Origin of the sequence: Anaerostipes hadrus ATCC 29173 = JCM 17467 (assembly GCF_030296915.1) — a bacterium.
Classification (GTDB): Bacteria; Bacillota; Clostridia; order Lachnospirales; family Lachnospiraceae; genus Anaerostipes; species Anaerostipes hadrus.
This window is the reverse complement of record NZ_AP028031.1, coordinates 2760001-2804089: the sequence shown is the minus strand read 5'-3', so window position 1 is coordinate 2804089 and position 44089 is coordinate 2760001. Positions and strand designations below refer to the sequence as shown.

The window sequence follows — 44089 nt, the reverse complement described above, 5'->3', positions numbered from 1 at the left end:
TGCCCACATATTGTGGATAAGTTGTTCCACATTATACACATGTCAAAAAACGAGAAAAAACAAAGGAATTTGACAAATACTGTGTTTATAATTCACATTTTATCACCAAGTTATACACAAGTTATCTACAAATTGTGGATAACTTGCGCGTAAAACACAATATATATGAAATTCTATAAGAAAGTGAAAAAAGCGTAGAATTTACTTGACTTTTTGGAGTTTCTCTGTCTATAATAGGAGTGATGTTTTTACGAATATATTATTCAGATATATAATCATAAAATTTTGTTAAGGAGGTGTTTTAGCATGAAAATGACATTTCAGCCAAAGAAAAGACAGAGATCTAAGGTTCATGGATTTAGAAAAAGAATGAGCACTGCAAACGGAAGAAAAGTTCTGAAGAGCAGAAGAGCAAAAGGAAGAAATAGATTATCAGCTTAGGTCGCAGAGATGTGACCTTTTCTTTTCTCTATTAATAAGGAAGAGAACCATGAAAAATTATCATTCATTAAGAAATAACAGAGAATTCCAGATGGTATATAATGAAGGAAACTCCAAAGCCAACAGGTACTTGGTCCTTTATTATAGGAAGAATGATCTAGAATATAACCGTCTGGGAATATCAGTAAGTAAAAAAGTAGGAAATAGTGTAGTCAGACACAGAACTACACGCTTAATTCGTGAAAGCTATCGTTTGAATCAGGATAATTTGAAAACAGGATATGATATGGTAGTAATTGCAAGACAAACTGCAAAAGGACAGAATTACCATACAATTGAAAGTGCATTTCTACATTTGATAGATTTGCATCATCTGAAGAAGAGTTGATTACAATTGAAGAAGATTTTAATATCCATTATCAGGTTTTACAGAAAATATTTATCGAGATTAAAGGGAAGAGGAACATGTATATATGTTCCGACTTGTTCGGAATATGCCATAGAAGCATTGGAGAAACACGGGGTTGTCAAAGGAAGTCTTTTGGCAATTTTTAGAATATTAAGATGTAATCCATTTTCAAAAGGCGGATATGACCCTGTTCCGGAAGTAAGGAAAGGAAAAAGGTGCAAAAAATGATGTTATTGGCACAAGCCCAGCAGAGCACGGGTAACGGAGGAATCTTAGCTCCGTTTGTAATTATTTTTGGTTGGATCATTCGAGCAATCTATGATGGATTAGCTGCAATGGGAATCTATAATGTCGGTTTATGTATTATTTTATTTACATTGGTTTCTAAATTGATCTTATTACCTGTTACTATGAAACAGCAGAGATCTATGAAGATCAATCAGCATATGCAGCCAGAGATTAATAAGATTACAAAAAAATATCGTAATAAAAGAGACCAGGCATCTATGATGAAACAGCAGGAAGAGATGCAGAAGGTTTATGCAAAATATGGTTCAAGTCCAACAGGTGGATGTTTACCAACATTAATTCAGTTTCCGATCATCATGGCACTGTATTATGTAATTCGTGGAGTTAATACTTATATTCCTCAGATCGCAAGAGATGTACAATTTAAACCAAACTTATTCTTAGGTATGGATTTAAATTCAGCACCAGGATTCAGATTAACACCATTATTGATCATTCCAGTATTATCTTTTATCTTCCAGTTCTTAAGTGCAAAGACATCTATGTCTACAACACAAATGGATGACAGCACACCAGGAGCAGGAATGACAAAAAGTATGATGTACACAATGCCTTTAATGTCATTTGTAATGTGTATTTCATTACCGATCGGTATCGGTCTTTACTGGTCAGCAAGTGCATTATTCCAGTATATCCAGCAGGTCGCTTTTAATTATCATTATGATCATGCTGATATGGATAAGATTATTGAAAAGAGCCGTGAGAAGGCTGCAAAGAAGAAAAAGAAAAAAGGACCTTCTCTATATGAAAAGATGTTAGGAATGCAAGCAGAACAGCAGGGACAGCAAGGAGCAGATTCTAATATCAAGAAGAGTGCAAACCTGAAATCAACACAGAATATTGAATATTCAGGAAATTCTAAAGGAGGAATTGCTTCAAAAGCAAATGCACTCAATAAAAACAAGGGAGGTAAATAAGGATGTCAGCAAAGAGATTTACTGGTAAAACTGAATCTGATGCAGTTATGAATGCTGCAATGGAGTTAGGAATTCCAAGTACAGACCTCAAGTATACAGTGATCGATTCAGGTAGTAATGGATTTTTAGGGTTATTTAAGAAACCTGTGATCATTGAAATTAAAGAAGAAGAAAAAGAGACAGAAGTTATGAAGTCTCAGACAATAGAAAAGGAACAACCAAAGAAAAAAGCTGAGAAAAAGCCATCAAAGAAGGTCGATGAGAAATCAAATCGTCAGCCTAAGAAGAGTCCAAAGGTGAAAGATGAAGTTCCTGTAAAGGAACCAAGAAAAAATAAGACACCAGAAAACATTGATCAGATCGTCAAAGATACAGAGAAGTATTTAGATGAAGTATTAAGAGCAATGGGACTTGATCCAAAGTTGAATCTTTACTACAACCGCAGAGATAACGTATTAAACATCAATGTATCTGGAGAGAAGATGGGTGCATTGATCGGTAAGCATGGACAGACACTGGATGCCCTGCAGTATCTTATAAGTCTTTATGTGAATAAAGAAAGCGATTCTTTTGTAAAGATCAAGCTTGATACAGAAAATTATAGAGAAAGAAGACAGCAGACTTTAGAGAAATTAGCTGGAAGCATTGCTTATAAAGTAAAGAAGAATAAGAAACCTATTTACTTAGAACCAATGAATCCAAATGAGCGTAGAATCATCCATTCTGCATTGCAGAGAGATCCAGAAGTGATCACAAAGAGCGAAGGTAAGGATCCTTATCGTAAAGTTGTTGTTATGCTTAAAAAATAAGATATAGGGCTGCCTTAATTTAGGCAGCCCTTTTTTGAGGTATATTATATGAAATCAAATACGATTGCAGCAATTGCCACTCCAATGACTAACAGTGGGATTGGAATTATCAGGATCAGTGGAGATGAGGCACTTGATATTATTGAAAAAGTATTTAAACCGAAGAAAAAAGATAAGAAGATCAAAGATGTAAAGACATATACGGCACATTATGGACATGTCTATGATGAAAGCACATTGCTAGATGAATGTATTGTATTAGTTATGAAAGGACCTCATTCTTATACAGCAGAAGATGTTGTTGAGATTAACTGCCACGGTGGTGTGGTTGTTATGAAGAAGGTTCTGGAAGCAGTATTTAAGGCAGGAGCAACGCCAGCTGAGCCAGGAGAATTTACAAAGAGAGCATTTTTGAATGGAAGGATCGATCTTTCTGAGGCTGAAGCAGTTATGGATCTAATTCAGTCCAAGAATGAATTTGCAATGAGTACATCTTTAAAGCAGTTAGAGGGTGCGTTAGGAAAGAAGATCACAGAGATTCGAAAACAGATCATTCACAGTGTGGCGTTTATTGAATCTGCATTAGATGATCCGGAACATTACAGTGTGGACGGATTTTCAGATGAATTGAAAGATCAAGTCGAAGTGATCATAAATCAGTTAAATGCATTTTTGGAGAATGCTGATAATGGAAGAATTCTGAAAGAGGGAATTCAGACAGTTATCGTTGGGAAACCGAATGCTGGAAAATCATCTGTGTTAAATGTATTACTTGGAGAAGAACGAGCGATCGTCACAGATATTGCAGGAACAACAAGAGATACGTTAGAAGAATCTATTCAGATTAAAGGGATTCCGTTGAATATCATTGACACAGCAGGAATCAGAGATACGAATGATCTCATTGAGAAGATCGGTGTGGATAAAGCAAAAGATTTGTTGACAAAAGCGGATCTTGTATTATATGTTGTGGATACTTCAGATCCATTAACAAAAGATGATGAAGAGATTATGGAGCTGATTGAAGATAAGCAGACAATCGTATTATTAAACAAAGCAGATCTTGATCAGGTGGTGAAGGTATCAGATCTCAAAGAAAAAGGATTTGAGCAGATTGTGCAGATTTCAGCCAAAGAGCAGACTGGAATTGAAGAATTGTATCAGCTGATCCAGGATATTTTCTTTGAAGGACATGTATCCTTTAATGATGAGATTTATTTGACGAACATGAGACATAAAACAGAAGTAAGTGAAGCTTTAAAGAGTCTTGCTATGGTGTTGCAGAGTATTGAAGATGGAATGCCGGAAGACTTCTTCTCCATTGATCTTTTGGATGCATATGAGCATTTAGGATTTATCACAGGAGAATCTGTGGGAGAAGATCTGGTAAATGAGATTTTTGCAGAATTTTGTATGGGTAAATAAAGATGAATAATTTAGAAGAAAAATATGATATTATTGTTGTAGGTGCAGGTCATGCCGGATGCGAAGCTGCACTTGCAGCAGCCAGAATGGGATTTGAAACGATTTGTTTTACAGTAAGCATGGATAGTGTTGCATTGATGCCATGTAATCCCAATATTGGAGGAAGTTCCAAAGGACATCTGGTAAAAGAAATTGATGCATTGGGCGGTGAGATGGGTAAAAATATTGATAAGACTTATCTACAGTCTAAGATGTTGAATAAATCGAAAGGGCCGGCAGTGCATTCTTTAAGAGCACAGGCAGATAAGAAGATGTATTCTATTTCCATGACACAGGTGATGGGAAATACACCAAATCTTACACTTCGTCAGGGCGAAGTTACAGAGATTCTTGTTGAAGATGGGAAGATCAAAGGTGTTAAGACATATTCAGGAGCTGTTTACTATGCAAAAGCTGTTGTCTTAACGACAGGAACATATTTAAAGGCGCGCTGTATTTATGGAGAAGTCAGCAATCATACAGGACCAAATGGACTTCAGGCAGCAAATTACCTGACAGATTCCTTGAAGAGTCATGGAATCTCCATGAGACGATTTAAGACAGGGACACCAGCCAGAATTGATAAGAATACGATTGATTTTTCTAAGATGGCAGAACAGTTTGGAGACGAGAGAATTGTTCCATTCAGTTTTACAAATAAGGAAGAAGATATTAAGAGAGATCAGATTTCCTGTTGGTTAACTTATACGACGGAAGAAACACATGAGATCATTAAAGAAAATATTCACAGATCACCGTTATTTTCTGGTGCAATTGAAGGAACAGGACCTAGATACTGCCCATCGATCGAAGATAAGATCGTGAAATTTCCAGATAAGAATAGACATCAGGTATTTATTGAGCCAGAGGGCGAATACACGAATGAGATGTATGTTGGTGGTATGTCAAGCTCGTTGCCGGAAGATGTACAGTATAAGATGTATCACAGTGTGCCAGGATTAGAGAATGCTAAGATTGTGAGAAATGCTTATGCAATTGAATATGATTGTATTGATGCGACACAGCTAAAAGCTTCATTGGAATTTAAAGAGATTGACGGGTTATTTTCTGGTGGGCAGTTTAATGGAAGTTCAGGATATGAAGAGGCAGCAGCACAAGGTCTGATGGCAGGTATCAATGCTGCACGCAAACTGCAAGAAAAAGATCCAATTATTTTAGATCGTTCACAGGCTTATATTGGAGTTTTGATCGACGATCTGGTAACAAAAGAAACACAGGAACCATATCGTATGATGACATCAAGAGCAGAATATCGATTGTTGCTTCGTCAGGATAATGCCGATCTTCGTCTGACCAAGATCGGATATGAAGCAGGACTGATCAGTCAGGAAAGATATGATAAATTATTAGTAAAAGAACAGCAGATCGAAGATGAGATGAAACGACTAGAGGATATTAATGTGGGTGCGTCTAAAAATGTGCAGTCATTACTTGAAGAGCTTGGAAGTACAACATTAAAATCATCTGCTAAAATGACAGAACTGATCCGTCGACCGGAGCTTACTTATATGGATTTGGCACCAATCGATCCAGAGAGACCAGAGTATGATCTGGATGTTCAGGAACAGGTAAATATTAATATTAAATATGAAGGATATATCAAACGCCAGCTGTCACAGGTAAAACAGTTTAAGAAGATGGAAAAGAAGAGAATTCCGGAAGATATTGATTACGAAGATGTTGGAAGCTTACGAATTGAAGCGAAACAAAAGTTATCAAAGATCCGCCCATCTTCCATCGGACAGGCATCTAGAATTTCAGGAGTATCACCAGCGGATATTTCTGTATTACTGATTTATCTGGAACAGATGCACCACAGGAGATAACAGATGGAGAGATTAAGAGAAAAAGCAGCTGCATTTGGAATTAAATTGAGCGATCATCAGTTAGAGCAGTTTGAAACATACTATGAGATGCTTGTTGAGAAGAATAAAGTGATGAATCTGACAGCAATCACAGAGAAGAATGAAGTGATCGATAAACACTTTGCTGATAGTCTTGCATTGATCAAGAGTGGAGTTTCTTTAACTGGTCAGAAAATTCTTGATATTGGAACAGGTGCGGGATTTCCAGGAATTCCATTAAAGATCGCATTTCCAGAATTAGAGATTGTGTTACTGGATTCTTTAAATAAGCGTATTAAATTCTTAAATGAAGTGATAGAAGCACTTGGACTTGAAAAGATTACAGCAATTCATGGAAGAGCGGAAGATTTTGCAAAACAAAAGGAATATAGAGAACAATTTGATTATGTTGTTTCAAGGGCTGTTGCCAATCTGACAGTTTTATCAGAATATTGTCTTCCTTATGTAAAAGAGGATGGATATTTTCTGCCATATAAATCAGGAGATATTAAAGAGGAAGCAGCAAATTCAAAGAAAGCAGTGAAAATTTTAGGCGGCAGCATTGAGGATATTATTTCTTTTGAGATTCCGGATACGGATATGGCGAGAACGATCTTAAAGATTCATAAGACAAAAGCAACACCAAAACGTTTTCCGAGAAAAGCAGGATTGCCGACAAAAGAACCGATTTGCTAGAAGTTTATACTTTCATTTCTTTTCCTTATCGTTTATGATAAAAAGAAAGTGGGAAAATTATGGAAAAAAACAAAGATAAAAGTCACCTGATCGATCAGTTATATGACTATTTGGAAGAACAGATTCAGGAATTGAAAACTGATCGAAATCAACTGAATCATAAGATGCAGGATATGATTCAGGAGAAGAATGAAAAAGAAGGTGCGATCAATAATCAGCAGAAGATTTATCAGATCCGAAAGGTATTTTCTCCGCTTCCACTGGAGATTGAGGAGGAGAAGCAGCCTGTTTCTGAGGATATGATTCAGATTGAGAAAGAGATTCATGAATTTCAGATGATCCTGCGTGAAAAAGAAGAAAAGATAACAAAATTACATGATTACCAGAAGGGACTGGAAGAGACTTGCCTTTTTGCAGAAGAATTTGTGGAAAGGGAAGATCAGAAAATATTGTTTGTTCCAGCATTTGAACAGTTGATGGGATATGTTAAGAAACTTTATCCAACACAACGTATCAATTATCAGGATTCATCAGAGAGCTCAAAAGTATGCATGACATTTTCATTTTTAAAAGGTTTTCAGGCAGTGTTGGAGAGTCTTTTAAATGAGATAGGTGTTTTTGTTCTTAATTTTGAAATGAATATTGATGAGTATAAAATATTAATTAATATTGAAGCGAAACCAAAAGTTATAAAAAATGCAAAAGATTTCTATGAGAAGCGTTCTGTTTTAGAAAATAAACTAACAAAAGAATTTTCTATTGAACGATGGAAAACAAATGCAGTGGTGATCCAGACTATGATAGAGATGTAGAAAGGGAAGATTATGAGAAATAAAGTTATTGATCTACTAGATCAAACAATTGAAGAATTAGATAAAGAAACAATTGATGGGATTCTTGAAATACCACCAAAAGATGATATGGGAGATTTTGCATTTCCATGTTTTCAGTTAGCAAAAGTATTTCGTAAAGCTCCGAATATGATCGCAACAGAGATTGCAGAAAAGATTCCTGCAAGTGAAGATGTATCAAAAGTAGAAGCAATGGGACCATATGTAAACTTCTTCTTGAATAAAGAGAATTATGTAAAAGAAGTACTGGCAAAGGTAAACGGTACTTATGGTGCACAGGAAATTGGAAAAGGAAAAACAGTATGTATCGATTATTCTTCTCCAAACATTGCAAAGAACTTCCACGTTGGACATTTAAGAACAACGATTATTGGAAACTCTTTATATCATATTTTTGATAAGCTTGGATATAAGGTAGAAAGAATTAATCACTTAGGTGATTGGGGAACACAGTTTGGTAAACTGATCGTTGCATATAAAAAATGGGGCAGTAAAGAAGCTGTAGAAGAAAAAGGTATTCCAGAGTTATTAAGAATCTACGTAAAATTCCATGAGGAAGCAGAGAAAGATGATACATTAAATGATCAGGCACGTGAATGGTTTGCGAAGATGGAACAAGGAGATGAAGAAGCTTTATCTATCTGGGAATGGTTCAAAGATATCAGTATGGTAGAATATAAGAGAATTTATAAGATGCTGAATATGGATTTTGATCATTATACAGGAGAAAGTTTCTATCGTGATAAGACAGCAGCAGTTGTAGAAGAATTAAAAGAAAAGAATCTGCTAAAAGAAAGTGAAGGAGCAATGATCGTTGATCTTGATGAATATGATATGGCTCCTTGTCTGGTTATGAAGAAAGACGGAAGCAGTATTTATGCAACTCGTGATCTTGCTGCTATTTTCTATCGTAAGAAAGAATATAACTTTGATAAATGTATTTATGTTACAGGATTAGAGCAGAAATTACATTTTGCTCAAGTATTTAAAGTTGTTGAGTTAATGGGATATGAATGGGCTAAAGAAAACTTAATTCATGTACCTTATGGATTAGTAAGTTTAGAAGGTGGAAAACTTTCTACAAGAAGTGGTAACATCGTATATGCAGAAGATATCTTAAAAGAATCAGTATCTAAGATCAGAGAAATTATTGCAGAGAAGAATCCAGATCTGAAGGATAAAGAGGATGTTGCACAGAAAGTTGGAATCGGAGCAATTATCTTTAATGACCTATATAATCAGAGAATTAAAGATGTAACATTTACATGGGAGAAGATACACAGCTTTGATGGGGAAACAGGTCCTTATGTTCAGTACACATATGCACGTGCGGCAAGTGTATTAAGAAAAACAGGAATCACAGAAGTTGGAGAGATCGATCCATCTTTAGTAACAGATGAAACATCTGTTGCATTATTAAAAGAGATTGAAAGATTCCCTGAAGTGATCAAGGTGGCAGCAGATAGATTAGAACCATCTGTAATCTCAAGATATGTAATGGGAGTAGCTCAAAGTTTTAACCGTTTCTATCATGAAAACCAGTGTAATGTGGAAGATCAGAAGTTAAAAGAAGCGAGAGTTAAGATTGTGATCTTAGCAAAACAAGTAATTAAAGATGGTTTGGATCTGTTAGGAATTCAGTGTCCTGAACAAATGTAATAAAATCAAATTTGAGTAAATAAATAGCAGATGATAAGATTTTAAAAAATATGTGGAATTATGGAGTGTTCTTATTTGTGAAGACACTCCATTTTTCTTCTTGAAAAATAGTAGTATGCATTGATTATTTAATAAATGTTTCACGTGAAACATTCAATATAAAAACGAAAAGAATCTTAATAGTTATAAAAGCGAAATTGCACAAAAATTAATAAATGTTTCACGTGAAACATGTAGCAATGAAAAATAATTAGTGTTATAATATTGTTCAAAAGGAGAAAAAAATGGGAAGAATTATTGCAATTGCCAACCAGAAAGGTGGAGTTGGGAAGACAACGACAGCGGTAAATCTTTCGGCAGCATTAGCTGCAAGAGGAAAAAAGACTTTACTCGTTGATATGGACCCACAGGGGAATACCACCAGTGGCTTGGGATTAGAAAAAAACGAGCTGGATAAGACAACTTATGAGGTGATCACAGGAGAAGAGAAGATACAGAATTGTATCGTTAAAGACTTGTTTGATAATTTATCCTTACTTCCAGCAAATCGAAATCTGGCCGGAGCCGAGATCGAATTGATGACCGTTGATAAGATGCAGTTCATCATGAAACATAATCTTGAGAAAGTAAAGAAACAATATGATTTCATAATTATTGACTGTCCGCCAGCATTGGGAATGCTAACGGTTAATGCGATGACAGCAGCGAATACAGTGATCGTTCCAATTCAATGTGAATTTTATGCATTAGATGGATTAACTCAGTTGATCTATACGATTGAATTGATTCAGAAGAGTTTGAATCCAGATCTTACAATAGAGGGTGTTGTATTTACAATGTATGATGCCAGAACAAATCTGTCATTGCAGGTTGTTGAGAATGTAAAATCATATTTGAATCAGAATATTTACAAAACGATCATCCCAAGAAATGTACGTCTGGCAGAAGCACCAAGTCATGGACTTCCAATCAATTTGTATGACCCTCGTTCTTCAGGAGCAGAAAGTTACGACCTTCTGGCAGAAGAAGTTATCGAAAATGGAGGTGAAAATTAATGTCAGCAAAAAAAATGGGACTTGGAAGAGGTTTAAATACGCTGATTCCAAAAGCACCAATCGTTGACGAAGAAGACGTTGAGCAGGTAAAGAAAAAAGTTTCGAGATCGTCGAAAACAAAGAAAAAAGAAGAAACGAAAAAGGAACTTACTTTGCCAATCGATAAGATTGAGCCGAATCCAGATCAACCAAGAAATCAGTTTGATGAGGATACGTTGCAGGAACTTGCAGATTCTATTAAACAGTATGGAATGTTACAGCCAATCCTCGTTACTCCAAAGGATGATTTCTATGAGATCATTGCAGGGGAGAGAAGATGGAGAGCTGCAAAACAGGCAGGATTGAATGAAGTTCCAGTTATGATCAGAAAATACAATGAAAATGAAATTGTAGAAATTGCACTGATTGAAAACATTCAGAGAGATAACTTAAATCCAATCGAAGAAGCAATGGCTTATAAGCGATTGATGGAAGAGTTTGAATTAAAACAGGATGAAGTTGCGACGAAAGTAAGTAAGAGTCGTGCATCAATTACCAACTCATTAAGACTTTTAAAACTAGATCCAAGAGTACAGAAGATGCTAGAGGAAGAGATGATCAGCACAGGACATGCAAGAGCTTTATTAGCAATCTCAAATAAGGATAAACAATATGAAATTGCTCAGAAAGTTTTTGATGAAAAATTAAGTGTTAGAGACATTGAAAAGCTGGTAAAAGATCTGAAGAAAATCAAAAAAAATAAAAAAGAAGAAAAAGATGTTCATGATTTCCTTTACACTGAATTAGAAGAATCTATGAAACAGATTTTAGGAAGTAAAGTCAGTATCAAAAATAAGAAGAATAATAAAGGAAAAATAGAAATTGAGTATTATTCACGCGATGAGTTAGAACGTATCGTGGATATGATCAGATCAATTTAGGAGGAACATAAGATGACAGATTTTTTTAACAGTGTAGGCATGGAATATGTAGTGATTGGTCTTGCAGCAGCATTACTTTTAGCACTGATTCTTGTGATCGTTGCTTTAGTAAAAGTTGGGAAATTAAAAAAACGATATGAAAAGTTTTTATCTGGGAAAGATGGAAAATCGTTAGAGGAAAGTATCGTTAAAAGATTTGATAAATTAAATGAGATCATTGTGGAACAAGACTTTCTTGAACAGGAAATACAGAGAATTGACGAAGAGCATAAGAGTAGTTTTTCTAAGATGGAAGTCTATAAATATAATGCATTTTCTGATATGGGTGGAGAAACAAGCTTTGTAATCGCATTACTTGACCATAATAATAATGGAACACTTTTAAATGGAATGAGCAGTCAGAATGCAACTTATGTCTATGCAAAAGAAATTAGAAATGGTGCTTCAAAAGTAGCATTATCAAATGAGGAAAAATTGACATTAGAAAAATGTATCAATAAATAATTGGAGGAAAAAATGTTAGATATTAAATTTTTAAGAGAAAATCCAGATGTAGTAAAACAGAACATCAAAAACAAATTCCAGGATCGTAAATTACCGTTAGTTGATGAGGTCATTGAACTGGATAAAGAAAACCGTGAGATCAAACAGGAAGTTCAGGCACTTCGTGCGGATCGTAATAAATTATCCAAACAGATCGGTGCACTGATGGGACAGGGTAAAAAAGAAGAAGCAGAAGAAGTAAAAAAACAGGTTACAGCATCTGCTGATCGTATTGAAGAATTAAGTGAAAGAGAAAAAGTTGTTGAAGAAAAGATCAAAGAGATCATGATGACAATTCCAAATATCATTGATCCATCTGTACCAATCGGAAAAGATGACAGTGAAAACGTAGAACTTGAAAGATTTGGTGAGCCAGTTGTTCCTGATTTTGAAGTTCCATATCATACAGAAATCATGGAAAGTTTTGATGGAATCGATCTTGACAGTGCAAGAAAAGTTGCAGGTAATGGATTCTATTATCTGATGGGAGATATCGCAAGATTACATTCTGCAGTCATTGCTTATGCAAGAGACTTCATGATCGATCGTGGATTTACTTACTGTGTACCACCTTTCATGATCAGAAGCAATGTTGTAACAGGTGTTATGAGTTTCGATGAAATGGATGCGATGATGTATAAGATCGAAGGCGAAGACTTATATCTGATCGGTACAAGTGAACATTCTATGATCGGTAAATTTATTGATACAACAACAGAAGAAGCAGAATTACCAAAAACACTAACAAGCTATTCTCCATGTTTCAGAAAAGAAAAAGGAGCACATGGTATTGAAGAACGTGGTGTTTACAGAATTCATCAGTTTGAAAAACAGGAAATGATCGTTGTATGTAAACCAGAAGAAAGCAAGGATTGGTATGAAAAATTATGGAAGAACACAGTTGATTTATTCCGTTCTATGGATATCCCAGTTCGTACATTAGAGTGCTGCTCTGGTGATTTAGCAGATCTGAAAGTAAAATCTGTTGACGTAGAAGCTTGGTCTCCAAGACAGAAGAAATACTTTGAAGTAGGAAGCTGTTCTAACCTTGGTGATGCACAGGCAAGAAGACTGCGCATCCGTATCAAAGGTGAAAATGGAAATTACTTTGCGCATACATTAAATAATACAGTAGTAGCACCACCTAGAATGCTGATTGCATTCTTAGAGAACAACTTAAGAGAAGATGGAAGCGTTGCAATTCCAGAAGTTTTAAGACCATATATGGGTGGAAAAGAATCTCTGCAGCCTAAAAAATAAGAAATAGAAATTCAAAAAGAGCGTCTCAAAATGTGAGGCGCTTTTTCTTTTATAAAGGTTTATGATATTATATACGATAAGGAAAGGTTTAAGGAAAGGTGATAAGGAAGCAAATGAAAGCAAAGATCATTATCGTGGAAGATCATGAACCAATTCGTAATGAATTAAAGATTTTGTTAAGTAAATATGGATATGAGATTATAGTGTTAGATCGTTTTGATACAGTTGTCGAAGATTGCTTGAGAGAAGATGTAGATCTGATTTTATTAGATATTAATCTTCCGTTTTATGATGGTTATTATGTGTGCAGAGCAATCAGAGAAAAATCAGAAGTACCGATCATTGTTGTTACAAGTAGGGATAGCGAGATGGATGAGCTAATGAGTATAAATCTTGGAGCGGATGATTTTATCACGAAACCATACAATACACAGATTTTGTCGGCAAGAATTTCTGCAATGTTAAAACGAACACACAAAGAAAAAGTAAATGATTTTTTACAATATCAAGGCTTGAAACTACAACTCAATAGCAGTACTGTTATTTATAAAGATCAGATAATCGAACTTAGTAAAAATGAGATGAGAATATTGTATACATTACTGCAACATAAAGAGAGTATTGTAAGCAGGAATCAATTAATGGAATCCTTATGGCAGTCAAATGAATTTATTGATGATAATACATTAACGGTGAATGTCAATCGTGTAAGGAAAAAATTAGAAGCAGCAGGACTGAAAGATTTTATAAAAACAAAAAGAGGGCAGGGTTATATGATATGAAAACCAAAGATTTTTTTAGAATGGAGTATGCCCAGATTCTGATATATATTGTATTTTTGGGATTATTGGAAGTGTTGCTTTTTATTTTTGAAGTGAATTATTTTCTTATGATATATTTGCTGCTGATCGGATTGATTCTGGAAGGAGTTTATTTATGCCAGCGGTATATGAAAAAATATCGGTATTATAAAAAAGTGAAAGCAAAACTGGATATACTGGAACAAAAATGCATGATAACAGAAATGTTAGAATTGCCAGATTTTGCAGAAGGAGAGTTTCTATATGAAATATTGCAGACGTGCAACAAGTCCATGAATGATGAGATATTGAAATATAAGATAGAGGCAGCAGGATACCGAGAATATATTGAGATGTGGATTCATGAAGTAAAAACACCATTGGCAGCAACAAGACTGATCCTTGAAAATCATCCAAGTGAGATAACACGGGCAATGGATGAAGAAATGCAGCAGATCAATTATTATTTGGAGCAGGCATTGTATTATGCGAGGAGTAATAGTGTAGAGAAAGACTATCTAGTGAAAGAGTTAAGTTTAAAAGAAGTGGTAGAAAATGCGGTAAAAGCAAATGCAAAAAGTCTGATCGGAAATAAGATAAAAATTAAAATAGAGAATCTGGATCAGAAGATCTTCAGCGATGAAAAATGGGTTTTATTTATATTAAATCAAGTTATCAGCAATGCAATAAAATATAAAAAAGAAGAAGCAGAAATATCATTTTGTGCAAGATGTGAAAAGAATGAAATACTTCTGGAAATCAGAGACAATGGAATTGGAATCTCACCAAAAGATTTGCCAAGGATCACGGACAAAGGGTATACTGGAACTACAGGAAGAAACTATCAAAAATCAACAGGGATGGGGTTATATTTGTGTAAGAAACTTTGCAGCAAATTACAACTAAGTTTTTACATCGAATCTAAAGAAGAAGAATACACGAAAGTAACAATCGGCTTCCCAAGAAATTCTATGATTTTTTTAAATGAAGAATGATCAGACAGGAGGTTTACAATGTTTGCAGATTATCATGTACATTCACATTTTAGTGAAGACACAGATTTCCCAATGGAACTTGAAATTCAGAAAGCGATCAAATTAGGGATGGATGAATTATGTTTTACAGAACATTCAGATTATGATGTGCCAACTGTCGTTAATTGTGATTATGATGCTTATTTTGAAGAAATGGAAAAAATGAAAGATAAGTATAAAGGGCAGATCACATTAAAGACAGGAATTGAATTTGGAATTCAGACGCATACGACGAAAGCGTATGAAGAAACATTCAGACAGTATCCGTTTGATTTTGTAATCTTTTCTTGTCATCAAGTTGAAAACAAAGAATATTGGAGACAAGAGCCACAGGAAGGAAAGACACAGTTAGAATACAATCGAAGGTATTATCAGGAGATTTTGGATGTTGTTAAAGTATACAAAGATTACAGCATTCTTGGTCATCTTGATGTGATCAAAAGATATGATAAGCAAGGAGAGATCGAATTTGAAAAGATTCAGGATCTGATCGAGCAGATTTTTGAAGTTGTGATCGCAGACGGAAAAGGAATTGAACTTAATACTTCAAGTCGTGCATATAAACTGAAAAGTCTAATGCCATCAAAAGAAATTCTGAAACTGTATCATGATATGGGAGGTAAGATCATTACGATTGGATCAGATGCACATAATGCAGACCGGATCGGTGACTGCGTAATGGAGTCACAGAAGATTTTAAAAGATATTGGTTTTGATGGAATTTATACTTTTGAAAAGATGAAACCAGAATTTCATAGATTTTAAGATAAATTAAAGAGGTGTCTATTGTTTTTAACAAATAGACACCTCTTTACATATGTGCTATATTTTAGATTTCAAGATTATTTATCAAGTAAGATTAGTGCCATAAATACAAGATCTTCGTCTCCGATATTCTCAATGGCATGTCCAGCTCCATCACATGTGAATGTAGTATCTCCTGGATGTACTTCATATTTTGTACCATTGTCATTATAAAGTCCTTTTCCCTGAAGGATATGGTAAGCTTCGCCTTCACCTTCATGAGTGTGATATGCAAGAGCAGAACCAGGTGGTACGATGACTTTTCCGAACAGACGACTGCTATCTTTCATTTCTTTTTCTGTTAAGAATTCCATTTTCTTTAATGGGTTATCAGAACCATTTGCATCAGGAATTGTGCCAATTTTTACATCTTCATTTTTTAAAAACATGTTGAGTCCCTCCTTTATATAGTCATGTTAAGTTTAGTATAGTAGCTTTTTGATAAAATAGCAATATGACAAAATTGTAAGTTTTGTGTAAGGAAGTTCGATGGATACGAAGATGATTTACTGGTATATTATAGACAAGACAATAAGAGAAACCAAAAAAGATAAGGAGATGGAAAAATGAGTTCTGTATTGAAAGTAGATAATATAGAAAAATATTATGGGAGTAAAGCGAATCTTACAAAAGCGATCGATCGTATCAGTTTTGAAGTGGAAGAGGGGGAGTATATTGGAATTATGGGGGCTTCCGGAAGTGGGAAGACGACATTATTAAATTGTATTTCAACAATCGATCAGGTGACTGCGGGAAATATTATGATCAATGGAATGGATATCACAAAATTGAAAGGAAAACATCTTTCAAGATTCAGACGAGAGGAATTAGGATTTATCTTCCAAGACTTTAATCTGTTAGATACATTGACAGCATTTGAAAACATTGCGTTGGCGCTTACGATCATGAAAATTCCTGCAAGAGAAATTGAAGACAGAGTCAGATCAATCGCAGAAAAGTTGATGATCACAGAAGTATTGAACAAATATCCATATCAAATGTCAGGAGGACAGAAGCAGAGAGTGGCAAGTGCCCGAGCGATGATTACAAATCCATCTCTGATCTTAGCGGATGAGCCAACAGGAGCTTTGGACAGCAAGGCGGCCAGAATGTTGCTTGACAGTATGGAAACGATGAATGTGGAATTAAATGCAACGATTCTGATGGTAACACATGATGCATTTACAGCCAGTTACTGTAAACGTATTTTGTTTATCAAGGATGGAAAGATTTTTAATGAATTGGTTCGAGGAAATGATTCGAGAAAACGATTTTTTGACCGTATCATTGAGGTTGTGACATTGCTTGGAGGTGACAGTACAAATGTATTCTAAGATCGCATTTAGTAATGTCAAAAAGAGTATCCGTGATTATACGATTTATTTTCTGACATTAACATTTGGAATTTGTTTGTTTTATATGTTTAATTCTGTTCAGGCACAACAGGCTGTCTTAAAGCTGAATGCAAGCCAGAAATCAATGATGCATCTAATGTCTGTGATCATTAATGGAATTTCTGTGTTTGTTGCAATTATTCTTGGATTTCTGATTGTTTATGCAAATCAGTTTCTAATGAAGCGGCGGCATAAGGAAATGGGAATCTATCTGTTGTTAGGAATGGAAAAACGACAGGTATCAAAGATTCTTCTGATAGAGACTTTATTGATCGGTGTTTTGGCATTGATCGCAGGATTGGTTTCAGGTGTGTTTTTATCACAAGGACTTGCGATGTTGACAGCAAAGATGTTTGCGGTTCAGATGAAAGAGTTTAAGTTTGTTTTCTCGCAAACGGCATTTATTCAGACTATTTTGTATTTTGCAATTATTTTTATTATTGTGATGATATTTAATGGAATTACGATATCAAAATATAAACTGATCAATCTGTTGAATTCAGCAAAGAAAAATCAGAAAACAAGATTAAAAAATCCTATATTGTCGGTCATTCTGTTTTTGATATCTATTGGGATTCTTGGAATAGCATATCATTTAATTCAAAAAAACCAGATGCTTGCTGTGGACAATGATTTTAAGATCAGCGTATTACTTGGTGTAGCAGGAACATTTCTCTTCTTCTTTTCGTTATCAGGATTCTTATTAGAATTGGCAAAAAGAAGTAAGAAATTTTATTATAATGGATTAAATATGTTTGTGCTAAGACAGATCAATTCAAAGATTACCACAACATTTGTTTCTATGTCAATGCTGTGTTTGATGCTGTTTTTAGCAATCAGTGCGTTTGCGACAGGAAGTGGATTGGCGTCTTCAGTGAAAACAGATTTAGAAGATATGACAAAGTTTGATTGTACTTTTTATGGATTATCGGAAAAAGGATATCAGGAAGAACAGCAGCAAAAGTTTATAAAGAAATTAGATGATCTTGGATTAACGATCAAAAAAGATGCAAAAGAAATTTTACCGATCACAATATATCAGAATGGTACATTTCGCAAATGCAGATATAAAATGGAGCCATTATTAAAGGGAAGAGAAAAGTATTCAGATTATACAAAAGATTATGTGAAGAAAATTTATGAAACTCCACTAACTTTTGCAAAACTATCTGAATATAATAAAATCCGAAAAGCAATCGGAGAAAAAGAATTAACCTTGAAATCAGATGAATATATATTGAATTGTGATTATGGCAATCTGATACCGATAATGGAAAAGGCAGCTAGTGATAAGCAAAAACTTACATTGGATGGAAAAACATATAAAATGAAATATGGCTTACAAAAAGATACATATATGGTAACAGCAGCTAAAACAGATATGGGAACAGTCATTTTAAATGATGAAATTATCCAGTCATTAAAGATTGATCATTCTACATTATATTTAAATCTGAACTGGAAGGGAAATGCACAGAAAGTATCAAGAAAATATACGGAATATTTAAAGCAGATGATCATAAATAGTAAGATGCCAAATTCACCATATTCAGCGATAATTTCAAAAGAGGAAGTATATGAACAGAGTACTGGGTTAAGTACGATCATTACATACATTGCAATATATATCGGTCTTGTATTTTTAATTACATGTGCAGCGGTACTTGCATTACAGCAATTGAGTGAGAATGCAGATAATATTGAAAAATACAAATTATTAAGTAAAATCGGAACTTCACAAAAAATGATCAATCACGCGATCAAAGCACAGATCATCTTATACTTCTGTTTGCCATTAAGTTTGGCATTGGTTCATTCATATGTAGGAATTAAAACAGCAAAAATCCTGATATCAACATTGGGACAGATCAATATAACGCAAGCAGCAGTACAGTCATTGATCCTTGTGATCGTAATTTATATTGGATATATGATCGCAACTTATCTAGGAAGCAAGAGTATGCTGAAAGAAAAATAGAGAAAGAAATGACAGAAGATCCAAATCTGTCATTTCTTTTTTTGAGCTATTAATAATGTTACCGGTTAATGTCTGTTTGGAAGCATTTAATTTTACAGTACCTCCTTATGTTCATTAGTATAAAAATCAAATGTGTTCAAATTATTTTGAAAACCTGAACAAACTATGAAGAATATACATGATTGAAAATAAAAGAAAATGATTGACTATGATTGAAATTGTGATATACTTAAATAAAAGCGAAAAGAGGTGATATTGTGTTAGCGCAAGAGCGATTTGAACGCATTTTAGAGATTTTAAGAGAGAAACAGTCAGTCACCGTGGTAGAACTGACAGAAAAACTGAACACCTCAGAGTCCACGATACGAAGGGATTTAACGGAATTAAACCGACAAGGTCTTTTGATCAAGGTTCATGGAGGAGCTACTGCGATCAAATCTGTGTTATCAAGAGAAGAAGAAGTTATAACCAAGTCAAAGAAACACCAGGAAGAGAAGCGAAAGATTGCAAAATATGCAGCATCTTTGATCAAAAAAGAAGATATCGTGTATCTTGATGCAGGAACAACGACAGAAATGATGTTAGATTATCTCAGAGAATATGACGTTATTTATGTGACAAATGGGATCACACATGCGAGAAAACTGATGAACGCAGGATTTAAGGTCCATTTGATCGGAGGCGAGATTAAAGCGGTAACAGAAGCATTGGTTGGAGAAGAAGCATTAGAACAGCTTGATAAATATAACTTTACTAAGGGCTTTTTCGGAACAAATGGGATTGATCTGAAGCAGGGATTTACAACGCCAGATCAGAAAGAGGCAGCAGTTAAGAAGAAAGCGATGGAACAGTGCCAGAAAACATATATTCTTTCGGATGCAAGCAAATTCAATGTGATCTCAACTATTAAATTTGCAGATTTAAAGAAGGCAGAGATCATTACAGATCATTTAGAAAACAAAGAGTTCAAAAGAATCACAAACATTGAGGAGGTATTTTCATGATTTATACAGTAACATTTAATCCAGCAATCGATTATGTAATTAAAGTAGATAACCTGACATTAGGACAGGTTAACAGGACAACAAGAGAATACATTTTCTGTGGAGGAAAAGGTATTAATGTATCTCATCTGCTTGCTAATCTTGGAGTAGATAGTGTAGGACTTGGATTTATAGCTGGATTTACAGGAGATGTTATTGAATCAGGAGCGAAAGAACTTGGATTTAAACCAGATTTTATCAGAGTCCGTGAAGGAATGACACGTATCAATGTTAAGGTAAAATCCAACGAAGAAAGTGAGATCAATGGATTAGGACCAGTTATTCATGATGATGAATTAGAGCAGATGTTTAAGAAATTAGATGAATTAGAAGATGGAGATATTTTAGTTCTTGCAGGAAGTATTCCAGCAACACTTCCATCAGATGTATATGAAAGAATCATGGGACGTCTGCAGGGAAAAGATATCCGAATCGTTGTAGATGCAACAAAAGACTTGTTGTTAAACGTATTAAAATATCATCCATTCCTGATCAAACCAAACAATCATGAATTAGGAGAAATGTTTGATGTTGTGCTAAAGACAAATGATGAGATTGTTGAGTATGCAAAGAAACTTCAGGAAAAAGGCGCAAGAAATGTGTTAGTTTCCATGGCAGGAGATGGAGCAATCCTGATCACAGAAGAAGGAGAAGTTCATGTAACACCTTGTCCAAAAGGAGAAGTTAAGAACTCTGTAGGAGCTGGAGATTCCATGGTAGCAGGATTTATCACAGGATATTTAAGAAGTAATGGAGATTATAATGAAGCACTGAAGATGGGGACAGCAGCAGGAAGTGCGACTGCATTTTCAGAAGATGTTGCAACTGGCGAGAAGATTATGGAATTATATAAAACATTATAATGAAATAGCATACAATGAAAGAAAATTATGATAAAATGAACCTAAGAAATTAGGTTCATTTTTTGTGCGTAATTTTATAAAAACTGGAGGACATCATGACGAAAAAAGAAGCAAGACAACAAGTAAAAGAATGGATGAAAAAATTAGACAAAAATTATATAGAAAAAGCAGATCAGTCGATTTTTGAACAGGTAAAAGAGTTAAAAGAATTTCAAGAGGCAAAAACTATTTTTTGTTATGCAAGTATGAAAAATGAAGTTGATACATGGCAGCTGATAGCATCGGCACTGAAACAGGGGAAGAATGTCGGAGTTCCATTGTGTATTGGGAAAGGAATCATGGAAGTGAGACAGATTCATGCTTTAGATGATTTTGAGGAAGGGGCATATGGAATCATGGAACCATCCAGAAGGTGTCCAATCTTATCGAAAGAGAAGATTGATATGGCGGTAATACCTTGTGTAAGTGCAGATAGAGAAGGCCGTAGACTTGGACATGGAGCAGGATTCTATGACCGTTTTTTAGATGGAGTAACATTTCCAAAGATTCTGGTATGTTATAAAGAGTTAATGATGGATCAGGTACCGACAGAGGAGCATGATATTTTGATGGATCAGGTTATTTGTGACGAATAATGAAGTAATAGAATGATCAAGTAGGAGAGATGATAGACATGAGAAAGATTTTAAAGAAAACAGCAACATTAATGATGACAGCAGTGATCGGAGTATCTATGAGTTGTCCCAAGATGATAGTTTATGCGGGACAGAGAATGCAAATGCAAGAGAGATATACGACTCCAAAAGAATGGAATTATACAGAAATCACAGCATATCAGTTTGAATCTACAGATAAATTTGAAGATTATCTTCAGACAGGTGGTACACATCTATACAATGATAAATTTCAGGAAAAGGATCATATGGTCAAAATTACGGTTGCAGATTCAGGGTATTTTACAATTGCAACACAAACAGATGGAAATAGATCGCAGAAGATAAATCTCTATGATTCAACGAAGGAGAAAGTTTTAGCTCAAACGACATCTGATGGAGACCTGGAATATGGAAGGCTTGCAAAAGCAGGTGAGGTCTTCTATCTTCAAATGCCAGAAAAAATCGATAAAATATTTGTGACAACAGGTGTGATCAAAGATGGATTTGGATCTATGAAAGCATCAGATACTTATTATGAATCAGGAACTGGAAGTACCACATATCATCCATTTTCAATTAAGAAGAGATCTGCGGTGGAATTTAACATTTCAGCGATCGATCGAAACAGTGAGATCACTTATGCACACATCGAAAAGAAAGAAAACGGACAATGGAAAAGAATCGATGATACGGTAAAGATCAAGCCAGCATCTTATGATGATGATTTTGTTCATGGATTGACTAAAGGTGAATATCGCCTGGCGATCAAAGCACCGACAACACAGTTAAATGCAGTCTCATATACAAGCAGTTCTAAAAGTAAAAAGGTAGCATATAAGAAATCAAAAGCAAAGAAGATCAAACTGGATGGACAAACATCGAATATATATACAACAGGAGAGAAAACTTCAAGATGGTATAAAATAAGTATTACATCTACAAAGAAGAAAAGAATTCTGAATCTTGGAAAGAACACGGTTTCTGGAGGATACAAGTTTACAATTTATAAAAAGGGAAAGAAAAAAGCAATTAAAACAATTAAGGTAACAGGAAATGCAAATGCGAAGATAGCGAAAATGCCAAAGAAAAAAGGAACATATTATATCAGAATCTCAAAGCTTACAAAGAAAACAAATGGAACGTATGAAATAGGGTATTATTAATCCAAATCAAAATATAAGGAGGAATTTTTATGGCAAGAAGGGGAATCAAGAAAATGGGAGCAGTTCTGATAGCAGCAGGTTTAAGCATTGCAATGTGTAGCCCATCAGTATCTGCAAATGTAAGGACAAATATTAATACAGACAAGATAACACAGAAAAAGACAGCCAGATATGTTGAACCAGAAGAATGGAACAAAGAGGAATTGACTGCATATCAGTTTGATTCAGAAGTAGACATGATGAAATATCTGGTGAGCGGTGGAATGCATTTATATAATAAGAATTATAAAGGCAGTGACCGCTGGGTAAAGATTAAAGTTGCAGATCCAGGGCTGTTTATGGTTGGTGTCGTAAGTAACGATGAGACAAAAATACCAGTATATGATGCGTCAAAGAAAAGAATTATAGTAAATAATTTAAATGATGGCGGGGACAAAGAATATGTAGGTATCGTGAAAACAGGAGATGAATTTTATGTAAAACTGCCAGAGAAGATAGACAAAGTGATCATTTTAACTGGTGTGATCAAAACCGAATTTACTTCCATGGCGAATCAGAAAAGTTATTATGAACTTGGAAAAGGGACAACAACCTATCATCCATTTTCCGTAGCGAAACGCTCAAAAGTACAATTTGATATTACATCCATCGGAAAGAAACATGAAAAAGTTGGAGTATACATTGAGAAAAATGTAAATGGGACATGGAAAAAAGTCGGATATGGCACAACGGTAAAACCAGATAAATATGACAGTGCATTGCTCTATGGATTAGAGGCAGGAAAATATCGTCTGGCATTAAAAACACCAAAAGATCAGATCATTAATATAGAATATACAAGGGACAAATCAAAGAAAAAGGCAGCCTATAAGAAATCAAAAGCGATCAATCTAAAATCAGATATTGACAGTATATATACTTCCACAGAAAAAGCAGCGCGTTGGTATAAGGCTTCTGTTTCATCTACCAAAAAAAGAAAAGCAGTTACATTGTCCAAAGATTCTGTGGGTGGAGGTTTTAAATTCTGTGTTTATCAAAAAGGAAAACGGTTAAAAACAGTAAAAGTCACAAAGAATGATAAAGTTAAGACAGTAAAACTTCCAAAGAAAAAAGGAGCATATTATGTGAAAGTTACGAAACTTACAAGCAAAACAACGGGGGCATATTATTTGGGAACGTATACATATTAAGAATCACAAGGAGGGAAACTGGATGAAAAAAATGAAAAGTAGGTCATTTCGTATTCTTATGGCAGCAGTCATATCAGCAGCGATGCTGTGTCCGCAGGTTAAAGTATCAGCAGCGGATGGCTTAGTATCAAAAGCAGCTACATCATATTTTCCGAGTAAAACAGTAATGAAGAAAACAGCAAGAAAAACAGAGCCGGAAGAATGGAATCAAAAAGAAATTAAAGCATACAAATTTGGAACTCTTGAAGATGCCTTATATTATGCGCTGACTGGCGGGATCAAATATTATGATCAGAATTATTTTAAAAATCCAGATCTGATCAAGCTCACTCCAGTAGAATCAGGAGCTTTAGGACTGGCAGTTGTTGGGGATAATAAACAGGAAGCAATTCTATATGATTCCAATAAAAAAATGATCAAGAAATTGCCACTGTCCTATGTAAAGGCGCAGGTAAATGCAGGAGAAACTTATTATATAGAGTTTCCAAAGAACTGTAAAGAAGGATTGATCACAGCTTACGTATTACAAAATGAATGTGGTGGGTTAGCAAAAAACGACCTCAATATGCAAAAAGGTGAAGAAAAAGAAACTTATCACACATTTAAAATGACAAAAAGAGGATTTGCAGGTTTTGTTGTTGCATCCATGGTAGAAGATGGTGGAAATACAAGCTATAAAGTTCAGAAAAATGAAAAAGGAAAATGGATCACAATCGGAAGAACAAAGTCATTTAAACCAACAAACGAAGACGAAACACAGATTGCAGTAGGTTATGGACTTAGTAAAGGAAACTACCGTCTAGTATTGAAGGCTCCAAAAGAGCAGCTCAATACAATGTTGTATACGACAAAAAATTATGCCAAAAAGAAAGTTGCCTATAAGAAATCCAAAGCAAAGAATCTAAATGCAACAGAGATGTATACAATGAATGAAAAAGCAGCCCGTTGGTATAAAGTATCTGTAAAATCTAGCAAAAAGCAAAGCAAATTGAAGATTTTAACAGTTGCAGATCAAGGTGGATTTAAGTTTACGATCTATGAGAGAGGTAAGAAAAAACCAGTTAAGACAGTAAAAACATCTGCAAAACACTTAGAAAAGACAGTAAAGCTTCCAAAGAAAAAAGGAATGTATTATGTCAAAGTAAGCAAGCGTACTAAGAAGACAAATGGATACTATGAGATTAAGAAATAACGGTTAGAATAGAACGTCAAAAAAGGAATTGTCAGAAAAGACAGTTCCTTTTTTGAACCTTTTTTATATAAAACTACTATAGAATGGCAAAGTATTTTCTTAATGAAAAAAAACCTCAAGTACTATCCTTGAAACAAAAGCAGAAAAATTATAAACTATAGGTTAGCAAGTACTAACCTAGAAGGATGAAATAAATGAAACTAAAAAAGTTAATATGTATAGCGACGATCAGTGTTTTAGGGGTATTATCGTTTGCTGGATGTGCCAAGAAACAGGACGCAAAGAAGACAGAGACAAGTAGTGAAGTAAGTACACAGGAGGCAAGTGTGCAAGTTTTTGCCATGGACACCTATATGAATCTGAAAGCATATGGAAAGAATGCACAAAAAGCAGTGGATGATGCTAAGAGTGAGATTGAGCGATTAGATCAGCTATGGTCAGCGGTAGATAAAAACAGTGAGATCTATCAGCTGAATCAGAAGAAAAAAATGAAAGTATCTGATGAGACATTAGAATTGATCGAATTTGCAAAGAAAAAATCAAAAGAATCAAACGATGCTTTTGATATTTCTATCTATCCGATCGTGGAATTATGGGGATTTCCGACACAGAAATATCGTGTGCCATCGGACAGAGAAATTCAGAAACTTCTGAAAAACGTAAATAGTCAGAAAATCAAAATTAATAAGAAAACAAATGTTGTGACATTAGAGAAAAATATGAAGATTGATCTTGGAGGAATTGCTAAAGGATACACATCACAAAGAATTGCAAAAATCTATAAAAAGGATGGTGTGAAAAGCGGTGTGATCAGTCTTGGTGGTAACGTACAGGCAATCGGAACAAAAACAGATGGAAGCCGATGGAAAGTCGGAGTGCAGTCACCAGATGATACAGAAAGTATGATCGGTGCATATGAAGCTGCTGATGAAGCAGTCATTACATCTGGAGCATATGAAAGATACTTTGAGAAAGATGGGAAAACATATCATCATATCATTGATCCAGCAACTGGAAAACCATCCGAAAAAGATCTGAAATCAGTAACGATCATCAGTAAAAATGGTACATTATCTGATACATTGTCAACAACATTGTTTGTTATGGGGAAGGATAAAGCTACTTCTTACTGGCAGGAACACAGCAAAGAATTCAATATGATCCTTGTTGATGAAAATAATAAGGTATATATTTCACAGGGAATCAAAGATCATTTTAGTTCAGATAGTGATTTTACAGTAATAAAAAAATAAAACGTTAACAGATAGAAAGAGAGAAGGAAAAACAAAAATGAAGATCATTGATCAGTTAAAGAAAGTCAATCTGATTCAGTTTGTGCCTGCGATTTTTGTGATCAGTCTGGTTGGAAACAGTGTTTTTGGATATACGGCACCAAAGTCAGAAAAATCAAAAAATAATTCTGAAAATCAGGTAGAAGCTGCAACGACACAAGCGAAAAAGAAAACAAAGAAAGCAAATGCTGGGGATATTGATCTAAGCAAGATCAAGGATGGAACTTATGAAGGACAGGCAAACGGATATCGTGGTTTGGTAAAGGTTTCAGTTACTGTAAAAGATCATAAGATCACAGCAATCAAAGTATTAAGTAATTCCGATGATGCCGCATTTTTCAATCGTGCATCAGCAGGTGTGATCAAAAATATTCTGGCAAAGCAGTCATTAAAAGTTGATGTTGTCAGTGGAGCAACTTACAGTTCAAATGGAATCATTAAGGCAGTAAAAAATGCGTTAACAGGGGAAGAAGATAAATCATCTGCAAAAGCAGGCGGATCTTCTGCAAAATCTGCAGGAAGTGTTGGTACAGCGGATGAATCAGGAACATACAAAGATGGTACATTTATTGGTACAGCCGCTGGATATCATGGTACTGTAAAAGTTTCTGTGACGATCAAAAAGAATAAGATCAAATCAATTAAAATTTTGGAAAATCATGATGATGCAGCGTATTTTAACCGTGCAAAAGGTATTTTACTTCCATTGATGGTTAAGAAGCAGAGCACAAATGTAGATGCTGTCAGTGGGGCTACATTTAGTTCCAATGGTATTATCAAAGCCGTGCGTAATGCGTTAAGCAAAGCGGCCGTTAATAAATCATCTAGTGACAGTAGTTCTACATCTACAACAAAGGACACAACGAAGAAAGATACAACAGAGAAAGTATCAGGAACATACAAAGATGGTGTTTACGAAGGAACTGGAACAGGATTCAGAGGAAAGATCACTGTCAGTGTTCGTATCAAGAAGAGCAAGATCGTAGAGATCAAACTTGTGAAAAATGAGAAAGATGATGCAGCATATTTTGAACGTGCATGGTCTGAAGTGCCATTTAGTATTATCGCGGTACAATCAGCTAATACAGATAAAGTTGATGCAGTTAGTGGTGCTACATATAGTTCAAAAGGTATCATGGAAGCAGTCAGAGATGCATTAAAGAAAGCATTGGCGAAAAAAGATACGGAAACTACAGTAGAAACAAATAATACGAACAATAGTACAAATGATAATAATACGAATACTGATAATTCATCTGAGGATAATACAACAACTGTACCAACAACACCGACAGATCAAACGTATACAGGAAGTGCAGTATGTGAGCCAGATGAAGATGGAGATTTTGACGCATATGATCTTACTTTAGAAGTTGTAGTTTCATCTGATGGAAAAGTAAAAGGAATCCAAAATATAAAATGGTCAGATAAAAGCATGCAATCATGGTATAAGGATGCGGAAAAAAAGATAGTTCCTCAATTGATCGCAAATGGATTGGATACTTCAAAAAATTATGACGTGGTAACAGGAGCAACATGTTCAAGCAATGCCTTGATCAATGCATATAAGAACGCAATTTCAAAGATTAACCAATAGGTAGAGGAACAAGAAAGAGATATGAAACAATTAAAACAATATAAGCATTTCTTAATGAAACTTCTAAACCTTGTGCTGATCGTTGGAGTATGTTTTGCATATCATAATATTGCAACGATCCGAGCAGAAAAAGAAGCGAAGATCGCAGCTGAGAACAGTGGTTTGGGTTCATGGAAAGACGGAACCTATGAAGGCAGCGGCCAGGGATTCGGTGGTCAGATTGTTGTGAGTGTAACCATAAAAAATGGTTCTATCGATGACATTCAGATTAAAGAAGCGAAAAATGAAGACAGTGCATATTTTAATAATGCAAAAAAAATCATAGATACAATGAAACAAAAGCAGACAGCCGATGTTGATGTAGCAAGTGGAGCGACATACAGTTCAAAAGGTATTATTGCAGCGGTACGAAATGCTTTGAAGGAGGCGTCATAATGAACCTTAGACAAAAGAGAGATATAAGACGTCTCGCCCGGCAGATCATCCAGATCATCTTTTTCCTATGGATGCCGGCGTTATATACATCAGCATTTTCTGGTGTGAGGTATGTGATCGAACAGATCAGGGCAGGCAAGCCGATCGAACATAATGCATTTCTTGTAATGCTGATCGCATTATGCGGATTCACTATTTTGTTTGGCAGATTCTTCTGTGGCTATGCTTGTGCATTTGGAACCTTGGGAGATGGAATGTATGCCCTATCCCAATGGATTCAGAAAAAAGTAAAAAAGAAGCTTCCGTGGGTATCAGAAGAAACAGGACGGAAACTTCAGAAAATGAAATATATAGTGTTATTAGTCTTAATGCTGATTTATGCATTAGGATTTACAAAAAAGTTCCATGGAACCAGTCCTTGGGAAGTATTTTCCATGTTGTACACAGGTAAGATTCCAGACGCCAGTTATTTAGCCGGATGGGTCATCTTTGTACTTATACTGGTAGGTATGTGCCTTAAAGAAAGATTTTTCTGCCAATATCTATGTCCAATGGGAGCAATCTTTGCATGGTTACCGACATTGCCGTTTTCCGTACTCGACAGAGACCGAAGCAACTGCATTCCAAAGTGCCGTGCATGTGAGATTAAGTGCCCTGTAGATTATCAGATCAAAAGGGACCAGAAGAATGGCGGGGAATGTATCTACTGTATGCAATGTGTGGATGTGTGCCCAAAACAAAACATCCATTTGGGTTCAGGTAAGAAATTAAAAGGTAACGAAATCGTTATCATTCTCCTGAAGCTTGTATTATTTATTGGAGTCTGTATTTTTGCACAAAGTTTGTAAGATAATTGACGAAATAGCAAGGTGTCTGATCACTTATAAAGGCACCTTTCTTAAAAAATGACAGTTAGCTAAAACTAACTAAATGCGAAAAATTCTCAATTAGATTCGGAATATGCAAAAATCAAGATAAATATACAAAGATATTTCAGTACTTATATTTTTGTATGAAGCTATTAACTATTATAACTTGAAGGAGGTTCACATGAGAAAAGGAATGTGGAAAAAAGGTTTAACAGTAGCTATGGCTGCTGCAATGTTGGCAGGACCTGTAAGTGTGCCAGCAGTATTTAATAATGGTATATCTGTTGTTAAGGCAGATGAAACGAATAAGGAACAAGATATATATGTGTTGATGAATATCCCATATGCTGATTTTTATAAGGCAGAATTAAATAAAAATGATGTAAAAGTAGATGCGACAACTTCAGCAACAAAGACAAAAACAAAAAGTACATTAGCCAATGGATCTTATCATGCAGACAATACTGGAGAGCATATTTCAGGAATCACTTATCCTGTAAAGATCAAAGCAGGAACAGATCTATCTAAATTAACAAAAATTACAGACGCTTCTAAAGTTTCAATTACAGTAAATATGAAAGGAAAAGAAACAACAACAGAATATAAAGGCAAAGATGCTTTATTTGAAAGTGCAGATTATTCATATTATGAATTAGGTACAACAGCACCAGCGTACTATAAAGAATTAACTGTAAATGAAGATGGATCTTATTCTTTTGGCAAGACTACAGCAACTGAAAAAACAGTAGAAGGTGCAGCGATTGAGAAGTTTAAGACATCATCTAAGTATGGAGATTATCAATTAAATTTAAACTTTGATAAGGTTGCGGATAGTGATCAGATCAGTGGGAATACGAAAGTTCTTGCAGCAGTGATCACAACAACTGATGGAACACAATATGGATTAAGACATGTAGAAAATATCTGGAAAGGGACAGAATTTGCATGGGGAACAGGATTTACAACACAGTCTCATGGTTGCCCAATTTCTGGAGAACATTATAAATCTATGATGGGAAAAACAATTGATGCAGTAACATATTATACAGAAAATGGTGTAGTGAAATATGATATTGATGATACATATGTACCATATAAGTTTGATACAACAGCAACAAAGCCATCAGATGCTACAACAACAGCAACAAAGCCTGCAGCTACAACAACAGCGACAAAACCAGCTGTAAAACCAGTCAAAAAAGTAACAGTTAAGAAACAGACAGCAAAAGTAAAAGCAGGAAAGAAAAAATTAACAGTTACATGGAAGAAAGACAAAAACGTATCTGGATACCAGATCAAGATCGCAACTAAGAAAAACTTCAAAGGTGCAAAGACATACACAGTAAAATCTTACAAGACATATAAGAAAGTCATCAAGAAGTTAAAAGCAAAGAAAAAATATTTTGTAAAAGTACGTGCATACAAGACAGTAGGAAAATCTAAAGTTTACGGTGCATACAGTGCAGTAAGATCTTGCAAAGTGAAATAATGAAAAAATAAATAGTAGCGTATAGTTTTTTCTGAAAAATAAAAACACGAGATTGCCATAGAAGGTAGCAGTCTCGTGTTTTGTTGTTATCTAATCATAAAGTTTTTAAAATATCTAAATCCAAATCATATTTATGAGGTATATCAGATTGTAATAGTGTTTTGATGGAATCTTTCTTCAAACGATTATTAATCGTAACATAAGATTTATCAAGCATTTCAGCCATTTCTCTGGCAGACAATGGTTCCAGACCAAATAAAGAATTCTGTAATAGTAAATGAAGAATTCCGTAATCCGTTTTATCTTTAAAATTAGATAATAATATTTGCTCGAAATAATGCAAACGTTCTATTTTGTCTTCCAGAGAATCGATTAATGCTTCAATGGATGCAAGAATAATTTCTAGAAAATTTGTAATAAAACCAGTTAGGTCACCACGATTATCAGTATCATTTGTATAATCAAAACTTTTATAATATTTGGAAATATTTTGTTTTATTGTTTTTGCTAAATGATAGCTAATCAGAGGCTCTAATTCCTTAGATAAAAGATAACTGCTGATAAAACGATTTGTTCTTCCGTTTCCATCATAAAATGGATGGATATATCCAAATAGATAATGAAAGACGGAGATTCGAATCAAAGGAGGAATGGATTTATTATGCAATATAAATAAAGCTTTTTCCATACAGGCAATAATTTCGGTTTCTCCAGATATTCCACGGTGAATTTCTTTCATATGTGGACTGTAAACGGAAACAGATTTTCTTCGAAAAAAAATTCCATCTGGAAGATTCAAAGGATCATTATTTTTAATTTCTTCACTCACTAATTCATTGTAAATATTTCGAATGTCAGAACAATTATGAATTGAAATTTTTTCAGAATTTTTTAGTAAATTATATTTTTGAACTAATCCATAAAGACGCATATTTTTTTTTGTGATCGATTGTGTATTTAATATATCTTGGATCTCACGTCGAGTACTATTTACGCCTTCAATTTCATTTGTAAGTTTTACTTCATCTACAAGACAAGTTTGAGTATATTGCTCCAGAGCAATCTGAGGGAGTTTTGATTTTAAATAGATTAAAGTCTGGGTAAGTTTATAGATTCTTGATGTTAAATTTAAAATTTCGGTAGTTGGGAGTGAAAAGCATGGAAAACCATGAATTTCAAAATCATAATGTAATGCCAGTTCATTTTCATATCGGGAAGAATAGATAGATTCAAATTGATTTCGGTTTGTATATCGATATTTTTTTAAAATGTGATAATCCATAGTTGTCCTCCTTAAAAAATATAAAGTGAATTTTAATAATAATAGAAGTATAACATAAAAAATTAAAAAATATGCTAATTTTTTAATTTTTTTGGATATAATACATGTAAAAATAAAAAACGAGAGAAATTTTTAATTTCTCTCGTTTTTTATGAGCAATTAATAAAATCATCGTTTCTTTTTTCGAGAAGCTAACTGATTTGCCAGATTCACGATTGTCTCGATCGGATTTGCAAGCTTACTATGATGCATAGCTTCAATATATTTATCACGATCTTCATAAACGCTGTTAACAGCATTCAATAAAGTTTCGCTTGTAACATCCTTCTCCTGAAGCACATAGCTGTATCCCTGATTCTCAAAAGATTCAGCATTTAGGATCTGGTCTCCACGGCTGGCTTCTAATCCAAGAGGAATCAGGATATTTGGCTTTCTAAGTGCAAGAAGCTCACAGATCGCATTCGCTCCAGCACGGGACACAACAACATTTGCACATGCAAAATAATGTTTTAACTCATCTTTGACATATTCAAACTGTTTGTAACCTTCTCTGCCCTCAAGGCTTTCATCTAAGTTATTACGTCCACACAGATGAATGATCTGGTATTTTTCAAGTAACGCATCAATGTTACTGCGGATCGCATTGTTGATCGCAACAGATCCAAGACTTCCACCAATAACAAGAAGTACAGGTTTTTCTTCTGTAAATCCACACAGACGAAGTCCTTCTTCACATTTTCCTGTAAATAATTCTTCACGGATCGGAGAACCTGTTAGTACAGCTTTTCCTTCAGGGAGAAGTTTTACTGTCTCAGGGAAGTTGCAGCATACTTTACTTGCACTAGGAATACTTAACTTGTTTGCTAATCCTGGAGTCATATCAGATTCATGAATGATCACGGGAATATGGAGCTGTTTGGCAGCGATCACAACAGGCACAGTGACAAAGCCACCTTTGGAAAATACAACGTCTGGACGAAGTTTCTTTAAGATCTTCTTTGCTTCAAAAAATCCTTTGATAACTCTGAATGGATCAGAGAAGTTTTTGATATCGAAATAGCGGCGAAGCTTTCCAGAAGAAATTCCATAGTAAGTAACACCGATATCTTCGATCAGTTTCTTTTCCATACCTTCGTAAGAACCAATATAATAAATATTATATCCTTCATCGATCAGTTTCGGTACAAGTGCCATATTTGGTGTAACATGTCCGGCAGTTCCTCCACCGGTTAATACGATTCGTTTCATGATCTTTTCACCCCGATTAATTATTTTCTTTGTACGCGATCAGTGCTTTAGAAAGCTGGTCTGGACAAGAAGTTCCACGGAAACCACACTGAATTCCAGATAATTTGTCGATAACTTCATCAATAGGCAGTCCCTTTGCTAATGCAGCGACACCAGTTGTATTTCCCTGACATCCACCAACAAAATGGATATCTGTTAAGATTCCGTTTTCTACCTCAAATTCAATTTCACTGGAACAAGTTCCTTTTGTTTTATATACCATAATTCTATTATCCTCCTGTAAATATATTTCAAAAATTCAGTATCTGGTAAAATGCCTAGATACACAACAAATTATAGTGCAAGAGAGTGTGTATTTCAAGAGATTCTTATTTGACATAAATTACGATTTCTCGTAAACTGAAATCAACATAAAAGAAAAGGAGATAACATATGATTGGTATCATTGGAGCCATGGAAGAAGAAGTCAGTCAGCTGATCGAAGCTATGGAAGAAAAAGAAAAAGTAACCTGTGCAGGTATGGATTTTTATTGTGGAAAGTTAAAAGATAAAGAAGTTGTGATCGTGCAGAGTGGAATTGGTAAGGTAAATATGGCATTATGCACACAAATTCTTGCAGACCGTTTTGATGTAAAAGCTGTGATCAATACAGGTGTTGCAGGTGGACTATATAAAGACATTGAGATTGGGGACATTGTAATCTCCAAAGATGCAGTTCAGCATGATGTAGATGCAACTGTTTTTGGATATAAAGTTGGGGAAATCCCTAGAATGGATACTTCTTATTTTGAGGCAGATAAAGATCTGATCGAACTTGCCAAGAAGACATGTGACGAAGTGAATCCAGATATCCACAGCTATGTTGGAAGAGTAGTCAGTGGTGATCAGTTTATTTCAGATAATAAGAAGAAACATTATCTGATCAATGAATTTGATGGATACTGTGCAGAGATGGAAGGTGCAGCGATGGCACAGGCAGCACATTTAAATCAGATTCCATTTATCATTCTTCGTGCGATCTCTGATAAAGCAGATCAGGAAGCAGCAGGAAGTTACGAAGAATTTGAAAAAGCGGCAATAAAACACATTGTTCGTCTGGTTCTTGGAATATTAGACAGAATGTAGTCTAACTTTGTAGGACGGTTTCTCTTAAGTTTCGATAGATATCCTTTTATAATCATAAGTAACATATATATGATGAAAAGGAGTGGTATCTATGGAAATGTTAAGGGAAACTTTTTTTATGAAAGGATTTATAACAGCAATGGTGATCGCAGTTCTTACTAAGGTCATAGTTTGGGCAAATTATCATAGATTGTTAGTATCTTCAGAAGAAATGGAGAGACCAAAACGGTATTGGATCGGCACATTAAAAAAGAAAATAGAAAACTATTATAATCTGCAAACAAAAGTGAATAATATCAGCTGTATTGTGGATAAATATTTTGAAGCGGACAAGATATTGGGGATAAATTCGTTTTTCCTGGAACAGATTCCAGGGTTTTGTGCAATTATCTGTGTAGGTCTTGGATGTCTGGGCGCTATTCGTGGAATAGCAATGAATGCAGATATTAATTTCTGGGGAAGAAATTTGATCATTGGAGTTGTATGTGGAATTTCCATCTTTATGATGGATTATTTAACAAAAATGGATCAGATGAAGAGGAAAATAAAAATTAATCTGATCAACTATTTGGAAAATATATTACCAAATCGAATGTTGAATTATACAAAAAAACAAAATTATAAAGAAAATTTAGAAAATAAGAAAAAAGAAGAGATAAAAAAAGAAAAGAAACAGGTAGCGAATATCGAAGAGCATTGGGGAGAGATTGCAAGTTCCAGAGAATGTCAGTTGACAGATGAAGATCTGCAGATATTAAAAGATTTTATAAAAGACTTATAAAGTGAGAAATTGGATAATACATATAAGAAAAAGGGGTTGTGTGGGTGTTTTTATGAAATATCGAAGGATTTTTCAGATGATCTTAGTTTGTATAACAGGAATATTACTTAGTGGATGCAGGGGACAAATCGAAGAGCAGAAAAAGAAAAAGCAGGATACGCACCAAGATTCAACAATACAGATATACAAGACGGTGGGAAATGTTTCGCAAGGGATTGAAAGTTGGTGGTTTAAAAGAAATGAGGAACATCAGCAGCCAGAGGTTTCACAGAAAATAGATCTGTCAAAATATGATGCATATTATGTAGATCCAAAATGCACAGAAAAAAAGATTTATCTGACGTTTGATTGCGGATATGAAAATGGATTTACTCCAAAAATTCTGGATGTTTTGAAAAGACAAAAAGTTGTAGCAGCTTTTTTTGTAACAAAACCATTTATCAGAGAGGAAGCAAAGCTCGTAAAGCGTATGAAAAAAGAGGGGCATATCGTAGGAAATCACACGGTACATCATAAGAGCATGCCAACATTGTCAGATCGCGATAATAAACAGGAGATCATAGATTGTGCACAGTATTGTAAAGAAGCAACAGGATATGATATGGATCCTTTTATCCGGCCTCCAATGGGAGAGTATAATGAGAGAACACTAGCATTAACCAAAAAGATGGGATATCGGACAATTTTCTGGAGTATGGCTTACGTGGATTTTAAGGTGGATCAACAGCCTGGAAAAGACTATGTGATAGAACATTTTCAAAAATATACGCATAAAGGTGCGATCCCACTCATACATAATATATCGCGATCAAACGCAGAAGCGTTGGAGACAGTAATCATAAACCTAAAAAAAGAGGGATACCGATTTGAGGGATTGAAAAAACTACCGGACTATTGAAAGAAATTCGTTAGTTTGATAAAATAAGGAACGTTATAAATATTAACAGATACGCAGAATATCATTTATAATTAGGAGATACAGATGAATAAGATAGCACAATTTCATAAAGTAAGTTTTGAACAGTTCAAAGAAAGCTGGGATGATAGTTTTCCAGGAGCTTCAGAAGAAGAAATCAAAGAAATCTATGACCAGATCAAATTGCCAAAGAGAGCGACTAGAGGATCAGCAGGATACGACTTTTTTAGTCCGGTTGATTTTGAATTAAAACCAGGAGAAACAATCAAGATTCCAACAGGAATCCGAGTTTTTATTGAATCTGATTGGGTATTAAATATTTTTCCAAGAAGTGGATTAGGATTTAAATTCCGTCTTCAGATGAATAATACAGTCGGTATTATTGACAGCGATTATTTTTATTCCGACAATGAAGGTCACATTTTTGTAAAATTAACAAATGACACCAATGAAGGTAAGACAGTTTCAGTGGCACAGGGAACTGGCATGGTACAGGGAATCTTTATGCAGTACGGAGTTACGATCGATGATGATGCAACAGAAGTCAGAAATGGCGGCTTTGGAAGTACAACAAAATAGAAAATGAATAACAGGTCAGAGTATTAATCTCTGACCTGTTGTATTTTGTATGGAGATGATGAGAATCCATACATTTGTGGAATTTATAAGAGAGAATCCATTATATCTGAGATATGATTCAGAGATGAGACCTGTCATCAATGAAAATTATATTCTATATACGGACGAATACAGGGTGTCCTGTTTTTTTGACTGCCTGTTGCTATCTTGTAATCGGTAATCCTGCTGTTATTATTATGCGTTTAAAATACAATGTTCACTCTCTTATATATAGTAAACCGATTTTTGAAGAAAAAAGGGAACCAGAAAATAAAAAAATATTCTTATTTGTATTGTTCATAGGAAATCCTCTTTCTGAAACATGGTTCTTACGCGTTTCTTGGCTACAGCAATTCTTTTCTTAACTGCTCTTTCAGAAATATGAAACATACATGCAATCTCACTATATTTAAATCCATAGAAATAATGAAAAATTATAGTATCACGAAAATCAGGTGTTAGTGTTGAGAAAATGATCTTGAGAGAATCAAGATAAATATAACGGATAAACAGATCCTCAGGATCAATGAGATTACGAGAAATATCGTTACCATCATCATAATCTAAAGGATAGTGAGAATTTTTATACTCATCCATAGTTAGTGTATACATCACATTACGCTGTATAGCAAAGAGATAATAGATAATCTCGTGTTCAGGTACATGTAATGTTGTGTCAGGATGTAAAAGAATTTTTTCAAATATCTGCTGAACACCATCTTCAGCAATACTTGGATTTGACGTGTAATGAAAAGCATTACAGTATAATTTATGCGAATATTTCTGATATAAAAGTGCAACATATTCAGAAATATTCTGATTGTTTGTGGGGTGACCGTTTCCCTTCATATAAATAATCTCCATTTGTCTTGTGGTTTTGTAAACGATTTCAAAAGAAAATATAAAATTATTTAGTCTTCTTCAATTACCTGAATTTCAAGAAAATCAAAATCAATATCTTCTACAAAACTGTCAGAATTAAATCTGGTTTTTGAATGATGGATAAAGTCGTTTTTATTGTGATCAAGCCAGAGTGGTTTAGAAAGATCAAATTCATAACAGATCTCTTCCAATGCCTGATATACTTTTCTAGTTCGATTCAGATCACTATCTATACAGATTACAGTGTCTTTTAACATATGATTTTCATGAAAAATCTTGCCCCACATACGAAACATAAATAAACTCCTGCCTTAATAAATTGGTAAATAGTTACTTCTTTTGACTTAGTATAGAAGTATTTTTGTTTCTTGTAAAGCAAAATAGGTATGTTATACTAAAAAAAACATTACGTTAAAAGGGAGATGGAGCATGAAAATTTTAAAACGGATTTTTATAGATGGATTGTCAGGAATGGCAATAGGATTATTTGCAACATTGATCATTGGAACGATTTTAGAACAAGCCGGAACGATCATAGGAGGAGATATAGGAAATATGATCGTTATGGTTGCATCGATTGCTAAAGTATTGACGGGAGCTGGAATTGGAATTGGAGTTGCAAGTAAATTAGGAGAATCAACACTTGTATGTGCATCTGCCGCAAGTACGGGTATGATCGGAGCTTTTGCTTCTGGCTTATTGAATGGAAGTGTAAGTTCAAGTGGCAAAATCCTATTAAGTGGCCCAGGAGAGCCTCTTGGAGCATTTGTAGCGGCTTACATAGGAATAGAGATTGGAAGGATTTTCATTGGAAGAACAAAGCTTGATATTATTTTGACGCCATTAACAACGATCGTATGTGGTGGAATCGTGGGGTTAACGGTTGGACCATATATTTCAGATCTCATGAAACAGATCGGAGAGATGATTCGATGGGGAACAGAACAGCAGCCATTTTTGATGGGAATTGTTGTTTCTGTATTGATGGGTATGGCGTTAACTCTTCCGATCAGTTCAGCAGCACTTGGAATTATTTTGAATCTTTCTGGAATTGCCGCAGGAGCAGCAACGATTGGGTGTTGTGCACAGATGATCGGATTTGCGACGGCCAGTTTACGGGAGAATGGAATTGGAGGTCTATTGGCACAGGGAATAGGAACATCGATGTTACAGGTTCCCAATATTGTAAGAAAACCATTGATCTGGCTGCCACCGATCATTACAAGTGCCATTCTTGGTCCGATCTCTACTGTAGTTTTAAAAATGACGAATAATGCAATTGGTTCTGGTATGGGAACGGCAGGGTTTGTGGGACCAATGATGACATATAAGACGATGACAACAGGAGGAACTTCTGCAGTGACTGTTATTGTCATGATACTGGTTATGCAGATCATAGCTCCTGCATTTTTGACATATTTTATTTCGGAAGCGATGCGTAGAGCAGGATTGATCAAGGATGGGGACATGAAACTTGATATATAGAAGGGATATTAGCGGATTTTATACCATTTGTGATAAAATCCGCTAATTTTATAACGGTGTGAAGTCGAGTGTTTTGAATTACAGATTCGTTTGAAACGGAATCAGAAAAGACATTTACAATTCCAGTGATTGATAATTGTCCGATCGGTGGGAGTTGTTTTGAAACGCCTCGGCCAGGAAGTAGTGGGAGAGGGGAGAGTGTAATACATCCAACATGCTGTGCATAACCGAGACAGGAATCGACAGCGATGATGAAAGGATTTTGGCAGACAGAATAAATTTCTTTAAAAGTTTGATTGAGATTTTTAGCGTGAATAGGTTCTTTTAAAGTCCCAAAAACTGAATATTGAGGAGAAGGAAGCAATGCCTGACCAACGAGTGGTCCAAGACAGTCACCAGTCGCGCGGTCTGTACCGATACAGACAATGACGAGGGGCTGATTTTTTTTATGCTTTATTTTGAGATAATGTAGCAGATCATTTTGAAATTTCATAAGAGCATAAGGGGAATCTGGATGATAGTAAGATATTTTTTTTAACAATAGATCGTCCTCCTGATTTAAATTCTCTTTTTAGTGTATACAAAAAGAAAAGAAGTATGTAAAAAAATTTTAACGTCTCGACGTTGTTTGATAAAAATTTTTATCTCTTTATGATAAGGTTTTTGTGAAATGGAAGAAAAGGAGGTTTTTTCGTGAAAACAGAGCAGCAGTTGCCTAAAAATATCAGGCAGATTGGAAGTCCAGCAGGACACACAAAAGTATATATTGAAGATTATGTTATAACATTTTTAAATTCTTTATCCATGGACAAAAATACATATGTAAGAGGAGCAATTTTATTTGGAGAGAAAAAGCAGATTGGAAATGATCTTGTTATTTTTATAAGAGGAGCGATCGAGGGACAGAATCTGGAATTGGATCTTGATGAAACAGTATTTGATGATGAAGTATGGAGAGAGATATATCAACAGAAGGAGCGATTGTTTTCTGGTCTGGATGTCATCGGATGGGCACTTTTAAGAATGGGATTTTCGGTTCGACTCAATGATAAAATAAAAAAGACACATTTTGAAAATTTTCCAGGAGAAGGAAAAGTGTTATATATGATGGATAATCTGGAAGGAGAAGATGCATTTTATGTTTTTCGAGGAGAAGATCTCTCAAGGCAAAATGGATACTATATATATTATGAAAAAAATCCGATGATGCAGAATTATCTTGTGGAACGAAGACAAGATATAAAAGAGGTGCAGACATATGAAAAAATGATGGAGAGTCGAAGAGATGAGAAATTGATCCGGCAGTTTCGTGAAAAGATATCCAAAAAAACCAAGAGTAATCAGAGAAAAGGAAGGATTCGGAATATTTCAACGGCAGCAGCAGTTACGATCATGATGATCATGGGAGGTACGATGTATTATTATGCTGGACAAGATCAGAGTATAAATTTTAAAGAGGTTGTAAATGGTGCGGTGCATACGATGGGAAAAGGGGTGTCGGATCAAATTTCAACAAAATCATCAACAAAATCATCAACAACGAGTGTAAAAATAACAAAAACATTAGATTCGGCAACACAAACTTCAATACATAAAAAGGAACAAAAAACAACACAACCCACAATAAAACAAAAACAGAAAACTCAAAAAGTAAGTTCTGGGCAATACAAGTCTTATACATATACCGTAAAAAGTGGAGAGACGTTAGTATCGATCAGTCGGAAGGTATATGGGACCCAGAAGCTTGTTCAAAGAATCAAAAAGGCAAATGCATTGTCTGACGAAAATCAGATTTACCCAGGACAGAAGTTGATCATTCCTGGAACACTTCGATGATATTTAAACTAGGAAATATGTGTAGACTGGACACATTTCATTGAATAAGGTATACTTACCTGTATTCAGAGATGATGATTGATTAGAAAATGGAAGGTATTTTATGGAACAAAAGACGAAATCAGGGTTTTCTCTTTATGTCAATTCCAATGAGAACATTCAAAATGCATTATTTCTAAGAGAAAAAAAGAAAAAATATCGTATGGGATTGATCATAGCGTTTGTGGTTGTATGTATATGTACAATATTTGCATATCGCTATCGGACATATCACAGGATGAAGGTTGTAAAAACGATCACAAAAGAGCTGACAGAATCATTTCAGTCATTTGCATATAAGAAAGGAACGATCTGTTACAGCGAAGATGGGATTTCTTTCTTAGATGGAAAAGGAAATGAAAAATGGAATAAAACATATTCCATTAAGAATCCACAGGCATCTTATTGTGGGAACTATATTGTAGTTGCATCCAAGAATGGGAATGAGATTGCGTTACTTGATTCAGATGGACAGATGAAAAAATTTAGTGTATCTTATCCAATCGTAGATTTGGAAGTGGCAAAACAAGGTGTAATTGCTTTAATTCTTCACGGTGATAATGGAAATTATATAGAATTATATGATGCAGCACAGAAGAAACTGGTAAGTATCAAAGTCACATCTGATCAAAATGGATATCCAATGGATATTGATCTGTCATCAGATGGACAAGATCTTTTGGTCAGTTATCTTGTCGTTGATGGGATTAATGTAAAAAGCAGAGTTGCACTGTATAATTTTGGACAGGAAGGTGAAGACAGTGGAGATCAGATGATCGGTGGCTTTGATTTTAAAGATACGGTAATTCCGAAAGTGAGCTTTATGGGTGATTCTAAAGCTGTGGCAATTGGAGATGATCAGATGATTTTCTTTAAAGTAGGAAAAACAATTTCTAAAAAGCAAACGATATCATTTGATAAAGATGTGAGTAGTGTTGCGGTGAATGATGATTACGCAGCATTCGTATTTGAAGATCAGAAAAAAACAGATCAAGAAAAATATGAAGCAGTCGTATATAATAAAACAGGAAGAAAATTGATGTCACATAAATTCTCTTCAGAATATAATAAATTATTATTAGGAGAGAAAGAATTATTGTTGGCTGGAAATTATCATTGTTCAATTGTGAATTTTGCTGGACATGAAATGTTTAAGAAAGACTTTAAGAAACGGATTGTCAATATTTCACCAACAGGAAAAAGACAGAAATATCTGATAACCTATGAAAATAGTACAAATTTATCAGAGATATACTAGAATGGAGTACATATGGGAGAAATTATCGTAGCTGTTTTTGGAATCTATTTGATCTTGCAGATGATCATAGGTTATCGAAGAGGACTCATTAAAAGTATGCTGAATCTTGCATCATGGATTTTAACTTTTGCGATCGCTTATAAAGGCGCGGCATATTTTAAAGAAATAGTGATTCAAAATGTACCAGAAATCCAGGGAACGATTGTTACAGATCGAATTGCATATATGATTGCATATATGGGGTTGATGATCGTATGTAAAATTATTTTTTCAGTGGTAATACGTCTTGCAAATAAAGTTACAAGGGTTCCAGGTGTTGGGTTTATTAACAAGGTAGCAGGAGCAGCACTTGGATTGATCAAAGGTTCCTTGATCATTATGGTAGTTGTATTTTTTATTTCATTGATGCCACATGTTGGAATGGAATCTGAATATGCTCAGATCGTTGGCGGAAGTGAAGTTATGCAGACAATGGTGGAAACGAATCCATTAGAACAGATGATCAAACAGCAGATACAGATAGAAACGCAGAAATTATTACAACAATAAAAAGAAGGTATTTTGCAAATGTCATTTAATGATTCATTTGCAGGATACCTTCTTTTTGAAATAATGATGAGAGTGTTAAATAATAAAAATAGAAAAAATGAAAAAAGGTGTTGACATAAAAGAAATGGCATGATATTATATTTAAGCTGTCTGTGAGAGACAGTGAGGAACATATTGTTTCAAAGGGATTTGAAAAAAATGTTTCAAAAAAGAATTAAAAAAGTTCTTGACAAGTAAGAAAGAACATGATATGATGTAAAAGTTGCTGCGGTTCTTATGAAGAACGGGTCAACAAAATAAATCAAAAAAGTTCTTGACAAGCTAAGAACGAAGTGATATAATGATAAAGCTTCTTATACGAAGCGGATCACAAAAAAGATCTTTGACAACTGAACAATAAGACAACCTTGAAAATTCTAATGAATTTTTCAGATGATTTTAGTAAAAATCAACGAACGTTCTTTATAGAGAACAGTAATTAACAAGGATAAAGAAGCTAGTGCTTCTTGAACTTGGATCAACATTGAACATGAGAGTTTGATCCTGGCTCAGGATGAACGCTGGCGGCGTGCTTAACACATGCAAGTCGAACGAAACACCTTATTTGATTTTCTTCGGAACTGAAGATTTGGTGATTGAGTGGCGGACGGGTGAGTAACGCGTGGGTAACCTACCCTGTACAGGGGGATAACAGTCAGAAATGACTGCTAATACCGCATAAGACCACAGCACCGCATGGTGCAGGGGTAAAAACTCCGGTGGTACAGGATGGACCCGCGTCTGATTAGCTGGTTGGTGAGGTAACGGCTCACCAAGGCGACGATCAGTAGCCGGCTTGAGAGAGTGAACGGCCACATTGGGACTGAGACACGGCCCAAACTCCTACGGGAGGCAGCAGTGGGGAATATTGCACAATGGGGGAAACCCTGATGCAGCGACGCCGCGTGAGTGAAGAAGTATCTCGGTATGTAAAGCTCTATCAGCAGGGAAGAAAATGACGGTACCTGACTAAGAAGCCCCGGCTAACTACGTGCCAGCAGCCGCGGTAATACGTAGGGGGCAAGCGTTATCCG

Annotated in this window: 45 protein-coding genes and 1 rRNA gene (1 of these 46 cut by a window edge); 39 read left to right on the top strand and 7 right to left on the bottom strand. The window is 34.9% G+C overall.

All coding sequences use genetic code 11. From position 1 onward, the window contains the following. Nucleotides 1-306: 306 nt before the first annotated feature. The 17 genes from rpmH to QUE18_RS13580 all read left to right on the top strand — a co-directional run bounded on the left by rpmH (nt 307) and on the right by QUE18_RS13580 (nt 15797). On the top strand, nt 307-441 hold the full coding sequence (gene rpmH, locus QUE18_RS13660; RefSeq protein WP_008392981.1) for a 50S ribosomal protein L34: 135 nt from the start codon (nt 307-309) through the stop codon (nt 439-441). Between the two features lie 49 nt (nt 442-490). Next, entirely contained in the window at nt 491-829 is a 339-nt protein-coding gene (gene rnpA / locus QUE18_RS13655; RefSeq protein WP_008392982.1) for a ribonuclease P protein component, read from the top strand. 6 nt (nt 830-835) lie between these two features. After that, the gene (gene yidD, locus QUE18_RS13650) at nt 836-1078 is read left to right on the top strand and encodes a membrane protein insertion efficiency factor YidD (protein ID WP_008392984.1); all 243 of its coding nucleotides are present in this window, start codon (nt 836-838) and stop codon (nt 1076-1078) included. Beyond that, nucleotides 1075-2076, top strand: a complete 1002-nt coding sequence (locus QUE18_RS13645) for a YidC/Oxa1 family membrane protein insertase (RefSeq protein ID WP_008392985.1) — start codon at nt 1075-1077, stop codon at nt 2074-2076. The genes yidD and QUE18_RS13645 overlap by 4 nt, the downstream gene beginning before the upstream one ends. Before the next feature lie 2 nt (nt 2077-2078). Further along, on the top strand, nt 2079-2885 hold the full coding sequence (gene jag / locus QUE18_RS13640; protein WP_008392986.1) for an RNA-binding cell elongation regulator Jag/EloR: 807 nt from the start codon (nt 2079-2081) through the stop codon (nt 2883-2885). Nucleotides 2886-2933: 48 nt separating this feature from the next. Further along, nucleotides 2934-4310 carry a tRNA uridine-5-carboxymethylaminomethyl(34) synthesis GTPase MnmE gene (gene mnmE, locus QUE18_RS13635; RefSeq protein WP_009203094.1) on the top strand — a complete coding sequence of 459 codons (1377 nt, stop codon included), beginning with the start codon at nt 2934-2936 and terminating at the stop codon, nt 4308-4310. Between the two features lie 2 nt (nt 4311-4312). Next, nucleotides 4313-6196 (top strand): tRNA uridine-5-carboxymethylaminomethyl(34) synthesis enzyme MnmG, encoded by a 1884-nt coding sequence (gene mnmG / locus QUE18_RS13630; protein WP_008392988.1) that lies wholly within the window; start codon nt 4313-4315, stop codon nt 6194-6196. A 3-nt stretch (nt 6197-6199) separates the two neighbouring features. Continuing rightward, the gene (rsmG, locus tag QUE18_RS13625) at nt 6200-6910 is read left to right on the top strand and encodes a 16S rRNA (guanine(527)-N(7))-methyltransferase RsmG (RefSeq protein ID WP_008392989.1); all 711 of its coding nucleotides are present in this window, start codon (nt 6200-6202) and stop codon (nt 6908-6910) included. A 59-nt stretch (nt 6911-6969) separates the two neighbouring features. Next, complete coding sequence (locus QUE18_RS13620) at nt 6970-7722, top strand: hypothetical protein (protein WP_009203093.1); 753 nt, start codon at nt 6970-6972, stop codon at nt 7720-7722. 12 nt (nt 7723-7734) lie between these two features. Next, nucleotides 7735-9420: an arginine--tRNA ligase gene (gene argS / locus QUE18_RS13615; RefSeq protein WP_009203092.1), complete on the top strand. Its 1686-nt coding sequence runs from the start codon at nt 7735-7737 to the stop codon at nt 9418-9420. Between the two features lie 284 nt (nt 9421-9704). Then, complete coding sequence (locus tag QUE18_RS13610; RefSeq protein WP_008392992.1) at nt 9705-10475, top strand: ParA family protein; 771 nt, start codon at nt 9705-9707, stop codon at nt 10473-10475. Beyond that, entirely contained in the window at nt 10475-11395 is a 921-nt protein-coding gene (locus QUE18_RS13605) for a ParB/RepB/Spo0J family partition protein (protein ID WP_008392993.1), read from the top strand. The genes QUE18_RS13610 and QUE18_RS13605 overlap by 1 nt, the downstream gene beginning before the upstream one ends. A gap of 12 nt (nt 11396-11407) precedes the next feature. Beyond that, on the top strand, nt 11408-11899 hold the full coding sequence (locus QUE18_RS13600; RefSeq protein ID WP_008392994.1) for a DUF4446 family protein: 492 nt from the start codon (nt 11408-11410) through the stop codon (nt 11897-11899). A 12-nt stretch (nt 11900-11911) separates the two neighbouring features. Continuing rightward, nucleotides 11912-13198, top strand: a complete 1287-nt coding sequence (serS, locus tag QUE18_RS13595) for a serine--tRNA ligase (protein WP_040343972.1) — start codon at nt 11912-11914, stop codon at nt 13196-13198. Between the two features lie 113 nt (nt 13199-13311). Next, nucleotides 13312-13980, top strand: coding sequence for a response regulator transcription factor (locus QUE18_RS13590; RefSeq protein ID WP_009203090.1), 669 nt, complete (start codon nt 13312-13314; stop codon nt 13978-13980). Then, the gene (locus QUE18_RS13585; protein WP_008392997.1) at nt 13977-14993 is read left to right on the top strand and encodes an ATP-binding protein; all 1017 of its coding nucleotides are present in this window, start codon (nt 13977-13979) and stop codon (nt 14991-14993) included. The genes QUE18_RS13590 and QUE18_RS13585 overlap by 4 nt, the downstream gene beginning before the upstream one ends. Nucleotides 14994-15011: 18 nt before the next feature. After that, the gene (locus QUE18_RS13580) at nt 15012-15797 is read left to right on the top strand and encodes a histidinol-phosphatase HisJ family protein (protein ID WP_008392998.1); all 786 of its coding nucleotides are present in this window, start codon (nt 15012-15014) and stop codon (nt 15795-15797) included. Between the two features lie 77 nt (nt 15798-15874). Here the strand turns inward: QUE18_RS13580 and QUE18_RS13575 are convergent, their stop codons facing one another. Further along, the gene (locus QUE18_RS13575; protein ID WP_008392999.1) at nt 15875-16225 is read right to left on the bottom strand and encodes a cupin domain-containing protein; all 351 of its coding nucleotides are present in this window, start codon (nt 16223-16225) and stop codon (nt 15875-15877) included. Between the two features lie 177 nt (nt 16226-16402). Between QUE18_RS13575 and QUE18_RS13570 the strand changes: the two genes are divergently transcribed. The 13 genes from QUE18_RS13570 (at nt 16403) to QUE18_RS13510 (ending at nt 30997) form a co-directional block, all read left to right on the top strand. Beyond that, nucleotides 16403-17170 (top strand): ABC transporter ATP-binding protein, encoded by a 768-nt coding sequence (locus tag QUE18_RS13570; RefSeq protein WP_008393000.1) that lies wholly within the window; start codon nt 16403-16405, stop codon nt 17168-17170. After that, nucleotides 17160-19208 carry an ABC transporter permease gene (locus tag QUE18_RS13565; RefSeq protein WP_009203089.1) on the top strand — a complete coding sequence of 683 codons (2049 nt, stop codon included), beginning with the start codon at nt 17160-17162 and terminating at the stop codon, nt 19206-19208. The genes QUE18_RS13570 and QUE18_RS13565 overlap by 11 nt, the downstream gene beginning before the upstream one ends. A gap of 257 nt (nt 19209-19465) precedes the next feature. Beyond that, nucleotides 19466-20212: a DeoR/GlpR family DNA-binding transcription regulator gene (locus tag QUE18_RS13560; protein ID WP_009203088.1), complete on the top strand. Its 747-nt coding sequence runs from the start codon at nt 19466-19468 to the stop codon at nt 20210-20212. Continuing rightward, nucleotides 20209-21114, top strand: a complete 906-nt coding sequence (gene pfkB, locus QUE18_RS13555; protein WP_008393003.1) for a 1-phosphofructokinase — start codon at nt 20209-20211, stop codon at nt 21112-21114. The genes QUE18_RS13560 and pfkB overlap by 4 nt, the downstream gene beginning before the upstream one ends. A 95-nt stretch (nt 21115-21209) precedes the next feature. Further along, nucleotides 21210-21749 (top strand): 5-formyltetrahydrofolate cyclo-ligase, encoded by a 540-nt coding sequence (locus tag QUE18_RS13550; protein WP_009203087.1) that lies wholly within the window; start codon nt 21210-21212, stop codon nt 21747-21749. 38 nt (nt 21750-21787) lie between these two features. Further along, nucleotides 21788-22933 carry a hypothetical protein gene (locus tag QUE18_RS13545; protein ID WP_227085676.1) on the top strand — a complete coding sequence of 382 codons (1146 nt, stop codon included), beginning with the start codon at nt 21788-21790 and terminating at the stop codon, nt 22931-22933. Nucleotides 22934-22962: 29 nt separating this feature from the next. Continuing rightward, nucleotides 22963-24123 (top strand): hypothetical protein, encoded by a 1161-nt coding sequence (locus tag QUE18_RS13540; RefSeq protein WP_009203085.1) that lies wholly within the window; start codon nt 22963-22965, stop codon nt 24121-24123. A gap of 22 nt (nt 24124-24145) precedes the next feature. Continuing rightward, on the top strand, nt 24146-25315 hold the full coding sequence (locus tag QUE18_RS13535) for a hypothetical protein (RefSeq protein WP_008393007.1): 1170 nt from the start codon (nt 24146-24148) through the stop codon (nt 25313-25315). Between the two features lie 194 nt (nt 25316-25509). After that, a complete protein-coding gene (locus QUE18_RS13530; RefSeq protein ID WP_009203084.1) occupies nt 25510-26568 on the top strand; it encodes an FAD:protein FMN transferase in 1059 nt (352 codons plus the stop codon). A gap of 37 nt (nt 26569-26605) precedes the next feature. Then, nucleotides 26606-28204 carry an FMN-binding protein gene (locus QUE18_RS13525; RefSeq protein ID WP_009203083.1) on the top strand — a complete coding sequence of 533 codons (1599 nt, stop codon included), beginning with the start codon at nt 26606-26608 and terminating at the stop codon, nt 28202-28204. Nucleotides 28205-28225: 21 nt separating this feature from the next. Beyond that, nucleotides 28226-28639 carry an FMN-binding protein gene (locus tag QUE18_RS13520; RefSeq protein ID WP_009203082.1) on the top strand — a complete coding sequence of 138 codons (414 nt, stop codon included), beginning with the start codon at nt 28226-28228 and terminating at the stop codon, nt 28637-28639. Next, entirely contained in the window at nt 28639-29487 is an 849-nt protein-coding gene (locus QUE18_RS13515; protein WP_009203081.1) for a 4Fe-4S binding protein, read from the top strand. The genes QUE18_RS13520 and QUE18_RS13515 overlap by 1 nt, the downstream gene beginning before the upstream one ends. A gap of 202 nt (nt 29488-29689) precedes the next feature. Continuing rightward, complete coding sequence (locus QUE18_RS13510; RefSeq protein WP_009203080.1) at nt 29690-30997, top strand: fibronectin type III domain-containing protein; 1308 nt, start codon at nt 29690-29692, stop codon at nt 30995-30997. 94 nt (nt 30998-31091) lie between these two features. Here QUE18_RS13510 and QUE18_RS13505 read toward each other — a convergent pair whose 3' ends face one another. The 3 genes from QUE18_RS13505 to QUE18_RS13495 form a co-directional block, all read right to left on the bottom strand. Beyond that, complete coding sequence (locus tag QUE18_RS13505; RefSeq protein WP_009203079.1) at nt 31092-32279, bottom strand: Fic family protein; 1188 nt, start codon at nt 32277-32279, stop codon at nt 31092-31094. A gap of 168 nt (nt 32280-32447) precedes the next feature. Further along, nucleotides 32448-33527 (bottom strand): undecaprenyldiphospho-muramoylpentapeptide beta-N-acetylglucosaminyltransferase, encoded by a 1080-nt coding sequence (locus QUE18_RS13500; protein ID WP_009203078.1) that lies wholly within the window; start codon nt 33525-33527, stop codon nt 32448-32450. 16 nt (nt 33528-33543) lie between these two features. After that, nucleotides 33544-33789: a TIGR03905 family TSCPD domain-containing protein gene (locus tag QUE18_RS13495; protein WP_008393015.1), complete on the bottom strand. Its 246-nt coding sequence runs from the start codon at nt 33787-33789 to the stop codon at nt 33544-33546. A gap of 170 nt (nt 33790-33959) precedes the next feature. Between QUE18_RS13495 and QUE18_RS13490 the strand changes: the two genes are divergently transcribed. The 4 genes from QUE18_RS13490 to QUE18_RS13475 all read left to right on the top strand — a co-directional run bounded on the left by QUE18_RS13490 (nt 33960) and on the right by QUE18_RS13475 (nt 36928). After that, a complete protein-coding gene (locus tag QUE18_RS13490; protein WP_008393016.1) occupies nt 33960-34652 on the top strand; it encodes a 5'-methylthioadenosine/adenosylhomocysteine nucleosidase in 693 nt (230 codons plus the stop codon). A gap of 118 nt (nt 34653-34770) precedes the next feature. Further along, entirely contained in the window at nt 34771-35433 is a 663-nt protein-coding gene (locus tag QUE18_RS13485) for a hypothetical protein (protein WP_226799505.1), read from the top strand. Nucleotides 35434-35485: 52 nt separating this feature from the next. Next, nucleotides 35486-36331 carry a polysaccharide deacetylase family protein gene (locus tag QUE18_RS13480; RefSeq protein WP_009203076.1) on the top strand — a complete coding sequence of 282 codons (846 nt, stop codon included), beginning with the start codon at nt 35486-35488 and terminating at the stop codon, nt 36329-36331. Nucleotides 36332-36415: 84 nt separating this feature from the next. Next, nucleotides 36416-36928 carry a dCTP deaminase/dUTPase family protein gene (locus QUE18_RS13475; RefSeq protein ID WP_008393019.1) on the top strand — a complete coding sequence of 171 codons (513 nt, stop codon included), beginning with the start codon at nt 36416-36418 and terminating at the stop codon, nt 36926-36928. Nucleotides 36929-37264: 336 nt separating this feature from the next. Here QUE18_RS13475 and QUE18_RS13470 read toward each other — a convergent pair whose 3' ends face one another. Next, entirely contained in the window at nt 37265-37816 is a 552-nt protein-coding gene (locus QUE18_RS13470; protein WP_242852696.1) for an RNA polymerase sigma factor, read from the bottom strand. Between the two features lie 62 nt (nt 37817-37878). Continuing rightward, entirely contained in the window at nt 37879-38145 is a 267-nt protein-coding gene (locus tag QUE18_RS13465) for a hypothetical protein (RefSeq protein ID WP_008393022.1), read from the bottom strand. 133 nt (nt 38146-38278) lie between these two features. Between QUE18_RS13465 and QUE18_RS13460 the strand changes: the two genes are divergently transcribed. Next, nucleotides 38279-39334: a PTS sugar transporter subunit IIC gene (locus QUE18_RS13460; RefSeq protein WP_009203074.1), complete on the top strand. Its 1056-nt coding sequence runs from the start codon at nt 38279-38281 to the stop codon at nt 39332-39334. Here the strand turns inward: QUE18_RS13460 and yyaC are convergent. Continuing rightward, on the bottom strand, nt 39303-39875 hold the full coding sequence (yyaC, locus tag QUE18_RS13455) for a spore protease YyaC (protein WP_009203073.1): 573 nt from the start codon (nt 39873-39875) through the stop codon (nt 39303-39305). The genes QUE18_RS13460 and yyaC overlap by 32 nt on opposite strands. A gap of 152 nt (nt 39876-40027) precedes the next feature. Here yyaC and QUE18_RS13450 point away from each other — a divergent pair, with 152 nt between their 5' ends. From QUE18_RS13450 to QUE18_RS13435, 4 genes are all read left to right on the top strand, one after another. Next, nucleotides 40028-41170 carry a LysM peptidoglycan-binding domain-containing protein gene (locus tag QUE18_RS13450; RefSeq protein WP_009203072.1) on the top strand — a complete coding sequence of 381 codons (1143 nt, stop codon included), beginning with the start codon at nt 40028-40030 and terminating at the stop codon, nt 41168-41170. A gap of 103 nt (nt 41171-41273) precedes the next feature. After that, nucleotides 41274-42467 carry a DUF5711 family protein gene (locus tag QUE18_RS13445; RefSeq protein WP_009203071.1) on the top strand — a complete coding sequence of 398 codons (1194 nt, stop codon included), beginning with the start codon at nt 41274-41276 and terminating at the stop codon, nt 42465-42467. A 12-nt stretch (nt 42468-42479) separates the two neighbouring features. Further along, complete coding sequence (locus QUE18_RS13440; protein WP_009203070.1) at nt 42480-43016, top strand: CvpA family protein; 537 nt, start codon at nt 42480-42482, stop codon at nt 43014-43016. A gap of 525 nt (nt 43017-43541) precedes the next feature. After that, nucleotides 43542-44089 (top strand): 16S ribosomal RNA (locus QUE18_RS13435) (it continues 985 nt past the right edge of the window).

Coding starts and splice junctions, on each gene's coding strand:
- jag (WP_008392986.1), top strand. CDS start 2,079: ATGTCAGCAAAGAGATTTACTGGTAAAACTGAATCTGATGCAGTTATG.
- QUE18_RS13645 (WP_008392985.1), top strand. CDS start 1,075: ATGATGTTATTGGCACAAGCCCAGCAGAGCACGGGTAACGGAGGAATC.
- QUE18_RS13575 (WP_008392999.1), bottom strand. CDS start 16,225: ATGTTTTTAAAAAATGAAGATGTAAAAATTGGCACAATTCCTGATGCA.
- QUE18_RS13565 (WP_009203089.1), top strand. CDS start 17,160: ATGTATTCTAAGATCGCATTTAGTAATGTCAAAAAGAGTATCCGTGAT.
- QUE18_RS13525 (WP_009203083.1), top strand. CDS start 26,606: ATGAAGATCATTGATCAGTTAAAGAAAGTCAATCTGATTCAGTTTGTG.
- mnmG (WP_008392988.1), top strand. CDS start 4,313: ATGAATAATTTAGAAGAAAAATATGATATTATTGTTGTAGGTGCAGGT.
- mnmE (WP_009203094.1), top strand. CDS start 2,934: ATGAAATCAAATACGATTGCAGCAATTGCCACTCCAATGACTAACAGT.
- QUE18_RS13610 (WP_008392992.1), top strand. CDS start 9,705: ATGGGAAGAATTATTGCAATTGCCAACCAGAAAGGTGGAGTTGGGAAG.
- QUE18_RS13475 (WP_008393019.1), top strand. CDS start 36,416: ATGAATAAGATAGCACAATTTCATAAAGTAAGTTTTGAACAGTTCAAA.
- QUE18_RS13445 (WP_009203071.1), top strand. CDS start 41,274: ATGGAACAAAAGACGAAATCAGGGTTTTCTCTTTATGTCAATTCCAAT.
- QUE18_RS13600 (WP_008392994.1), top strand. CDS start 11,408: ATGACAGATTTTTTTAACAGTGTAGGCATGGAATATGTAGTGATTGGT.
- QUE18_RS13535 (WP_008393007.1), top strand. CDS start 24,146: ATGAAAAAAATGAAAAGTAGGTCATTTCGTATTCTTATGGCAGCAGTC.
- QUE18_RS13490 (WP_008393016.1), top strand. CDS start 33,960: ATGATTGGTATCATTGGAGCCATGGAAGAAGAAGTCAGTCAGCTGATC.
- QUE18_RS13520 (WP_009203082.1), top strand. CDS start 28,226: ATGAAACAATTAAAACAATATAAGCATTTCTTAATGAAACTTCTAAAC.
- QUE18_RS13505 (WP_009203079.1), bottom strand. CDS start 32,279: ATGGATTATCACATTTTAAAAAAATATCGATATACAAACCGAAATCAA.
- QUE18_RS13580 (WP_008392998.1), top strand. CDS start 15,012: ATGTTTGCAGATTATCATGTACATTCACATTTTAGTGAAGACACAGAT.
- QUE18_RS13620 (WP_009203093.1), top strand. CDS start 6,970: ATGGAAAAAAACAAAGATAAAAGTCACCTGATCGATCAGTTATATGAC.
- QUE18_RS13515 (WP_009203081.1), top strand. CDS start 28,639: ATGAACCTTAGACAAAAGAGAGATATAAGACGTCTCGCCCGGCAGATC.
- QUE18_RS13480 (WP_009203076.1), top strand. CDS start 35,486: ATGAAATATCGAAGGATTTTTCAGATGATCTTAGTTTGTATAACAGGA.
- rsmG (WP_008392989.1), top strand. CDS start 6,200: ATGGAGAGATTAAGAGAAAAAGCAGCTGCATTTGGAATTAAATTGAGC.
- QUE18_RS13585 (WP_008392997.1), top strand. CDS start 13,977: ATGAAAACCAAAGATTTTTTTAGAATGGAGTATGCCCAGATTCTGATA.
- QUE18_RS13470 (WP_242852696.1), bottom strand. CDS start 37,816: ATGAAGGGAAACGGTCACCCCACAAACAATCAGAATATTTCTGAATAT.
- pfkB (WP_008393003.1), top strand. CDS start 20,209: ATGATTTATACAGTAACATTTAATCCAGCAATCGATTATGTAATTAAA.
- rpmH (WP_008392981.1), top strand. CDS start 307: ATGAAAATGACATTTCAGCCAAAGAAAAGACAGAGATCTAAGGTTCAT.
- QUE18_RS13550 (WP_009203087.1), top strand. CDS start 21,210: ATGACGAAAAAAGAAGCAAGACAACAAGTAAAAGAATGGATGAAAAAA.
- QUE18_RS13590 (WP_009203090.1), top strand. CDS start 13,312: ATGAAAGCAAAGATCATTATCGTGGAAGATCATGAACCAATTCGTAAT.
- QUE18_RS13495 (WP_008393015.1), bottom strand. CDS start 33,789: ATGGTATATAAAACAAAAGGAACTTGTTCCAGTGAAATTGAATTTGAG.
- QUE18_RS13605 (WP_008392993.1), top strand. CDS start 10,475: ATGTCAGCAAAAAAAATGGGACTTGGAAGAGGTTTAAATACGCTGATT.
- QUE18_RS13545 (WP_227085676.1), top strand. CDS start 21,788: ATGAGAAAGATTTTAAAGAAAACAGCAACATTAATGATGACAGCAGTG.
- serS (WP_040343972.1), top strand. CDS start 11,912: ATGTTAGATATTAAATTTTTAAGAGAAAATCCAGATGTAGTAAAACAG.
- QUE18_RS13540 (WP_009203085.1), top strand. CDS start 22,963: ATGGCAAGAAGGGGAATCAAGAAAATGGGAGCAGTTCTGATAGCAGCA.
- QUE18_RS13510 (WP_009203080.1), top strand. CDS start 29,690: ATGAGAAAAGGAATGTGGAAAAAAGGTTTAACAGTAGCTATGGCTGCT.
- rnpA (WP_008392982.1), top strand. CDS start 491: ATGAAAAATTATCATTCATTAAGAAATAACAGAGAATTCCAGATGGTA.
- QUE18_RS13570 (WP_008393000.1), top strand. CDS start 16,403: ATGAGTTCTGTATTGAAAGTAGATAATATAGAAAAATATTATGGGAGT.
- argS (WP_009203092.1), top strand. CDS start 7,735: ATGAGAAATAAAGTTATTGATCTACTAGATCAAACAATTGAAGAATTA.
- QUE18_RS13465 (WP_008393022.1), bottom strand. CDS start 38,145: ATGTTTCGTATGTGGGGCAAGATTTTTCATGAAAATCATATGTTAAAA.
- QUE18_RS13485 (WP_226799505.1), top strand. CDS start 34,771: ATGAAAGGATTTATAACAGCAATGGTGATCGCAGTTCTTACTAAGGTC.
- QUE18_RS13530 (WP_009203084.1), top strand. CDS start 25,510: ATGAAACTAAAAAAGTTAATATGTATAGCGACGATCAGTGTTTTAGGG.
- QUE18_RS13440 (WP_009203070.1), top strand. CDS start 42,480: ATGGGAGAAATTATCGTAGCTGTTTTTGGAATCTATTTGATCTTGCAG.
- QUE18_RS13500 (WP_009203078.1), bottom strand. CDS start 33,527: ATGAAACGAATCGTATTAACCGGTGGAGGAACTGCCGGACATGTTACA.
- QUE18_RS13460 (WP_009203074.1), top strand. CDS start 38,279: ATGAAAATTTTAAAACGGATTTTTATAGATGGATTGTCAGGAATGGCA.